The organism is Granulicella pectinivorans (assembly GCF_900114625.1).
GTDB lineage: Bacteria > Acidobacteriota > Terriglobia > Terriglobales > Acidobacteriaceae > Edaphobacter > Edaphobacter pectinivorans.
The window spans coordinates 746,120-800,769 of sequence record NZ_FOZL01000002.1 but is presented as its reverse complement, the minus strand read 5'-3'; the positions used below and the strand labels follow the sequence as shown (position 1 = coordinate 800,769).

59 protein-coding genes (2 of these 59 running past the window's edge) are annotated in these 54,650 nt (G+C 61.1%); 37 read left to right on the top strand and 22 right to left on the bottom strand.

Annotated features, from left to right (window positions below; all coding sequences use genetic code 11):
• The 3 genes in view from BM400_RS21315 to BM400_RS21305 are tightly spaced (at most 46 nt apart) and all read right to left on the bottom strand, a layout consistent with a single transcriptional unit that may run on beyond the window.
• Nucleotides 1-66 carry the start of an ABC transporter permease gene (locus BM400_RS21315; protein ID WP_089843788.1) on the bottom strand. 1,167 nt of this gene lie to the left of the window's left edge, so the window shows 66 of its 1,233 coding nt (coding positions 1-66); the start codon lies at nucleotides 64-66; its stop codon lies beyond the left edge, outside the window.
• Nucleotides 59-976, bottom strand: coding sequence for an ABC transporter ATP-binding protein (locus BM400_RS21310; RefSeq protein ID WP_089843785.1), 918 nt, complete (start codon nucleotides 974-976; stop codon nucleotides 59-61). Before BM400_RS21310 ends, BM400_RS21315 begins: the two co-directional genes overlap by 8 nt.
• A gap of 46 nt (nucleotides 977-1,022) precedes the next feature.
• Nucleotides 1,023-2,522, bottom strand: a complete 1,500-nt coding sequence (locus BM400_RS21305) for a glycosyltransferase family 39 protein (RefSeq protein ID WP_245782077.1) — start codon at nucleotides 2,520-2,522, stop codon at nucleotides 1,023-1,025.
• 89 nt (nucleotides 2,523-2,611) lie between these two features.
• Between BM400_RS21305 and BM400_RS21300 the strand changes: the two genes are divergently transcribed.
• The 12 genes from BM400_RS21300 (at nucleotide 2,612) to BM400_RS21245 (ending at nucleotide 13,716) form a co-directional block, all read left to right on the top strand.
• Nucleotides 2,612-3,316 carry an MgtC/SapB family protein gene (locus BM400_RS21300; protein ID WP_175529188.1) on the top strand — a complete coding sequence of 235 codons (705 nt, stop codon included), beginning with the start codon at nucleotides 2,612-2,614 and terminating at the stop codon, nucleotides 3,314-3,316.
• Nucleotides 3,317-3,352: 36 nt separating this feature from the next.
• A complete protein-coding gene (dapF, locus tag BM400_RS21295) occupies nucleotides 3,353-4,213 on the top strand; it encodes a diaminopimelate epimerase (RefSeq protein WP_245782076.1) in 861 nt (286 codons plus the stop codon).
• 3 nt (nucleotides 4,214-4,216) lie between these two features.
• Nucleotides 4,217-5,152 (top strand): S66 peptidase family protein, encoded by a 936-nt coding sequence (locus BM400_RS21290; RefSeq protein WP_089843782.1) that lies wholly within the window; start codon nucleotides 4,217-4,219, stop codon nucleotides 5,150-5,152.
• A 17-nt stretch (nucleotides 5,153-5,169) separates the two neighbouring features.
• Nucleotides 5,170-5,808 (top strand): lysophospholipid acyltransferase family protein, encoded by a 639-nt coding sequence (locus tag BM400_RS21285; protein ID WP_245782075.1) that lies wholly within the window; start codon nucleotides 5,170-5,172, stop codon nucleotides 5,806-5,808.
• Nucleotides 5,802-6,884 (top strand): tRNA preQ1(34) S-adenosylmethionine ribosyltransferase-isomerase QueA, encoded by a 1,083-nt coding sequence (gene queA / locus BM400_RS21280; protein WP_089843779.1) that lies wholly within the window; start codon nucleotides 5,802-5,804, stop codon nucleotides 6,882-6,884. The genes BM400_RS21285 and queA overlap by 7 nt, the downstream gene beginning before the upstream one ends.
• A 137-nt stretch (nucleotides 6,885-7,021) precedes the next feature.
• Nucleotides 7,022-7,456 carry a nuclear transport factor 2 family protein gene (locus BM400_RS21275; RefSeq protein WP_089843777.1) on the top strand — a complete coding sequence of 145 codons (435 nt, stop codon included), beginning with the start codon at nucleotides 7,022-7,024 and terminating at the stop codon, nucleotides 7,454-7,456.
• A 154-nt stretch (nucleotides 7,457-7,610) separates the two neighbouring features.
• A complete protein-coding gene (gene polA / locus BM400_RS21270; RefSeq protein ID WP_089843774.1) occupies nucleotides 7,611-10,562 on the top strand; it encodes a DNA polymerase I in 2,952 nt (983 codons plus the stop codon).
• 54 nt (nucleotides 10,563-10,616) lie between these two features.
• On the top strand, nucleotides 10,617-10,856 hold the full coding sequence (locus BM400_RS22245; protein WP_089843770.1) for a hypothetical protein: 240 nt from the start codon (nucleotides 10,617-10,619) through the stop codon (nucleotides 10,854-10,856).
• A 343-nt stretch (nucleotides 10,857-11,199) separates the two neighbouring features.
• A complete protein-coding gene (locus tag BM400_RS21260) occupies nucleotides 11,200-11,769 on the top strand; it encodes a pentapeptide repeat-containing protein (RefSeq protein WP_089843767.1) in 570 nt (189 codons plus the stop codon).
• 190 nt (nucleotides 11,770-11,959) lie between these two features.
• On the top strand, nucleotides 11,960-12,976 hold the full coding sequence (locus tag BM400_RS21255) for an energy transducer TonB (protein ID WP_175529187.1): 1,017 nt from the start codon (nucleotides 11,960-11,962) through the stop codon (nucleotides 12,974-12,976).
• 30 nt (nucleotides 12,977-13,006) lie between these two features.
• On the top strand, nucleotides 13,007-13,441 hold the full coding sequence (locus BM400_RS21250) for a putative toxin-antitoxin system toxin component, PIN family (RefSeq protein WP_089843760.1): 435 nt from the start codon (nucleotides 13,007-13,009) through the stop codon (nucleotides 13,439-13,441).
• Nucleotides 13,438-13,716, top strand: a complete 279-nt coding sequence (locus BM400_RS21245) for a hypothetical protein (RefSeq protein ID WP_089843758.1) — start codon at nucleotides 13,438-13,440, stop codon at nucleotides 13,714-13,716. The genes BM400_RS21250 and BM400_RS21245 overlap by 4 nt, the downstream gene beginning before the upstream one ends.
• 225 nt (nucleotides 13,717-13,941) lie before the next feature.
• Here BM400_RS21245 and BM400_RS21240 read toward each other — a convergent pair whose 3' ends face one another.
• A complete protein-coding gene (locus tag BM400_RS21240; RefSeq protein WP_089843754.1) occupies nucleotides 13,942-14,553 on the bottom strand; it encodes a YdcF family protein in 612 nt (203 codons plus the stop codon).
• Nucleotides 14,554-14,583: 30 nt separating this feature from the next.
• On the opposite strand from BM400_RS21240, the gene BM400_RS21235 reads away from it, so the two are divergent.
• Nucleotides 14,584-15,030, top strand: a complete 447-nt coding sequence (locus BM400_RS21235) for a hypothetical protein (RefSeq protein ID WP_089843751.1) — start codon at nucleotides 14,584-14,586, stop codon at nucleotides 15,028-15,030.
• Nucleotides 15,031-15,034: 4 nt separating this feature from the next.
• Nucleotides 15,035-15,829 (top strand): tetratricopeptide repeat protein, encoded by a 795-nt coding sequence (locus tag BM400_RS21230; RefSeq protein ID WP_245782074.1) that lies wholly within the window; start codon nucleotides 15,035-15,037, stop codon nucleotides 15,827-15,829.
• 61 nt (nucleotides 15,830-15,890) lie between these two features.
• On the opposite strand, the gene BM400_RS21225 is transcribed toward BM400_RS21230, so the two are convergent.
• Nucleotides 15,891-17,057, bottom strand: a complete 1,167-nt coding sequence (locus BM400_RS21225; RefSeq protein WP_245782073.1) for a potassium channel family protein — start codon at nucleotides 17,055-17,057, stop codon at nucleotides 15,891-15,893.
• A gap of 277 nt (nucleotides 17,058-17,334) precedes the next feature.
• On the opposite strand from BM400_RS21225, the gene BM400_RS21220 reads away from it, so the two are divergent.
• From BM400_RS21220 to glmM, 4 genes are all read left to right on the top strand, one after another.
• Entirely contained in the window at nucleotides 17,335-17,706 is a 372-nt protein-coding gene (locus BM400_RS21220; RefSeq protein ID WP_089844049.1) for a response regulator, read from the top strand.
• Between the two features lie 137 nt (nucleotides 17,707-17,843).
• On the top strand, nucleotides 17,844-18,284 hold the full coding sequence (locus BM400_RS21215; protein WP_089843747.1) for a recombinase family protein: 441 nt from the start codon (nucleotides 17,844-17,846) through the stop codon (nucleotides 18,282-18,284).
• A 68-nt stretch (nucleotides 18,285-18,352) separates the two neighbouring features.
• Nucleotides 18,353-19,846: an exodeoxyribonuclease VII large subunit gene (gene xseA, locus BM400_RS21210; RefSeq protein ID WP_089843745.1), complete on the top strand. Its 1,494-nt coding sequence runs from the start codon at nucleotides 18,353-18,355 to the stop codon at nucleotides 19,844-19,846.
• Complete coding sequence (glmM, locus tag BM400_RS21205; RefSeq protein WP_089843742.1) at nucleotides 19,843-21,180, top strand: phosphoglucosamine mutase; 1,338 nt, start codon at nucleotides 19,843-19,845, stop codon at nucleotides 21,178-21,180. Before xseA ends, glmM begins: the two co-directional genes overlap by 4 nt.
• A gap of 47 nt (nucleotides 21,181-21,227) precedes the next feature.
• Here glmM and BM400_RS21200 read toward each other — a convergent pair whose 3' ends face one another.
• On the bottom strand, nucleotides 21,228-21,698 hold the full coding sequence (locus BM400_RS21200) for a hypothetical protein (protein ID WP_089843739.1): 471 nt from the start codon (nucleotides 21,696-21,698) through the stop codon (nucleotides 21,228-21,230).
• 79 nt (nucleotides 21,699-21,777) lie between these two features.
• Here BM400_RS21200 and BM400_RS21195 point away from each other — a divergent pair, with 79 nt between their 5' ends.
• The 3 genes from BM400_RS21195 to BM400_RS21185 all read left to right on the top strand — a co-directional run bounded on the left by BM400_RS21195 (nucleotide 21,778) and on the right by BM400_RS21185 (nucleotide 25,717).
• Nucleotides 21,778-23,403 carry a M28 family peptidase gene (locus BM400_RS21195; protein ID WP_089843736.1) on the top strand — a complete coding sequence of 542 codons (1,626 nt, stop codon included), beginning with the start codon at nucleotides 21,778-21,780 and terminating at the stop codon, nucleotides 23,401-23,403.
• Between the two features lie 220 nt (nucleotides 23,404-23,623).
• Entirely contained in the window at nucleotides 23,624-24,889 is a 1,266-nt protein-coding gene (locus BM400_RS21190) for a hypothetical protein (protein WP_175529186.1), read from the top strand.
• Nucleotides 24,890-24,937: 48 nt separating this feature from the next.
• The gene (locus tag BM400_RS21185; protein ID WP_089843730.1) at nucleotides 24,938-25,717 is read left to right on the top strand and encodes an SDR family NAD(P)-dependent oxidoreductase; all 780 of its coding nucleotides are present in this window, start codon (nucleotides 24,938-24,940) and stop codon (nucleotides 25,715-25,717) included.
• 41 nt (nucleotides 25,718-25,758) lie between these two features.
• Here BM400_RS21185 and BM400_RS21180 read toward each other — a convergent pair whose 3' ends face one another.
• From BM400_RS21180 to BM400_RS21150, 7 genes are all read right to left on the bottom strand, one after another.
• On the bottom strand, nucleotides 25,759-26,991 hold the full coding sequence (locus BM400_RS21180) for a lactonase family protein (RefSeq protein WP_175529185.1): 1,233 nt from the start codon (nucleotides 26,989-26,991) through the stop codon (nucleotides 25,759-25,761).
• 49 nt (nucleotides 26,992-27,040) lie between these two features.
• Nucleotides 27,041-27,529, bottom strand: a complete 489-nt coding sequence (locus tag BM400_RS21175) for a hypothetical protein (protein WP_245782072.1) — start codon at nucleotides 27,527-27,529, stop codon at nucleotides 27,041-27,043.
• Nucleotides 27,530-27,641: 112 nt separating this feature from the next.
• Nucleotides 27,642-28,178, bottom strand: coding sequence for an adenine phosphoribosyltransferase (locus tag BM400_RS21170; protein WP_089843724.1), 537 nt, complete (start codon nucleotides 28,176-28,178; stop codon nucleotides 27,642-27,644).
• Complete coding sequence (locus tag BM400_RS21165) at nucleotides 28,178-28,459, bottom strand: acylphosphatase (RefSeq protein WP_089843721.1); 282 nt, start codon at nucleotides 28,457-28,459, stop codon at nucleotides 28,178-28,180. Before BM400_RS21165 ends, BM400_RS21170 begins: the two co-directional genes overlap by 1 nt.
• On the bottom strand, nucleotides 28,459-29,016 hold the full coding sequence (gene efp / locus BM400_RS21160) for an elongation factor P (protein WP_089843717.1): 558 nt from the start codon (nucleotides 29,014-29,016) through the stop codon (nucleotides 28,459-28,461). The genes BM400_RS21165 and efp overlap by 1 nt, the downstream gene beginning before the upstream one ends.
• 125 nt (nucleotides 29,017-29,141) lie before the next feature.
• Nucleotides 29,142-30,026 carry a hypothetical protein gene (locus tag BM400_RS21155; protein ID WP_089843714.1) on the bottom strand — a complete coding sequence of 295 codons (885 nt, stop codon included), beginning with the start codon at nucleotides 30,024-30,026 and terminating at the stop codon, nucleotides 29,142-29,144.
• Nucleotides 30,027-30,028: 2 nt separating this feature from the next.
• Nucleotides 30,029-30,622, bottom strand: coding sequence for an anthranilate synthase component II (locus tag BM400_RS21150; protein WP_089843711.1), 594 nt, complete (start codon nucleotides 30,620-30,622; stop codon nucleotides 30,029-30,031).
• Nucleotides 30,623-30,711: 89 nt separating this feature from the next.
• Here BM400_RS21150 and BM400_RS21145 point away from each other — a divergent pair, with 89 nt between their 5' ends.
• Nucleotides 30,712-31,113, top strand: coding sequence for a MarR family winged helix-turn-helix transcriptional regulator (locus BM400_RS21145; RefSeq protein WP_089843709.1), 402 nt, complete (start codon nucleotides 30,712-30,714; stop codon nucleotides 31,111-31,113).
• A 69-nt stretch (nucleotides 31,114-31,182) separates the two neighbouring features.
• On the opposite strand, the gene BM400_RS21140 is transcribed toward BM400_RS21145, so the two are convergent.
• Together BM400_RS21140 and uvrC are read right to left on the bottom strand one after the other, a co-directional pair.
• Nucleotides 31,183-32,616 carry a M20/M25/M40 family metallo-hydrolase gene (locus BM400_RS21140; RefSeq protein ID WP_089843706.1) on the bottom strand — a complete coding sequence of 478 codons (1,434 nt, stop codon included), beginning with the start codon at nucleotides 32,614-32,616 and terminating at the stop codon, nucleotides 31,183-31,185.
• Between the two features lie 275 nt (nucleotides 32,617-32,891).
• Complete coding sequence (gene uvrC, locus BM400_RS21135) at nucleotides 32,892-34,859, bottom strand: excinuclease ABC subunit UvrC (protein WP_089843704.1); 1,968 nt, start codon at nucleotides 34,857-34,859, stop codon at nucleotides 32,892-32,894.
• A 30-nt stretch (nucleotides 34,860-34,889) separates the two neighbouring features.
• Between uvrC and BM400_RS21130 the strand changes: the two genes are divergently transcribed.
• Nucleotides 34,890-35,606, top strand: coding sequence for a YoaK family protein (locus BM400_RS21130; protein ID WP_089843701.1), 717 nt, complete (start codon nucleotides 34,890-34,892; stop codon nucleotides 35,604-35,606).
• A 126-nt stretch (nucleotides 35,607-35,732) separates the two neighbouring features.
• Here the strand turns inward: BM400_RS21130 and BM400_RS21125 are convergent, their stop codons facing one another.
• Nucleotides 35,733-35,948 (bottom strand): DUF3311 domain-containing protein, encoded by a 216-nt coding sequence (locus BM400_RS21125; protein WP_089843699.1) that lies wholly within the window; start codon nucleotides 35,946-35,948, stop codon nucleotides 35,733-35,735.
• Nucleotides 35,949-36,012: 64 nt separating this feature from the next.
• Between BM400_RS21125 and mazG the strand changes: the two genes are divergently transcribed.
• Genes mazG through menC form a run of 3 tightly spaced genes read left to right on the top strand, consistent with a single transcriptional unit; the run spans nucleotide 36,013 to nucleotide 38,801 of the window.
• Nucleotides 36,013-36,885 (top strand): nucleoside triphosphate pyrophosphohydrolase, encoded by an 873-nt coding sequence (gene mazG / locus BM400_RS21120; RefSeq protein WP_342714614.1) that lies wholly within the window; start codon nucleotides 36,013-36,015, stop codon nucleotides 36,883-36,885.
• Nucleotides 36,882-37,661 (top strand): GNAT family N-acetyltransferase, encoded by a 780-nt coding sequence (locus BM400_RS21115; protein WP_089844045.1) that lies wholly within the window; start codon nucleotides 36,882-36,884, stop codon nucleotides 37,659-37,661. The genes mazG and BM400_RS21115 overlap by 4 nt, the downstream gene beginning before the upstream one ends.
• A gap of 9 nt (nucleotides 37,662-37,670) precedes the next feature.
• On the top strand, nucleotides 37,671-38,801 hold the full coding sequence (gene menC / locus BM400_RS21110; protein ID WP_089843696.1) for an o-succinylbenzoate synthase: 1,131 nt from the start codon (nucleotides 37,671-37,673) through the stop codon (nucleotides 38,799-38,801).
• A gap of 57 nt (nucleotides 38,802-38,858) precedes the next feature.
• On the opposite strand, the gene BM400_RS21105 is transcribed toward menC, so the two are convergent.
• Entirely contained in the window at nucleotides 38,859-39,659 is an 801-nt protein-coding gene (locus BM400_RS21105; RefSeq protein WP_141224036.1) for a hypothetical protein, read from the bottom strand.
• 273 nt (nucleotides 39,660-39,932) lie between these two features.
• Between BM400_RS21105 and BM400_RS21100 the strand changes: the two genes are divergently transcribed.
• Entirely contained in the window at nucleotides 39,933-40,295 is a 363-nt protein-coding gene (locus BM400_RS21100; protein ID WP_089843692.1) for a bactofilin family protein, read from the top strand.
• 48 nt (nucleotides 40,296-40,343) lie between these two features.
• A complete protein-coding gene (locus BM400_RS21095) occupies nucleotides 40,344-40,985 on the top strand; it encodes a methyltransferase domain-containing protein (RefSeq protein ID WP_089843690.1) in 642 nt (213 codons plus the stop codon).
• A gap of 134 nt (nucleotides 40,986-41,119) precedes the next feature.
• On the opposite strand, the gene BM400_RS21090 is transcribed toward BM400_RS21095, so the two are convergent.
• Nucleotides 41,120-41,374: a hypothetical protein gene (locus BM400_RS21090; RefSeq protein ID WP_089843688.1), complete on the bottom strand. Its 255-nt coding sequence runs from the start codon at nucleotides 41,372-41,374 to the stop codon at nucleotides 41,120-41,122.
• Between the two features lie 350 nt (nucleotides 41,375-41,724).
• On the opposite strand from BM400_RS21090, the gene lnt reads away from it, so the two are divergent.
• The 7 genes from lnt to BM400_RS21055 all read left to right on the top strand — a co-directional run bounded on the left by lnt (nucleotide 41,725) and on the right by BM400_RS21055 (nucleotide 48,940).
• Nucleotides 41,725-43,383 (top strand): apolipoprotein N-acyltransferase, encoded by a 1,659-nt coding sequence (gene lnt, locus BM400_RS21085; protein ID WP_245782071.1) that lies wholly within the window; start codon nucleotides 41,725-41,727, stop codon nucleotides 43,381-43,383.
• A 4-nt stretch (nucleotides 43,384-43,387) separates the two neighbouring features.
• A protein-coding gene (prfB, locus tag BM400_RS21080; RefSeq protein WP_141224035.1) for a peptide chain release factor 2 occupies nucleotides 43,388-44,519 on the top strand; the annotation gives its coding sequence in 2 pieces (ribosomal slippage) (nucleotides 43,388-43,456 and nucleotides 43,458-44,519; 1,131 coding nt in all).
• A gap of 139 nt (nucleotides 44,520-44,658) precedes the next feature.
• A complete protein-coding gene (locus BM400_RS21075) occupies nucleotides 44,659-45,396 on the top strand; it encodes a class I SAM-dependent methyltransferase (RefSeq protein ID WP_089843683.1) in 738 nt (245 codons plus the stop codon).
• 48 nt (nucleotides 45,397-45,444) lie between these two features.
• Nucleotides 45,445-45,939, top strand: coding sequence for a DinB family protein (locus BM400_RS21070; protein WP_217644139.1), 495 nt, complete (start codon nucleotides 45,445-45,447; stop codon nucleotides 45,937-45,939).
• A complete protein-coding gene (locus BM400_RS21065; protein WP_089843679.1) occupies nucleotides 45,936-46,349 on the top strand; it encodes a CoA-binding protein in 414 nt (137 codons plus the stop codon). Before BM400_RS21070 ends, BM400_RS21065 begins: the two co-directional genes overlap by 4 nt.
• Nucleotides 46,350-46,394: 45 nt before the next feature.
• Entirely contained in the window at nucleotides 46,395-48,545 is a 2,151-nt protein-coding gene (locus tag BM400_RS21060) for a protein-disulfide reductase DsbD family protein (RefSeq protein WP_089843677.1), read from the top strand.
• The gene (locus BM400_RS21055) at nucleotides 48,542-48,940 is read left to right on the top strand and encodes a YybH family protein (RefSeq protein WP_089843673.1); all 399 of its coding nucleotides are present in this window, start codon (nucleotides 48,542-48,544) and stop codon (nucleotides 48,938-48,940) included. The genes BM400_RS21060 and BM400_RS21055 overlap by 4 nt, the downstream gene beginning before the upstream one ends.
• A 129-nt stretch (nucleotides 48,941-49,069) precedes the next feature.
• On the opposite strand, the gene ychF is transcribed toward BM400_RS21055, so the two are convergent.
• Entirely contained in the window at nucleotides 49,070-50,170 is a 1,101-nt protein-coding gene (gene ychF / locus BM400_RS21050; protein WP_089843671.1) for a redox-regulated ATPase YchF, read from the bottom strand.
• Nucleotides 50,171-50,265: 95 nt separating this feature from the next.
• Between ychF and BM400_RS21045 the strand changes: the two genes are divergently transcribed.
• Nucleotides 50,266-50,679 carry a cupin domain-containing protein gene (locus BM400_RS21045; protein WP_089844037.1) on the top strand — a complete coding sequence of 138 codons (414 nt, stop codon included), beginning with the start codon at nucleotides 50,266-50,268 and terminating at the stop codon, nucleotides 50,677-50,679.
• Here the strand turns inward: BM400_RS21045 and BM400_RS21040 are convergent.
• The 3 genes from BM400_RS21040 to BM400_RS21030 form a co-directional block, all read right to left on the bottom strand.
• Nucleotides 50,676-51,770, bottom strand: coding sequence for a YeiH family protein (locus tag BM400_RS21040; RefSeq protein WP_089843667.1), 1,095 nt, complete (start codon nucleotides 51,768-51,770; stop codon nucleotides 50,676-50,678). The two genes, BM400_RS21045 and BM400_RS21040, sit on opposite strands and share 4 nt — an antisense overlap.
• Before the next feature lie 279 nt (nucleotides 51,771-52,049).
• Nucleotides 52,050-53,390: a replication-associated recombination protein A gene (locus tag BM400_RS21035; protein WP_089843665.1), complete on the bottom strand. Its 1,341-nt coding sequence runs from the start codon at nucleotides 53,388-53,390 to the stop codon at nucleotides 52,050-52,052.
• Nucleotides 53,387-54,190: a TrmH family RNA methyltransferase gene (locus BM400_RS21030; RefSeq protein ID WP_245782070.1), complete on the bottom strand. Its 804-nt coding sequence runs from the start codon at nucleotides 54,188-54,190 to the stop codon at nucleotides 53,387-53,389. Before BM400_RS21030 ends, BM400_RS21035 begins: the two co-directional genes overlap by 4 nt.
• Before the next feature lie 219 nt (nucleotides 54,191-54,409).
• Here BM400_RS21030 and BM400_RS21025 point away from each other — a divergent pair, with 219 nt between their 5' ends.
• Nucleotides 54,410-54,650: the start of an L-threonylcarbamoyladenylate synthase gene (locus tag BM400_RS21025; RefSeq protein ID WP_089843662.1), read on the top strand. Its footprint extends 404 nt past the window's final position; only the first 241 of its 645 coding nucleotides appear in the window; its start codon is at nucleotides 54,410-54,412; its stop codon lies beyond the right edge, outside the window.

Here is a 54,650-nt window from a genome sequence, read left to right as displayed (position 1 = left end):
GAGAAAGGCCTTCGTCCGGACGCGCTCGAGATATTCACGCTTTGCGATCAGCCAGGCACTATGCATCGACGTTTCCCCCTACGACTTCGATAAATATCTCTTCCAGGGTCGGTTCGATGACCTCGAAGCGACGGATGCGCATGCCGTTGGCGACGGCGGCGGCGAGCAGGGGCTGCGCATCGGGATCGGTGCCGGGTGTGCTTTTCAACTTGATCTCCATGCGGCCGGAGAAGTGCTCGGAGCTTTCGATGGAAGGATGGCGCAGGACGGATCCGTTCTCTTCGTACTCGATGACGACGCGATTGCGCGGGTACTGGCGCTTGACCTCGCGCATGGAGCCCTGGAGGACGAGGTTGCCGCGATGGACGAGGGCGATCTCGTCGCACATCTTTTCAGCCTGATCCATGCGGTGGGTGGAGAAGAGGATGGCGCGTCCCTCGTTGCGCAGGTCCATGAGCGTGTCCTGGAGGAGCTTGCCGTTGACGGGGTCGAGGCCGCTGAAGGGCTCGTCCATGATGACGAGGTCGGGCTCGTGCAGGAGGGCGGCGATGAACTGGATCTTCTGCTGCATGCCCTTGGAGAGGTCTTCGGTCTTCTTGGGCATGGCCTCGGTGATCTCGAGGCGTTCGCACCACTGGGTGGCTCGGGCTCGGGCCGTGGCGGCGTCGAGGCGGTGGAGCTGGCCAAGGAAGGTGAGCTGGTCAAGCACGTTCATCTTTTTGTACAGGCCGCGCTCTTCCGGCAGGTAGCCCACGCGCTTGAGGTTATTGCGGGTAAAGGGCTGGCCGAACAGGCTCACCGTGCCGGAGTCGGGGACCGTGATGCCGATCATCATGCGGATGGTCGAGGTCTTGCCGGAGCCGTTGGGGCCGAGCACGCCGTAGATGGTGCCCGGTTCGATGGTGAGCGAGAGGCCGTGGACGGCTACCTTCTCGTCGTATACCTTGCGCACATTCTTCAGTTCAACGATTGCCATGCTTCTCCCGCGCTCGCGCTTCCCCAGTCTAACAAGGGTTTTCCGGTTATCCGAAGGATTGGAAGTCCTGCCAAAACTCTGGCCAGGGTTTGATCGGGGGACCGCAGAGGAAGAGGACGGGGTGAAGCTTCGATTCTTCGTTGGGGATTCCGGCGGCGTTGCCGTTGCGCCCCGCCTCCCGGCAGGCGGAGAAGGTCTCGTCGGCCTGTTTGTAGGAGAAGCCGACCACGATGAGGATGGTGGGCTGGGGCGTGGGATAGCCGCGGAGCCACGCGGAGTTGGTGCCTCCGATGGGTGTGGGCAGGCCATACTTCGCGCCGAGGATCTCGATGGCTCCCTGCTCGCCGTAGTTGCCGGTGATGATGCCGACGTGCTCGCGCTGCTCGGGCGGCAGGGCGGAACGGATGCCCGCGACGGTCCAGGCCATCTCCTCCCAGCCGAACTCCTCGCGGAGGTCGTCGTTGTTCTTGAGCGCCCAGGCCTTGAGCGGACCGGAGTTGGCGAGCGGCAGAATGAGGCAGCAGATGGCGATGCCGACCGCTCCGGCGAGGGTGAAGTAGGTGGCTTCGATGGCAAGGCGACTCATGCGGGTTAGCGTCCCAAGCCAGCGTTCGACGGCGACGGAGCCCATGGCGAGCAGCATGGGGTAGGCGGCGGCGACGTAGTATCCGCGGCCCTTGGCGATGAAGAAGAGGGCCAGCGGGACGAGGTAGAGGATGCCGAGCATGCGGTAGCGGCGATCTCTCAGGAAGAAGATCAGTCCGGCGATCCAGAGAGGCGTGGCGATCAGGTTGGCGTTGATCTTGATCTGGTCGAAGAGGAAGCCGTCGGCACGGCCGTTTCGGACGTCGCGTGCGTGGATGCTCTGGAGGAAGTGGTACGAGATGAAGCCGTGATGGACCTGCCAGAGGAAGTTCGGCAGGAAGAGGAGCAGGGCGACGGCGACTCCACCCCAGAACCCTGGGGCGAGGAGGAAGCGGCGGGACTGGGTAAAAACGAGGCCTGCTAGGAGGCCCGCGATGTAAAAGGTGATGGAGTATTTGGTCAGAAGACCAAGGCCGATGACGGCGCCGATGGCGATCCACCAGCGCGGGTTCTCGGTCTTGAGAAGTCGGATGAGGAAGTAGGCGATCAGGACCCACCAGAGATAGTCGAAGGAGGAGTATTGGAATTCGGTGCCTTCGAAGAGGGGCAGGGCGGAGAGCGCGACCGAGACGGTTGCCGTGACCTGGGCGAGACGGCCTCCGCCGAGCTCACGGGCCATCAGGCCGGTGGCGACCAGGGCTGCGGACTGGGCGATGACCGAGAAGAGCCGCAGCCACGTCTCGGAGATGCCGAAGAGAGCGAGGCCGATGTGCTCCAGGAATGGAGTGAGCGGCGGGTAGGCGACGTAGCCCCAGTCGAGGTGGCGAGCGTCGGAGAGAAACTGCAGCTCGTCCCGGTGGAAGCCGTAACGGTCGTTGGTGAGCATGTGGACGAGCGCGACGACGGCCGCGATCCCAAGCAGGATGGCCAAATCGTTGCGTGAGGCCCTGGTCTTGGTCACGGTGCTCTCCCTGGGGTTCTATGGTGCTGTCAGATGGTGTGGTTCCCCGGAACATTAGAGCAGGTGCTACCATCGCGGGGAAGAAAAAGATGATCGCACCTTCGAACTACAACTTCAGCGACCTGGAACAGATGCTGCTCTCGACCGGCACGGCGACGCGGCTCCTTTCGGCGTGCCTGCTGGGCGGTCTGGTAGGTCTGGAGCGCGAGTTTCGCAAGAAAGCGTCGGGCATTCGCACCAATATGCTGATCTGCCTGGGCTGCGCATTTTTTACGATGCTCTCGGCGGTGCTCGCAGGGGATGCCAATCCGGATAAAGGACGGGTGGCCGCGAATATCGTGCAGGGGATCGGGTTCCTGGGTGCGGGGCTGATCCTGCACACCCGCTCGCGCGTGCTGGGGTTGACGAGCGCGGCGACGGTCTTCGTGGTGGCATCGATCGGGATGGCATGTGGTGCGGGCTTGTATCTGCCGGCGCTGCTGGCCACGGTGATCGTGCTGGCGGCGCAGACGCTGATGCGAGTGCTGGAGATGCATCTGGACTGGAAGCAGTATCCGCTGCTGTACGAGGTGCGCGGCACCGACCCGGCGACGACCTACAAGGCGATTCTTGCGGTGCTGGATAAGGCCGGGATACGGCTGAACGTCATCGACCACTCGCAGGCAGGCGAGCTGGAGAGGATTACGTTCTTGATCACGAACAACCGGACGACGCACACGCGACTGTTGCACGAGCTGAAGACCAGCGATGCGACAGACCAGGTGCTCAGCTTCCGCGACCCCGACGACGAGTAAGGCTTGCCTGCGCGGCTCCCCTACAATAGAGAGGCTATGTCGATCGAAGAATCCCTGCCACCCCTTGAAGTCGCCGCCGAAAAGGCTCCCTCGCTGTTGCAGTTTGTGAAGGCGCATGCGTGCGGGAACGACTTTCTGATCCTTGAAGAGACTGCCGCGCACCGTAATCATGCGGAGCTGGCAAAGAAGCTGTGCGCACGCAATACGAGCGTGGGAGCCGACGGAATCGAGTTCCTCGACCGCCAGCCGGATGGGACCTTGTTTATCCGGCTGTTCAACTCGGATGGCTCCGAGGCGGAGCTCTCGGGCAACGGTACGCGGTGCGTGGCAGCATGGCTGGCTGCAACGGAAGACAGGAACAAGGTGACGCTGGTGACGCATGGCGGCCCGCGGACGTGCGAGGTCGTCGAGATTGCCGATCCGACGTATGTGATCCGTACGGAGATGGGTGTGCCGCGCGTGATGCCGCGGACGATCGTGGTGGACGGCGTGGGTGAGGTGGAGGGCGCGATGGTGAACGTCGGGAACCCGCACTTCGTGCTGTTTGTGGAGACGGAAGACTTCTCGGCGCATGGGCTTTCCTGGCAGGAGCTTGGCGGCAAGATCGCGGTGAGCCCACTGTTTCCCCACGGCACCAATGTGGAGTTCGTGCGCGTCATTTCGCCGGCGGAGATTGCGTTCCGGATCTATGAGCGGGGGTGCGGACCGACTACCAGCTCCGGCACCGGCACATGTGCTTCGTCGTCGGCTGCGATGTCGCTGCGCGGGGCGAGCCGCCACCTGATTGCGGTGGCCGAAGGCGGCCCGCAGAGGGTGTCGTGGGAGTCCGCGGAGGAGCCGATGTTCCTGACCGGGCCGGCGGAGATCATCTGCCGCGGCGAAGTTTCGGGACTGTAACGGATGGCGACCATTCTCAAACCGAAGGCATTGCCACAGGGCGCGCGCTTCGCGATCGTTTCTCCGGCCAGCACACCCAGGCCGGACAAGGTGGAGCAGGGAATCACAGCGCTGCACGCCCTCGGCTACCGCACCACGCTCTTCCCGCACGCCCTCGATAAGGGCCCGCTCTACTACGCAGGCAACGCCGCGCACCGGCTGGCCGACCTCCACGAGGCCTTCGCCAACCCGGACTATGACGCGGTGCTTTGTACGCGTGGCGGGTGGGGATCGGCCGAACTCCTCCCCCACCTCGATCTCGCGATGATCGCCGACAACCCCAAGCCCTTCCTCGGCTACTCCGATCACACCAGTCTCCACGCCTACCTGCTGAAGACGATTGGTTTGGTCACGTTCTACGCGCCGATGTGCGCCGCCGACTTCTCTCGCCCCGACGGATACGACCCAGCGAGCTGGGGACATGCGCTGGGCGGATCGTCGAACTGGTCGCTGACGGCAGAGGACGGTCTGAAGATGCTGCGACCCGGGTATGCGCAGGGGCAGCTTGTGGGTGGGTGCCTGAGCATCTACAACGAAGCCCTAGGGACGCCGTATGCGCCGGCTCTGCCGGATGGCCCCACGATTCTGTTTCTCGAGGACATCGGCACCAAGCCCTACCAGTGGGACCGGTACCTGGTGCATCTGCGCTATGCGGGGCATCTCGAGAAGGCGCATGGGATCGTCTTTGGCGACATGAGCCAGAACGTGCCGGAGGCGGAGTACGCGCTTCTTGAAAAGGCGATTCTGCACGCGCTCGCGGAGTTCAAAGGGCCGATTGCGATCGGGCTGCGGTCTGGGCATGTGGACGCTCCCAATATTACGCTGCCGCTGGGGATTCAGGCGGAGCTCGACCTGACCGCTGCGCCCCGGCTTACCTACCTCGAATCTGCCGTGTCGTAACGGATAAACTGGAACGCGTGGCGTATACCTCCAAGCAGCGATTCATCCTGGCCGTCGTTCCGCCTGTGGCGGCGATGCTGATTCGTCTGCTGGGGATGACGCTGCGCTACGAGGACCTCTGCGCTCCCGGTGGCACGCGAGGGGACCTGATTCCGGGGCCCACGGTGTATGCGTTCTGGCACCGCTCGCTGCTGGCCTGTGCGTATCGGTTTCGCGGGCTGGATATCGCGATTCTGATCAGCCGCTCGTTCGATGGAGAGTTGATTGCGCGCACCGTCGAGCTGCTTGGCTTCACGGCCGTGCGGGGATCGTCGACGCGGGGCGGCCCGGCGGGTCTGCGGAACATGGAGAGGGCTTACCAGCAGGGACATCGATGTGCCATCACAGCCGATGGCCCGAAGGGGCCGGCGATGGTCGCCAAGCCCGGCACGGCGCAGCTCGCGACGCTGGTGGGGGCTCCCGTGGGAACGTTTTATGTGTTGCCTGAACGGGCCTGGGAGCTGCAAACGTGGGACCGGTTTCTGATTCCGAAGCCATTTTCCCGGGTGCGAGTAACCTGGCCCGCGATCATTCCTGCCGCTGAGCCTGAGATGCAGGCGGCGGTGCAGAAGGCGCTCGATGAATCCGTGGCGCTGGCGAGGTTTGCCGCATGCTGACCGCCGACTTCGACTTTCATCTTCCCGAATCGCTGATTGCGCAGACGCCTCCGCCGGTGCGCGGATCGAGCCGCATGCTGGTCGTCGACCGCGCGACCGGTGCCTATACCGATGGACGATTTACGGATCTGCCGGAGCACCTTGGCGAGGGCGATCTTCTCATCCTCAACGACTCGCGTGTGCTTCCGGCGCGGCTGTTTGGAACGCGTGCACGATCGACCACGACGCAGGCCTCTTCGCCCGATCCCTCGGGGCGCGTCGAGGTGTTGCTGACGCAGCAGGTCGCGCCCGGTACGTGGACGACGCTGGTGCGTCCGGCGAAGAAGGTGCAGGTGGGCGAGAAGCTTCTCTTCCACGAGGGGGCGGCGGTGGTTCTCGAAGCCGTGGTGCTCGGCGCGGGCGAGTACGGCGAGAGGACGCTGCGCTTCAGCGCGACGGACGAGTTCGAAGCCATCCTCCAGCGAATCGGACATATGCCTCTACCGCCGTACATCCATCGCGACAAGGGCACGCCCGACAGCGAGGAAGATCGTGCCCGGTATCAGACGGTCTACGCCAACCAGACGGGGTCGGCCGCGGCACCAACGGCGGGGCTCCACTTTACGCCGGAGGTTCTGGAAGCTCTCACGCGAAAGGGTGTGCAGATTGAGCGGGTGACACTGCATGTTGGGTTGGGGACGTTTCAGCCGGTGCGGGCGGAGCGGGTGGTGGACATTCGTCTGCATGCCGAGCGGTATACCCTGCCCGCGGCGACGGCTGAGGCGATCAACGTCGCGCGGCGCGAGGGGCGGCGGATTATCGCTGCGGGAACAACCACTACGCGCACCCTCGAACACTGCGCCACGCTGGGCGCGGAGCTGTATCCGCACTCGGGCGAGACGAGTATCTTTCTTTCGCCGGGACATCGGTTCCAGGTGGTCAGCGGTCTGCTGACGAACTTCCATCTGCCGCAATCGACGCTGTTGATGCTGGTATGCGCGTTTGCCGGCACGGAGCATGTGCTGGCCGCGTACGCGCATGCCGTCGAGGCGAAGTATCGCTTCTTCAGCTATGGGGACTGCATGCTTCTGCTTTAGGGAACACGTGTGCCGTGGAGGTCGCCGGCTGTTAAGCGGTTCGTGTCGGCGATCGGTGCGGTGTTGCCCTGCACGTGGACCTCGGGCCGAGGACGAATCTCGTTGATTTCACTGCGGGACTCGCCTAAGCTTGCCGCATGAAGCTCAAGCTCGCCTCCCTCGCCCTTCTTGCCACCGCGACCTTTGCCTCGGCGCAGGCTCCTGCCGCCGACCTCGAAAAGACGCTCGTCAACAACTCCACCGCGCTGTTCACAGCCTATCAGCAGATGGATCAGGCGCTGTTTCTCTCGATCATCGCGCCGGACTTCGTGTTCATCAGCCACTGGGGCATCCAGGGACCGGAAGAGCTGGCCGGCACGGTGCAGGGCTGCTCGCTGACCAGCTTCAAGATCTCGGAGGCGAAGGTGCGCCAGCTCTCGCCGGACTCGGCTGTGCTGATCTACAAGGCGCACCAGGCCTCAAGCTGCGGCACCAAGGCGGAGCCCGCGGACCTCGTCTTGACGGACACCTACGTCCGCAAAGGCGCCGACTGGCTGATGAGCATTCACATGCAGGCGGCCGCCGAGAAATAACGCCGGAACCATAGCGCTGCCTCGCACATGGCTCTCCCGTGGGTCGAGAACGGAGTTCATTGCCGTCCGCCGGGAGAGCCGCACGCGTGGGCGGGGCTCGTCCGCCGGGACTGGCCGCTTATCCGTCTCGCTTTGGACTACCATCTAAAGACTGATGGCGAACACGACTGACAAGCCCCCGATCTACCTTCTCGACTCCATGGCGTTCATCTTCCGCGCCTACCACGCGATGCAGCGCCAGCGCCCGATGTCCACGCGCAACGGCATCCCTACAGCCGCGACGTATGTCTTCGTCAACATGATCAACAAGCTGCGCAAGGACTTCGCACCCTTGTATCTCGCGGCGGTGTACGACGTGGGCGCTCCGGTGCATCGCAACGAACAGGCCAAGGGCCTGAAGGATGTGCAGAAGTTCAACATCAAGACGCAGGCCTTTGAGACCGTCGAGTATGCCGGATACAAGGCCAACCGCGCGGAGACACCGCCGGACCTGATCCAGCAGCAGCCGTATATCCGGCGGGCGCTGGAGGCGTTCCGGATTCCGATCCTCTACTACGAGGGGTTCGAGGCGGACGATGTGATCGGCACGCTCTCGCAGCAGCTTTCGGCGCTGGGTCATCACGTCTACGTGGTCTCGCCGGACAAAGACATGATGCAGTTGGTTACGGCGGACGTCTCGATCCTGAACCCGACGAAGGACAACCTGGTGCTCGATCCCGCGAAGGTGGAAGAAGTGTTGGGTGTGCCGCCCGCGCGTGTGATCGATGTGATGGCGCTGCGCGGAGACGCGATCGATAACATCCCTGGCGCCCCCGGCATCGGGGACAAGGGCTCCGTCGAACTGATCCAGACCTTCGGCAGCGTCGAAGCCGCGCTCGACCGCGCCGATGAGGTGAAGAAGAAGACCTATCGCGAGAGCCTGCAGAACAACCGCGAAAACATCCTCCTGTCGAAGGAGTTGGTGACGATCCACACGACCGTGCCGATCGAGTTCTCGCTGGACGCGATGAAGACGCAGCCGGTGGATAACGCCGCGTGCCGCGAGCTGTTTACGGAGCTGGAGTTCACGTCGCTGCTGAAGGAGCTGGCGCCTTCGGTCGATAATACGGTGATCGCGTACAACACCAAGCCCACGGCCGCGGAGCTCGCGGAGTTGCTGGCCGCGGCGCGGGAGTCGGGGCTGAGCATTGCGATGGCCCCCGACGCACGCGCTCTGAGCGAAGAAGTCGCCGACCCGGAGGCAGAGGTCGAAGCCGAACCCGCCCCCTCGGAGAACATGTCCCTCTTCGGAGCGCCCGAGGAGACCATCCCCGCTCCACCCGCCCAGGACGTAGCCTGCAAGCTGGGCCTAGCCGTCGGCCCCGACGCCGCCATGGAGGCACCCCTCGAAGCTCCCGGCATCCGCGCCGCCCTCGAAGACGCCACCCTTCCTAAGCAGGTCCACGACCTCAAGGCCGTCCTCCGCGCACTCGAACCGCACGGCATCACCCTCCGTGGACACATCACCGACGTCATGCTCCAGAGCTACCTGGTGAACCCCACCCACGGTTCGCATACCCTGGTCGACATCGCCGCACGCACGACCTCCCGCGCCCTCGTCCATCAGCCTACCAAGCAGAACCCCGCCGACTCGAACCGCCTGCCCGAGGCAGCCGCCGCGATCCATCGGCTTGCCATTGCCCTGTCCGCGCAGCTCGCTGAATCCGGCACCATCAAGCACGAAGTCCGCAAAGACGACCCCTCTCTTGGCGGAGCCGTTACGACGGAGATGTTGTTCGCCGAGCCAACCAAACCGGCCACAAAACCGGGTGCCCCACACCACGCATCTGGGATGTGGGGTTCCACGGAATCCAAGGGAAAGCCGCTCAATCCCACCTCCACCCTTCTCGAAGTCTACGAGGGCATGGACCTCCCGCTCGTCCCCGTTCTCCTCCGCATGGAGCAGACCGGCGTCCGCATCGACCCCGACCTGCTCCGCACCATGTCCGCCAAGCTCGCCGTCGACATCGACACCCTCGCCGAGCGGATCTATGCCGATTCTGGCCACCGCTTCAACGTCAACTCCCCCAAGCAGCTCGGCGAAGTCCTCTTCAACCAGATGGGCCTCCCCAAGCCCATGAAGTACGGCAAAGGCAAGGTCGTCTCCACCGCGCAGGACGTCCTCGAAGAATTGGCCGTCAACCACCCCATCGCCGCCCTCGTCATCGAGCACCGCCAGCTCCAGAAGCTCAAGGGCACCTACCTCGACGCCCTCCCGCAGCTCGTCGACGCCGAAGGCCGCATCCACACCACCTTCAACCAGGTAGGCACCGCCACCGGACGCCTCTCCAGTACCAACCCCAACCTCCAGAACATCCCCATCCGCACCGCCATCGGCCGCGAGATCCGCGCTGCCTTCATCGCCGCCAAGGGCAACGTCCTTATGTCGGCCGACTACTCGCAGATCGAGCTCCGCCTCATGGCCCACTTCTCCCAGGACCCCTTGTTGTTGAACGCCTACCGCACCGACCAGGACATCCACACCCTCACCGCCGCCGAGGTCTTCGGCGTAGACCCGGCCACGATGTCCAAGGAAACCCGCGCCCGCGCCAAGGCCGTCAACTTCGGCATCGTCTACGGCATCAGCCCCTTCGGCCTCGCCGCCCAGCTCAACATCCCCCAGAACGAAGCCAAGCTCTACATCGAAACCTACTTCGACCGCTACAAGGGCGTCCGCGCCTTCATCGACCAGACATTGGAAATCGTGCGCACCGAGCAAGCCGTAAAGACCGCCTTCGGCCGCATCCGCCCCATCCCCGACATCGGCTCCCGCAACCCCAACATGCGCGGCTTCGCCGAACGCACGGCGGTAAACACCCCACTCCAGGGCACCGCCGCCGACCTCATCAAGCTAGCCATGATCGCCCTCGACCGCAAGATTACCGAGCGCAACCTCAAGTCCAGGATGACCCTGCAAGTCCACGACGAACTCCTCTTCGACGTAGTCCCCGAAGAGGCCGAGGAGATGCAGCAGCTAGTCAAACAAGAGATGGAATCCGTAGCCCAGTTCTCCATCCCCATCGTCGCCGAAGTCGGCACGGGTCAAAATTGGCGCGATATTAAATAGACCTCGTGAAATAATTTTTGATGAATTTGAGTGATGTTGTGAGATTCTTTCACAATGCCGCCCAAACCAGTTCAAGAGCAGTTCGGACAAGCGATCATTGATGCTGTTGTAAAGTTTGCCGCTTCTGACATTGAAACACCGGTTCAGATACAGACTCAGCACCTCGCGCATGTAGGAAATGCGAATCTGAGGCAGAGGCTTTCCGAAGTCTTATATGGTGCTCGCTGGATTTATAAATTAGGCTTGGCACTTCTCGTCAAAAATGAGGAGCAAATGGCTCACGTCCGAATTTAAATTATTGATTATGCCGCCGTTTGCGAAGGCATTCTCTTTGACATGATCGATCATGCGATCGCTGGAAATTTGATGGCCGGGCAAAAGTGGAAGTATAAAGATCCAACAACGTCGAGGAGGCCAATTACTTGGACGGCCACTTCTAGAGCGAGAGAGATGGCTCATCTCAATCTCTTCTGGTATGCAACGGTAGCTCTGGATGAAGGTATTATCGGGCCATCATGTGAGAAGCAAATCCAATGGCTTCGAAAACAACGCAATAAGGTTCATGTACAAGGCGGATCCCTAGGTTCATATCTTGGTACTTCCATGAAGGCTTATCGTGCGGTGGGAGCGACGATTAATGACACAAAGCGATGGCGTCGGTCACACCCGTAGTATCCACGCTCCTCACAGACTGACTTATGAAGAATCTTGCCGCTTCCTTCAGTCAAAGCACCTTTTCCGCGAAGGCGATATCCCTCCGCTTCTGGATCGCCCGCCCCGATATGATGACGAAGTTCTCGGCGTTGATCTCTTCCGCTGGAACATCCAGGATTCGAAGCTAGAGAATCTCACCCTCCCAAGAACCTACATCGGCCGAAGCGAGTTCTCGCAATGCTCCTTCGCTGGCACTGACCTCAACGAATCCGTCGCCAACTGGAACGACTTCCTCGATGTCAGTTTCGTAGGCACTAATCTCACGAGCTTTGATATGCGAGCGTGTAACCATCAGCGCTCCGACTTTACTCGCGCTATCCTGCGTAATGCCGACCTGCGACTGTGCAATTTCGAAGACTGTCGCTTCGATGATGCTGACATGGCCGGGGCGAAGCTCACCCGGGAAGCCGCAGCCACACTCCTATTTTCCGAAGCGCAGCGGAACGTTATTGACTGGCAGGCAGACGATGGCCCCGAGCCCGACGGTGGATAGCCTATTGGCGGCAATTGCTAGAAAGTCATCGACTTTGAGGCCAAAGGACCTTCCTATACCTGCCCAGGGCGAAGCCCTGGGTTTACGGGTGCTAACGCCAGAGTGCTGAAAACCCGGCCAAATCCACGCATAAGCTTCCGATAAACTCTTTTCCAAGAACAATCCACCCTGAATGATTTACAAAGTGGAGATGCGAATCATCCCCGCCGTCGCCATCTTTCTGCTCATACCGGCAGCTCTTTCTCAGACCCCGAAAGACCCGGTCGAGAAGATACGGCAGGCCGTGAAGCTCAACACGCTGGACACTCCCGGCATGCAGCCATGGCACCTCCGCTTTGATTTTCAGACACACGATTTCGCCTCCGAGAAAGGCGCAAAGGGCACTCTCGAAGAGTGGTGGACTCCGGACGGATACCGCCTCGTCATCAGCAGTGATCGTTACAACGCCACGGAGGTTCGAAACACCGAAGGCCTCTTCCGCACCCCGCAGACGAACCCGGTGCCGTATGCGATCGGGGTGCTTCAATCCAACATCGTGCATCCGTTCTTCGGACTAGACCTCGACCACGCCAAGTTCGACGTACATCGCGAAGACTTCGCCAAGATCACGTTCGAGTGCTACTCGCTGCTCGGCGAACTGAAGGGCGGCCCCTCATTCGATCGTCGCTACCTGTTCCCGAAGTACTGCTTCCTCCCCTCCGAAGATGGCCTCCGGTTAACGGTGCAGCAGCGCGGGCAGACACTTCCCAGAAGCACTATTGGTGTGTTCCGCGATCATCGCGTGGCCGTCGACCTCGGTTTCGTCCTTCCCTACGAGGTGAACGCCCAGGCACATGTTACCGCTCTCAACGGGATACCCGTAGCGGAGGCGAAGTTGCAGGATGTCACGGGTCTCGTGAAGTCCGACCCCGCTCCCGCCATCATGAACGACGGCCTGCTCCGAAGCAGACTTCTCTATCGGCCAGACCCTGAATATCCTATGGCAGCCAAGACGGCACACATCGGCGGTACAGTCATCGTGTTGGCGACCATCGGAAAAGACGGTCTCGTCAAGAAGGTCGATCTAGTCAATTCCCGCAATGAATCCCTTACGGTCGCGTCCATCAATGCGGTGAAGGGATGGAAGTTCAAGCCAATTCTCGTGGACGGCGAAGCCGTCGAGGTCCACTTCTTGATACAGGTCAACTTCACCTTCGGTAGTGAGTAAGACATTTTCCAATGACGAACATGAGCAACAATGAACGACCCACTTAAAGTCATCCTCGATACCGCCGTACTCGTTGCTGCATTCCGGAGTCGGATCGGAGCCAGTAACGCAGTCCTTAGGCTCGCATTGCAAGGCGCCTTCAAAATGGGCGGGACCATAACCCTTTTCCTCGAGTACACAGAAGTCCTCCATCGGCCGGAACAACTTGCTGCCCATGGCATCTCTCCAAGCGAGATCACCAGAACTCTGGGCCTTTTGGCAGCAATCGCCGAACCGATTCCTTTATACTTTCGCTGGAGGCCGCAATTGCGGGATCCGAACGACGAGATGGTGCTAGATGCCGCAATCAACGGTAGAGTTGATGCAATTGTCACGCACAACGTCCGGGATTTTCTGCCAGAAGCGAGCCGCTTTAATATCCGCGTTCTGACGCCAGCCCAGTTCCTGAGTGAGGTCAAGCGATGAGCCAAGTCGAGCAGGGAATTCACATCCCGGAGTCTTTGAAGATCGAAGCCGTCCGTCTCGCCGAAAAAGACGGTGTATCGCTGGACGAGTGGGTCGCGGTCACGGTCGCGCAAAAGATTGGCGTGGTCGAAGAGGCATACGAATTCTTCCGTCGCCGGGCGCAGGATGCGGCCACCGTCGATGAAGCACTGGCAATCCTCGACAAGGCTCCCGACATACCGCCTATGCCCGGAGACGAGCTCCCTGAAGGCTGGAACTCCTCTCGCAAAAAATAATTCGCGGGCGAAACCCTCAAAAACCCCGGCAAATTCGCATGTCAAGCCCCAATCCGGCTCAACTCGCTCATTCCAAGCCGTTTACGCATGACCCACCAGTTCCCACAAAAGCGCCCAATAGAAATAAGAGGCTTTTGCAACGCATCCCGGCAGACTTCCCCCAGACAAGTCCAAACCTAACCCCTTATTCCGCCGTACTTTAGGCCTAAAAGGGGAGGGGGCCCCTCACTTCGAGATAAACTTCGAAGGCTTGAACCCATGCATCCGTAGAAACAGACAGCTCTGCACCTCCCGCCAGTCCCGCGTCCACTTGTCTGAGAACGTGTACTCCGGAGGCCACTCCGCCGCATCTGTCCGCCACTCGATCGGAAAGTGCGCCAGAATCCGCTCCGCACGCGGCAGGTGATACCAGTTGCTCACCACCTCGGCCGAGTGCCACCCGTTGGCCTTCATCATCTCGACCGTGTACCAGACATTCTGGATCGTGTCCTTGGCCTGCCCCTCGACGAGGACGTCGTCCGCCGGCACACCCTGCTGCACCGCGAACGTCTTCATCGATTCGCCCTCGACCCAGCCGTTATGCGCCGCTCCACCGCTCATCACCAGCCGCGGCGCGACACCCTTCTTCCACTCCCGCACCCCTTCGAGCACCCGCTCCCTCTGCTCGGGAGATGGGGTGCCGTCCATCTTCGAAGGCGTCCCCAGCACCAGAATCACGTCGAAGGTCTTCCTGGTCGTGTTGGACCGCGGCTCCATCCGCCACAGTGCAAACTCCCCCGCCACCACGGCGAGCCCGCCCACCAGCACAATCCCCAAAACCCACCGCACGATCCGCATGAGCACGATCCTAAATGGAATAATCGAGAGATGCCCCTGCCATCGACCGAAGCTGAAATCGACGCATTCCTCGCGGCCTTCGAAGGGGGCACGCTCCCTAAGGCCGAATGGACGCACGCAGCCCATCTCCTCACCGGTGCCTGTTACGTCCACGCCCTCGGCGCGGAGGCTGCGACGGTTGCCATGCGCACGCATGTTCGGAAGTTCAACGAGTCCGTCGGAGGCAGGAACACCCATACCAGCGGGTATCACGAGACCATTACGATCGCGTGGATCAAGCTCCTGGACGCACTTTGGCAGCGTGTGCAACCCATGGAGCGTCCAGCGTTTGCGGCTCACGCCATCGCCTTCTACGCGCCGAAGAAGGATCTCTTTGCCCGGCACTACGACTTCGACCTGCTCCAGAGTACGCCGGCCCGTCTTGGCTGGATCGAGCCTAATCTTGCTCCCTTGGAGACGTCGGCCCTGATAGACTAAAAGCTTGCGTGGCGAAGCTTGCTCCAGCGCACCCCAAGTTCAGACCTCGAAGGAAGACAACAACCCCGTGGATCAGCAGACCAAAGCAGCCCTCAAGCAGGACAACTTCATCGAAGTAACTGGAACCAGCATTCACTGGGCGAACGAAAATCGCCGTTCCGTCATCACGACCTCTGTGATTCTGCTGGTCGTCGTGCTCATCGCCGTTGGCTCGGTGACGATCTACAATCGCCGCTCGGAGGCTGCCGCGACCGACTTCGGTGCCGCGATGCAGGCGTACCAGACACCGCTCGCCGCCCCCGGCCAGCAGGTTCCTCCGGGAACCAAGACCTACTCCAGCGTGAACGAGCGCGCCAAGGCTGCCAACGAGCTCTTCAACCAGGTCGCCGATAAGTACTCGATGACGCCTTCGGGCAAGCTGGCTCACTACTTCTCCGGCCTTACCTACATGGAGGAAGGACAGAACCAGTCCGCCGAGGATGCGCTGAAGTCGGTCGCGAACGGCTGGAACAAGGATCTCGGCGGTCTCGCCAAGCTCTCGCTGGCGCAGCTCTACCACCAGACCGGCCGAGATCAGTTGGCCGTCGACACCTATAACGACCTTGTGGCGAAGCCAACGTCGACGGTTCCTTCGGGCATCGCCCAGCTTCAGCTTGCGGAGCTTTACCAGGCGGAGAACAAGCCAGCCGAAGCTCGCAAGATCTACGCGCAGCTCTCGGACAAGGACGCCAAGGGAGCTGCCGGCGCAATTGCCAAGCAGAAGCTGAACCCGAACGCAGCGCCCCAGATGCAGCAGTAACAATCGCTTGTTACGAAGGATGGCCCAGGGCTTACGCCCTGGGCTTTTTGCTTGTGCCGGTCTAGTGCTCGTGCGGTTCTTCCACCAACACCTCGGCTATCTTCACCTCACCGCGTGCCGCAGCCAGACGATCCTTCGTGAGCACCGCCTCGGCCTGCTCGCGGAGCCGGTTGATGACGACCCACTGGTCTTTCGCGTTCGGTTCGGCGACCCAACCGGGCAGACCCATGCCGAGATATTCGGCGAGCGCCTGCGCATGGGGCTCGTAGAGCCTGCGCATGGCGAGGAGGCGCACGGTGGAGGCCTCGTCTCCACAGAGGCGGATGCCTGCGTCGCCGAGCGAGTCGCAGAGACGGTCGAAGCCTCCGCTCCCAAGGCGGTCGATGCATCCTTCCTCGAGAATTTGCCGGGTGCGCTTTTCCTGGTGGAAGACGTGGCCCATGTCGATGAGCGCGTGGCGCGCCATGGCAAAGGTCAACTGAGCCTGCCGCGAGGCTGGACCCTCAATGACGGCGATGAGAAGCGCGCACGCATCGAGGACAGCGACCATGGCCGCGAGCCAGCTTTGATTGTCGTGTTGCGACCGGTAGTAGCAAAGAATCGGATAGGAGATGTGGGACTCGAGAATCTCCGCCGACCAGCGCTCCCAGGACGCGAGCAGGACGATCAGTGCATCGTTTCCGCTGTCAAAGTGATGCCTGCGGAGAAGTTCGGCTGCTGTTGGCGGCGAGCCTGCGCGGGCGTCAAGCAGGGCAATATCCACCTCGCGACGGGAAAATGCCTGATAGAGCACGGGCAGGTATCCGATGACGAGCGCCATGAAGCCCAGGCCGGTACCGGATTCGGCCACAACCACAGCACGCGCGATCGTCGAGAGGGGCACTACGTCTCCCAGACCAAGCGTGAAGATGGTCGTGCCGCTGACGTAGAGGTCGGTCCGATAGGACGCCAGCAGACTGCCCCCCATTGGGTCCTTGAAAGGAGATCCGAGCCCGTTGTAGATGAAGGCGAATCCCGCGACGAGCACAAGTGCCCATACGCCGAGCAGCATCAGCAGTGAGATGGGGCCGTAGATGCTGTAGAACTGCTCGCGCGCCGCCTTGTGGCTGACACGCCGGGCGATGAACGACCATGGTCCCCAGGTACAGAGGTAGAAGAGACGGGTAATCCGAAAGCGGCCAGAAGGCCGCCGGGGCAGGATGATGGTCTGGAATACGTCCAGGTACACCGCCAGGCAGAAGACGATACCAAGAATGAAAGCCAGATCGCGCAGAACGGAACCTCGTGGCTGGGGACGGGTGTCGCTTCACCCCCGGCTGATTGTCACCTTATCAGAGGGGCATTCCTCCCGCTCCCCACAAGAGGCACCGCTCCGGGATCGCGATGAGTTCCGTAAGCGCTGGCACTGTCCGAAAATCGCCCAAAGCTCCGAATTATGCGAAATGTTCGTTTTTCTACGCAACGAAACCATAGATGATGGGGTCAGAAAAGTCATGGAGTCTACGGTGCAGCGCATTCTCGTGGTCGACGATGAGGTTTTGATAGCGGATACGCTGAGCCTCATCTTCCGGAAACATGGCTTCGACGCTCGCGTCGCCTATTCGGGCGAGGAGGCTCTGGACTGCGCGTACGACTTCCAGCCGCAGCTTCTGCTGTGCGATATCTCGATGCCCGGGATGGGTGGTCTGCAACTGATGGACGACATTGCCCGCGACCTGCCGCGATGCCGGATCCTGGTGCTGACCGGCTACTACTCGCATCTGGATAAGGTTCGTGCCCAGGCTCAGATGCTGGCTTGTCCGGCGCCGGTGCTCATCAAGCCATGCAATCCGCAGGACATTTTGCGGGAGGCCGGGAATATGCTCGCGATCGCCTAAGCTGTTCACCGGCGAACACCCCCGCACGCTTCTGGACATATTCGGGCACACAGAACCCGCGAACAGAGCCACTTTTGACTTGGTCCTGCGATTGCATGTTGATCTTGCATCGTTTCCAACGACAGGGGGAGAGTTCCATGGCCAACTTCGAACGCATCCGCGATATCGTCACCGCACCCTTCAGCCAGCAGATTCTCAACGAACGCACGGCAGCGGGATGGCAACTGGTCTCGCTTGAATGGAGGCGCGAATTGCCTGCCGATGAGCAGCCCACCGGTGGAGCCTTCAACGAGAACATCCCTTACGGTCTGCGTATCGCGGACGATTGCAGCCGGCTGGAGGTCGATCCTGTCGAGCAGCAGGCCATGACGCTGATGATGGAGCTGCTGGTGCAGGACTTTTCGTACTCCGCCATCGTCAGCGACTTGAACGAGAAGGGCTTCCGCACCCGTTCGGGGCAGCCCTGGAGCCGTATTGCGGTGTTCAACATGATGCCGCGGCTGATCGAGATTGGGCCGCGCCTGTTCTCATCCGAGGAGTGGGAGAGCCGGCGCTACAAGCTCAACCGGATGATCTAGTTCCGCGGGACGGGCGCTCTGCTGCAGGGAGCCCATCCCGGCGGCACCAGATGCTAGACTCGCCAAGTATGGCCGAGAACGAATCATCGCCGCCGACCCTTGCCAGCCTGCGTCTCGGAGCAAGGTCCAGGCGGAAGAAGGCTCCTGAGACGACGCTCAGCCTCTTCGATCCGCCGCCAGCGCCGAAGAAAAGCAGGGAACCGGTGCCGGTGAAGGAAGCCCCCGTTGAGCCTGCGGTCTGGACCGTCCAGACGCTGGTCAGCGAGATTCGGCAGCGCGTCGAGGGCAAGTACGCCGATCTGTGGGTGGCGGGGGAGATCTCAAACCTGCGTCCTGCCCCCTCCGGCCATGTGTATTTCACGCTCAAGGATCGCGATGCGCAGTTGCCGGTGGTGCTGTTCCGGCGGCAGGCGCAGCTTCTGCGTTTTCGGGCCAAGGATGGTGACGAGGTTCACGTGCGCGGCCGCGTCTCGGTCTATGAGAGCCGGGGGCAGCTTCAACTCATCGCCGAGACGATGGAACTGCGCGGTGCGGGCGCGCTCCAGCTCGCGTTTGACCGGCTTAAGGCCAGGCTGCTTGCGGAGGGCTTGTTCGAAGCGGCGCGCAAGAGGCCGCTCCCGGCATTCCCGAAGTGCATCGGGCTGATTACGTCGCCCTCGGGAGCTGTGCTGCAGGACATTCTGCGGATTGGGCGCCGTCGGCATGCTGCGCTGAATCTGCTGATCTATCCGGCGGCAATGCAGGGTGTGAACTGTGCGGGGCAGGTCGCGGCTGGCGTGCGTTGGTTCAACCGCAACCCGGGCCGGGTGGACCTTATCCTGATCGCGCGTGGTGGAGGTTCGGCGGAGGATCTGGCGGGCTTTAACGACGAGGCGCTGGCCCGGACGATTGCGGGCTCGGCGCTTCCGGTGGTCTCGGCGGTTGGTCACGAGACTGACTTCACGATCGCCGACTTTGTCGCTGATCTGCGGGCTCCGACGCCTTCGGCTGCGGCGGAGATCATCACAGCCGCACAGCACCGTGTGGAGGAGAGGCTGGAGTCGCTCTCCAGGCGAGCGCGGAGGGCGATCCGGTACCATCTGCTCGACCTGCGGCAGCGCTATGCGCGGCTCTCGGCGGAGCAGGTTTTGGCGCGTCTGCGCGATTCCGTCCTGCGGCGCGACCAGCGAATCGACGATCTGCGTTTCCGGCTGGAGTCTGCTTCCGAGCGTCGGCTACGGGTTGCGGGGCAGCGATTGGCGACTCTGTCGGCGCGTTTGCACCGGCAGGACCTGCGCGTGCGGTTGGCCCGGGCAGGATTGCGGCTGGAGGCAGCCAACGCATCGCTGGCCCGCGCATCCAAACTGATCATCACCCGCCGCGAAACCCAACTCACACACGCCACGGTCCGCCTACAGGCGCTGTCGCCGCTTGCGGTGCTCGACCGCGGGTACGCCCTCGTATACTCGGCGGAGGGAGTTCTGCTCCGCAACGCCAACGAAACAAAGCTTGGGGAACAGATTCGGGCACGCCTCGCCATCGGCGCGGTCAGCGCCACCGTTACGGAGAACAGCAAACCATGAAGAAGCTCTTCGGCACCGACGGCATCCGCGCCGTCGCGGGCCAGCCGCCACTCGACCAGACAACCGTCTACGCCATCGGCCTTGCACTGGCCAAATCGCTGGGTGAGGCTCCCCGCATTCTGATCGGACAGGACACCCGCGAGTCCTCGGATTGGATTGCCGCTACGCTGACGTCCGGCCTGACCCAGGGAGGAGCGACGGTGGAGAGCGCGGGCGTCATTACAACTCCTGCGATTGCGTTTTTGACGGCAAAGCATGGCTTCGCAGCAGGGATCGTCATCTCGGCATCGCACAATCCCTGGGAAGACAACGGTATCAAGCTTTTCGGCCCCGACGGCTACAAGCTCCCCGATGTGACCGAGTTGAGGATCGAAGACGAAATCTTTCGTCAGCTTGCGGCGAAGACCGCGGTCGCCGACCACTCTGCGCCGCCGTCGATCAACGAGTCCGACCGGGCCGAGTATATCCAGTTTCTGCTGGCTTCGGTGCCGGGGCTTTCGCTCGACAACCAGCGGATCGTAATCGACTGTGCCAATGGAGCCGCTTCGGCGGTCGCGCCGCAGCTCTTCGCGGATCTTGGCGGCGAGGTCATCATTACCCACGCCTCGCCCAACGGACGGAATATCAACGAGCACTGCGGCGCGCTGCACCCCAAGGTGGTGGCGGAAGAGGTCGTGAAGCATAAGGCCTCAATGGGGATCACGTTCGACGGGGATGCCGACCGGGCGCTGTTCGCCGATGAGCATGGCAATGTGGTGAATGGGGATGCTGTGCTTCTGTTGGCTGCACGCGATCTCCAGGCGCGTGGGCTGTTGGCGCACTCGACTGTTGTCGCCACGACGATGTCGAACATGGGGCTGGAAGCTGCGCTGAAGCGCTCCGAAATCAAGATGTTACGAGCCCCGGTGGGCGACAAATATGTGCTGGAGCAGATGCAGTCGATGGGGGCTTCGCTGGGCGGTGAGCAGTCCGGACACATCATCTTTACCGGACGGTCGACGACCGGGGACGGACTGCTCACAGGGCTGCTGCTGCTCGATATTCTGCATCGGGCAGGCAAGTCGCTTGCCGAATTGCTGGCCGACCTGAAGACCTTCCCGCAGGTCATCCTGAACGTGAAGGTCCGGGAGAAAAAGCCTCTCGAGACCATTCCCTCAGTCGCCGAGGCAATCGCCGCCGCCGAAGAGGCTCTGGCCGATTCGGGGCGAGTGGTCATCCGTTACTCCGGCACCGAAGCGCTGGCGAGGGTGATGATCGAGGCTGAGTCTGAACCGCTGATGCGGCTCCATGCTGAGGCTATCGCGGGAGCTATTCGCGCGGAGATCGGGATCTAAGACGCCTGAGAACGAACGGGTGCCTGAGAGCCGTTTCTCCCGCGCGGCTACTTCTTCCCGAACTTTCCTTCAAACTGCATCACCAACGTGTGCACTACAGCCGGCCAGCTCATATCGGGCTGGCCGGTGTAGGTTTCGGCCCAGACCAGGTTGCCGCGCTTTCCGTCGGTTCCGGGCGCGTATACGCGAATGGATCCCAGTTCGATCCCGGCCGGCCCGACCTCCACGCCACTCGTGTCGCGTTGCACCACCAGGATCGTCAGATCGCCTGCCGCACCCACGGTTTTGCCCATCTTTACCAGCATCTCGCGCAACTGGGCGGCGGCCATTTTGTCGCGCGGGCTCGCTTCGACGGTCACGGTCCCGGCGCTCCGCCAGAGCGGCGTAAACTCCGCCTGATTGCAGGTATACGTCTGTTTGTCCAGCACGCAACCCTCGTTCACCTGGGCTGATGCCGCCCCCGTACTCACCAGCATGCCAGCCAGCAACAGGGTCCGTCCCATCCATCCAAAAACCATCGTTTCTCTCCTTATGGAGCTCGGAAGTGTCTCTTCCAGTATGATGTCGCCAGACCCCCAGCAGATAACCGGAGCCTCCATGTTAGCCCTTCGCGCCGTTGCCACAGCCTTGCTTGTCACTCTCCCCCTTAGCGCTCAAACTGCACCCGATTGGAACGCCCGCGGCGCCGCCTGGTGGTCGCATGTCCAGTACCTCGCCGACGACAAACTACAAGGGCGTCTTCCCGGAACGCCAGGCTTCGAGCTTGCGACACAGTATGTGGTGGATCATTTCAAGGAGATCGGTCTCAAGCCGGCGGGTGCACCGGACTCGTACCTCCAGCCCATCACCTTCCACTCCCTCAAGCTGAACTCCTCCAAGTCGACCGTGGAACTGGTCTCCCCCTCCGGCCCCACACAGCTTGCCGTCGGTAAGGATATTCTCCCCTCCGCGCACGTGGCCCCCGGCCCGCTTGAGGCTTCGCTGGTTTTTATCGGCTATGGCCTGCGCCTGCCCGTCAAGCACATGGATGACTATGCCGGGCTCGATCTTCATGGCAAGGTGGTGGTCTTCTACAACGGGGCTCCCGCCCGCCTGCAAGGCCCGCTGCGCGCTTATTCCCGCATGCCGGGCCAGCGTTGGAAGGCCTTGAAGGCGGCGGGAGCGATCGGCATGATCGCGATCACACCGCCACGTCCTCTGCCCGGTCCTGCGCCGGTAGTCGACCCCAATGCCCCCAAGCCTGGGGCACGTCCCGTCGCCGCGCCTCCGGCGCGTCCCACGATCGTGATCGCCGACCCGGCTCTGGACACGCTCGCCGGTATTCGTTTCAACGCCTCCATGACGCCTGCCACCGCCGACAAGATCCTTGCGCCCTCCGGCCATACCCTTGCCGAGCTGCAGCCCCTGATCGATGCGGGCAAGCCGCTTCCGGCGTTCGACATGAAGACGACGCTCAAAGCCACCACGGTTGCCGATGAGAACCCGCCCATCCAGACGCACAATGTCGTTGGCCTGCTGGAGGGTTCGGACCCGAAGCTGAAGAGGGAGTATATCGTCATCAGCGCTCACCTCGACCATCTCGGCGTGGGCCGCCCGGTCAACGGGGATGCGATCTACAACGGCGCCATGGACAACGCCTCGGGTGTCGCTGCTGTCATCGAGACTGCGAAGCTCCTCGCCGCAGGCCCACGCCCCAAGCGGTCCATCCTCTTCATTGCCCTCACCGGCGAGGAGATGGGAGAGCTCGGCTCGGCTTATTTTGCGGCCAAACCGACGGTGCCCAAGCAGGAGATCGTTGCTGATCTCAACATGGATATGTTCCTCCCGCTCTTCCCGCTCCGCTACCTGGAGGTGCAGGGTCTGGGAGAGTCCACTCTTGGCAACGATGCACGCGCCATCGGTCAGTTGAACGACATCGAAGTCCAGTTCGAGAAACAGCCGGAGGAGAACCGCTTCATCCGCTCCGACCAGGTGAACTTTGTCGCTCAAAACATTCCGGCGCTGGCCTTTAAGTTTGGATGGACGCCGGACTCTCCCGAGATGAAGACCTTCAACGACTGGGTCAAGGTCCGTTACCACCAGCCGTCGGACGATCTGGAGCAGCCTATCGACAAGGAGGCTGCGGCGCAGTTCGTCAGCTACCTCTCGCAGCTTGCTATGCGCGTGGCCAATACGACGACTCGTCCAAGCTGGTATCCAGAGAGTTCCTTCGCGCACCAGTAGTGTGCTCAAGCCCCTTCATTGCGGTTTCGCGGCAGAGGAGGGGCATTTGCTTCCTGTAACATTCATCTCCCCTGGGCGTCTCGTTACAATCGAAACGTAGTCTTCCTGGGAGAAACGACGCTTGCAGAAAGCCACGATGCAGTCTCCGGGCTCACCCAGGCGTTCAGTTTTTCTTCTTGCGCTGGTGTTTCTGCTTCCCATGGCCTCCGCTCAAACTCCGATGCAACCTGCCAGGATGCCGGCAAAGAAGCTCTACATGCAGCGGGGCAAGATCAAGTCTCTCAGCCCGAAAGAGATTGTTCTCGAAGCCGTGGATACTCCATCTACGACCTTTCTCCTGACGCCGACCACCGAGAACGGTTCCCTCAAGCTCGGGGAACTGGTCCAGATCACGTTTACGATGAGCGGCGATCTCAAGATCGCTCACACGATCGCGGAGATCGTTGCGACGCCCATCCGTCTGCCTCGAGGCGCGACTGGCCGCACCCTTCGAGCTGAAACGCCGCTGGGCACACCACGAGCCACCACATCCAGCAAGACTCCAGGTACATCCACTGCGGTCAACCTCCCTCAAGGTACCGTACGTCAGGATGGCTCCTCTATCTCGGACGTCGACATGCCGACAGGCGCTGGCCACCCAGCGCCCATCTCGGCGGCACCAATCTCGCTCGCCGCGGACGAGTCTCAGCTTATCCACATGCGTGCGCCAGAGATCCACCAGTCCGGCGTCAGCAACCCTATCCGACTGGCCATTCTGGACTTTCAGCCTGAGTCCGCCGCTGATGTGAGCCCCAGTCGTATCTCCGACCGCCTGGAGAGCTTACTTCACAACGATGGTCTCTTTTCGCTCCTCGATCGCAGCAAATTTCCATCTCCTTTCCCGACCGAACTGTCCGATCCGAAGGCGATTCTCGAACTCGCTCAAACCCTGGATCATCCCGATGCCATACTCGTTGGGGAGATCAAGGAAGAGATTCCGGATCACGCCCAGTCCGACGGTTCACGCCGCCACAGGATTCAGGCCGTTTTCCCTACGATCGTCCTCGAAGGCCGCCTCTACGACGCCCATACCGGCAAGCTTCTCGGAACGCCGAAGGGAATGGGAGGAGGCTCCCAAGACCGCGCCGATGACCGCACCTCGCCCATCCTCCGCGCTGTGCGGGACGCTGTCGAATCGCTGGCTGCCTCGATCGACCCCGAGTATCCCTCACTGCTCGATCCACGCACCTTTGCTACCGTCGTCTCGGTCGAGCCCAACCGCATGACGGTCGCGTTCCCTGGCAGGCCCTCCGTCCAGGCCGGCAATCACCTCCAGATTGGGCATCCCAACTGGTTCACCCGTGACCCTGCCACCGGGAACATAACCGCTGTTTCCACTGAGCCTCTTGGTACCTTCATCGTCACGACTCTCGAAAGGTCCGAAGCCTCCGGCACCTACCAGGGGACAGCTCCCGCCCCGGGGCAGACCATTCGACTCTCCCGCTAAATCCTTTGCTTCCTTACCGCATCTATTGGGTGAGTGAAGGAGATTTCAATGGATCTGCAATTGAAGGGCAAGAAAGCGATTGTGACAGGCGGTACCGCGGGCATCGGCTTTGCGATCGCACGCGTACTGATCGAAGAGGGTGTCGAAGTCACTATCCCCGGCCGCGGCGGCAAGAAGCTGAGTGAGGCCGTGGCAACACTCGGGCCTTCCGCCATCGCCATCGAGGCCGACCTGGGCACCGCCGCCGGCGCCGCTACGCTCATTGAGCGCGTTCCCTCGACCGACATTCTCATCAACAACCTCGGGATCTATGAGCCCATCCCGTTCGCCGAGATCACCGATGAGAAGTGGTTGAAGATCTTCGAGGTGAATGTCCTCTCTGGCGTGCGTCTCGCGCGTCACTACTTTCCGCAGATGCTCGCGAAAAAGTCTGGACGCGTGATCTTTATCTCCAGCGAATCCGCCATCATGACACCCGCCGAGATGGTGCATTACGGCATGACCAAGACCGCGCAGCTTGCGATCGCGCGCGGCCTTGCCGAGCAGACCAGAGGCACCGCTGTTACTGTCAACTCGATCCTGCCGGGACCCACGCGGTCTGCAGGAATCGTCGGCTTCCTGAAGAGCATCTCCTCAGACCCGAACGCGACCACCGAGCAGGCCGAGGCCGAGTTCTTCGAGAAGCACCGCAGCAGTTCACTGCTTCAGCGCCTTATCGAAGACCGCGAGATCGCGACGCTGGCGGCTTACATCGCCAGTCCGCTCTCCGCCGCGACTAACGGAGCATCCCTGCGTGCCGAGGGTGGTTTGCTGAAGTCGATTGCCTAAAGCAGATGGCCCATGTCTCAGTGCTGAGACATGGGCTTTCACTAGACAAACAACGTAAATACGGGCGAATTCAACGGCACGGTTTGGACCGGCCCGGTCAGTTTGCCGGTATGTTCGTCCACCTTGAAGACGGTGAGCGTGGCTGAGTCCTGGTTGCCACAGACGATCCAACCCTGATTTGGGGTCAGCGTAAAGTGACGCGGACCCTTGCCTCCGCAGGAGATGCGCTGCACGAACGTCAGATCGCCCGAATCCTGGTTGATCGAGAAGACGACCAGCGTATCCTCGCCTCGATTTGAGGCATAGAGGAAGTAGCCGTTCGAGGCAATCTGGATCTCCGCGGCGGTATTCTTTGACGCCGGGAATCCATCCGCGAGCAGCTTGACCGTTGTGGTCGTCTCAACCAGCATCGCCTGGCTCTCGCCCACCTTGTGGTGCGTGGTCTGCCAGAGAAAGCGGTCGATTGTCGAGTCTACCTCGTTGATCGAGTAGACCCAGCGGCCGTTGGGGTGAAAGGCGATGTGACGGGGGCCGGAGCCTGGATGATTATTGGTGAAGCGATGCGGCTCCATCTCACCCATCTGGGCCGTCGTCGGATCGATGGGGAAGACATCGATAGAGTCATGTCCGAGGTCATTTACCAGCAGGAAGCGGTTGTCGGGCGAGAGCATCGTCGAGTGCGGATGCGGTCCCGACTGACGCGAAGCATTTGGGCCGTTTTCGCCGAACCGCGCCGTATCGTGAAAGTCCAGCGTTTCAACGGGTTCGCTCAGCGTGCCGTCGTCGTGAATCTTGTAGCTTGAAACCGTGCCGCCGCCGTAGTTTGCCACATAGGCAGAGCCGCCAGTCGAATCGACCGAGATATAACAGGGGCCGACCCCACCGGAAGATACCAGGTTCAGCATCGTCAAGGCGCCGCTCTTGGTATCGACCGAGTAGCTGCCCACGCGCGAACTCGCCACATCCGTTCCAGCCGCTACGGAGTACAGAACACGCTTTCCGTTCTTCTGTGGGCCAAGGGCGAAGAACGTCGGCCGCACCATGGGCGCAGCGAGCATGGGAGTGGTCATTTTGCCGGTCGCTTCATCAAAGCGCGCCTGGTAGATTCCCTTGCTTACGCCTCGCGACGTATCGGTGCCAATGTAGACCAGCAGGGGGCCTTGCGGAACAATCTTTCTGCGCTTCGGGAAGTGAGGCAGAAAGTCCTGCGCCACCATGGCGTGCGCACCCGCCAGAGCTGCCGGAAGGGCAGCAAGAAACTTGCGTCGGTTCATTCGTCCGTCCATTGGTCTGTCCCTTCGTTCTTCAGGGGAAGCCGCAGCGTCAGTTCGCGGTCGGAATGTTGTCCGAAGGGTGCTTTGGTGTCGTTGCTGAAACTGGAATCTTCACGTTGTCGGCGGGCAGACGGCCCATGAGGGTCTCTGGCTGCACGTTGTCGTTGATGACCGGGAGAGAAGGCAGCTCCGAGGTGTGTCCCACCTCTTTCACTACGGCCTGCGCGTGTTCCAGTACCTCTTCGACGGTCATCGTGTACATCTCGCGGCCATTGTCGTAGCCGGAGCCGATGATGCTCTTCAGATACCGTCCCGCGGCCTGCGCTGCGAGATAGTCGGTGATGACGTGGCCGGTCGTGCGCTTCATCTCCACCCACGCCATGTTCGGCATCGCAATCCAAACGGGCTTGTGATTAACGGCAAACCGGATGTCGGTTGCATCCGCGTGGCGCGTCGCAATGGCGACGATGGTGCCCTTCCAGACGCAATGCAGCTCTTCGCCCGTCCAATGATCGGCTATCGTGAAGTCTTCATACATACGATTAGCTTAGAGCAGCGCACGGAGCAGGGCAAGCTCCGACCCAATGCAAAAAGGGCTTCGGCGCGGGAAACAATCTCCGGCTGAAGCCCTCTGTGCGTTCGTTGGTTCTTTACTCGTCGTAGTGCAACAGGCTGAACACGTCGTACTCTTGCAGCTTGGAAGCGCCCTTCAGGAAGTCAAGCTCGATCGCAAAACCTAGGCCCGCGATCTCGCCACCGAGTTGGCGTACGAGCTGCACGGTCGCCTGCATCGTCCCGCCGGTCGCGAGCAGATCGTCGACGATGATGACACGCTGGCCGGGCTGGATCGCGTCCAGGTGAATCTCCAGTGCATCGGAGCCGTATTCCAGGTCATAGTTGACCCGAGCTACCGGAGCCGGCAGCTTGCCAGGCTTGCGCACCGGTACAAAGCCGGCGTTCAGCCGGTAGGCCAGGGCAGGCCCAAAGATGAAGCCGCGTGCCTCGATGCCGAGGACCAGGTCGATCTCCTTTCCGATGTAGTAGGCGGCAAAGGCGTCGATCAACTGCGCAAAGCCGGTTTTATCCTTCAGCAGGGTGGTGATGTCGTAGAACAGGATTCCCGGTTTGGGGAAGTCGGGCACCGTGCGGATCAGTTCCTTCAGCGGCTCACAGTTGATTTGCGTCATTACCAGGCTCCTTCAATCTCAAACGGTCCAAGCCGCTCTGCTTCTTCGTCGGCTATCTCATGCTTCACAATTGCGTCCACACGGCTTCCACGCGAACCTTTGCGCAGAGCCGCTTCCAACTCGACGATATCCTGATCGTCACCAGCCGCACAGACTTCAACGTGGCCTTCGTCGGTGTTACGCACCCAGCCGCGCAGACCGATCTCCGCTGCTTCGCGCTGGACGAACCAGCGGAAACCGACACCCTGCACACGGCCTTTGACCAAATAGTGGCGGACCATTAGGCGCGGCTCATGTAGGCGCCTTCCGCCGTATCCACCCGAATCTTCTCGCCCTCGTTGATGAAGGGAGGCACCTGCACGACGAGACCTGTCTCGGTCTTGGCCGGCTTGGTGACGGAAGAAGCGGTCGCCGAACGGATACCCGGCTCGGTTTCCATGACGGTCATGACGACTGCAGTCGGCAGCTCAATACCAACTGCCTTTCCATCGTGGAAGCTGACCTCAATCATGAGGTTCGGCGTCAGGTAGTCCACCGTGTCGCCCAGCATGTCACGCTTCAGCATCGTCTGCTCGTAGGCTTCGTCCATGAAGTAATAGTCGTCGCCGTCGTTGTACAGGAATTCCATCTTGATCTCGTCGACGATGACGCGGTCGATCGGATCCGGGGAGCGGAAGCGCTCCGTGAACATCGCGCCCGTACGGATATGGCGCAGCTTGGCCTGGATGAAGGCGCGCAGGTTTCCGGGAGTGCGATGCTCAACCGAAAAAACCATGTGCAGGTCGCCCTTGTAGTTGATGACCATGCCTGGGCGCATCTGGGTTGCTGGAATCGACATAAAGAAAAATCCTCTTGACCAAAAAGTTTTGAAATCCGGGTGCTGGCAAAGCCGCCACCATCGCAACATCCCACGTACGCACGGGAGAGGCAGAAGAGCTTCGCAACCCTACGATTGTAGCGCAGTCAGTCCGGGCTACCGCCAAAGATGCGCTTGAAGAAGTGGCCGATGGCATGAGCGAATCCATGCGGTTTTTCCGGCGCGGGCGGCGTTGCGGTGGCTGGAGCCGTGGCAGGCAGCGGCGCTCCACTGCCCTCGAAGCTGAGGTTCGCGGCGACCTGCGTGTGGGTTACGCCGGGCTCGGACTGTGGAACCTCGGGCGTAGCCGTCAAACCCGCGCTCTCTGCCGCAGGGAAGGGATGGGTCGCGGCAACGTCGCCCGTTCCTGCTTTGTCGTTTGCGGGGCTCAGAGAGGCCTCGGCGAGAGACATGGTGCGTGGTGGGCATCCGCAGGGTGACGACTCATGGTCGACGACTTCGCGCAGATTGCCGTGCTCGAAGAGAACGTGCTGTCCGGCGTGCAGCTCGTAGGTGGCCTCTCCGAAGGAGTCCGAGAGCACCAGCGTTGGAGCGTTTGCGCCGCGGTGCTCCACGCAGGTGTCCCCGTTGCGTGTCACGCGCAGACGCAGATCGAGCGGGCCTCCGCCCTTGACGGAAAACCGGATATCCGGCGTGAGCACAGCATCGTTTGCGGACGCATTCATCTTCACTTCAATCGCCCCACGGTCGAGCGCAAGCATTAGAGGAGCGCTTCCCGCGTTCGCGGTGCCTGAGGAAAGATGCAGGCCGCTCGTCTGGCAGATGGTCACTGTCCCGCCACGTTCGAGCGCTACCTCCGCGGCATGATCGCGGGCCGTGACGCTGCTCGATCCGACCAGAAGCGCGCGCCCGCCCGTGACCTCGAGCGTTCCGGCAACGGTTGCGTCCTGCATCGCCACGGATCCGATCTTCTGCTGACCAAAGGACGCGCAGCTTACCGCGAGCAGCGCCATCGTGCAGGCGGTCTTCATGGCTAGCCCTTGAGTCCAAGAAAGTTGGCGATGATGGTTTTTCCGTGGGTCGTCAGGACGCTCTCGGGGTGGAACTGCACTCCCTCGATAGGTAGTTCGCGGTGCCGCAGAGCCATGATGGTCTCGCCGTCCGCTGTACGTGCCGACACCTCAAGCTCCGCGGGGAACTCCTCCTCGCTGACGATCAGCGAGTGGTAGCGGGTGCAGGTCATCGCCGAAGGCACGCCGGAGAAGATGGTTCTGCCGTCGTGCTCCACTTCACTCGTCTTGCCATGCATGAGCCTGGGTGCGCGAATCACCTTGCCGCCAAACGCCGCTCCGATGGACTGATGCCCGAGGCAGACGCCAAGGATCGGCACCCTTTTGCCGCCGTTTGCCGCCAGATCCGCGAAGTGCTGGATCAGGCCGATCGAAATACCGGCATCTTCCGGCGTGCAGGGGCCGGGCGAGATCAGGATGCGGTCAGGATTCAGCGTTTCGACCTCTTCCGGCGTCAGCTCGTCGTTGCGCTTGATGACCATCTCTGCGCCGAGCTCACCCATGTACTGCACGAGGTTGTAGGTGAAGGAGTCGTAGTTGTCCAGAACGAAGACCATACTTTATGGTAACGCCTCCCTCGCACCGAGTCCGAGAACTCGTGCGGGCAGACGGGCGGGCAAGTATCGCAACCCGATATGATTCTGGTATGAGCGATGTGGCACAGCGGTTGAAGGATCTGGCTGAGTTTCGGTATCAGGTGCGGAGATTTATCGGGTTCAGCGAGGCTGCTTCGGAGGTGGATGGCGTATCGGGGCAGCAGTACCAGATGCTGCAGGTCGTCGGAGCGGCGGAGACCCGGGCCACCATCTCATACATTGCGGAGCGGATGGTGCTTCGGCACAACTCGGCCGTGGAGCTGGTCGATCGTGCGGTGAAGGCTGGGGTAGCGCGGCGGGTGGCGGATGAGTCGGACCATCGGCGATCGGTGGTGGAGATGACGGACAAGGGGCGAGAGGTGTTGATGCGTCTCGTCGAAGAGCACGTCGCGGAATTGAAGCGAGTGGGGCCCGAGATTGTGCGAGCTCTGGATGCGGTGGTGGGTCAATGACAGACGGGAATTCTATTTTCGACCGCGGGAAGGGCCCGCGCTCCGCGGCCCCTTCCGGCGGTGCTCGTCCTACTTCGTCGTCAGCGCCTTGAGGTAGAGATACTCGAACTCCACGCCCTTGTAGAAGTCCTCGACGCGGATGCGTTCATCGCGGCCGTGCGCCCGGTCGTCATCGCGGTCGATGCCCATGCCGCTGAAGCCGTAGCTCGGGATGCCGGCGTTCATGGTGTAGATTGAGTCGCTGGCGCCAGTCTCCATGCGGGGGATGATGGGGATGCCCGGCCAGAGTTCATGGGTGACCTTCGTGAGGGGTTCGAAGACCTCGGGAAGCGGTGCCGGGGGTGCCATGGACTTACGGTCGGAGCCCCGGTCCGAGAGGTCGCCCGCATCGGACTTGTACTGGACTTTGAGCGATGGGTCGGCGAAGATGCGGACCAGTTCGAGGCGGATCTCCTCCTGCGAGTGGCCGGGAAAGATGCGGCAGTTGACGTTGGCGGAGGCTGCTCCTGGAAGGGCGTTTGGAGCGTGGCCACCGTTGATCATCGTGGCCACGCAGGTGGTATGGAGGAGCGAGTTATAGGTAATGTCTTCGGACAGACGCGCCGCCGCGGCTGGGTCGGGCGTTGGACCAGAGACGAGTTTGAGGTCGGCCGAAGTCTGGCCCTTTTGCAGAGGCGCGGATGCTGCGAAGTAGGCGCGCGTGACCTCATTGGTTTCGAGCGGGAAGGGTGAGTGCTCCAGGCGGATAAGGGCCTCGGCGAGGTGGTAGATGGCGTTGTCCTTGCGGGGCAGGGAGGAGTGACCACCGGGATTGGTGGCGGAGACGACATAGTCGGCGTAGAGTTTTTCGGTCGCTTCGACGCCCATGCTCAAGGCGCGGCCTTTTTCGAGCTCCGGGCCGCCGGAGTCTGGATTGAGGGCGAAGGCCGCGTCGACGAGGTCGCGGTGGTTGGTCAGGAGCCAGTCGACACCATTGGATTTGCCGCCCTCTTCGTCTGCGGTGAGGGCTAGGATGATATCGCGGTCGGGGGTGTAGTGTTCGCGGCGCAGGCGGATGAAGGCGTCGACGACGGCCGCGTCGGAGTCCTTCATGTCCTGGGTGCCGCGTCCGTAGAAGTAGCCGTCTTTCTCGATGAACTGGAAGGGGTCGGTGGTCCAGTCGGAGCGTTTGGCCTCGACGACGTCGATGTGGCAGATGATGAGGATGGGCTTGAGGGTGCTGCCGGGGGTGCCGCGGTAGCGGGCGACGAGGTTGCGCTTGTGGTCGTTAGGGCCACCGACAAAGAGGTCGGCGGCGGGGAAGCCAGCATCAAGGAGGCGCTTTTGCACGGCCTCGGCGGCGAGGGAGACGTTGCCGACGGAGTCGGTGGTGTTGATTTCGACGAGTTGCTGGAAGAGTTCGCGGGCGAGGGGGCGCTCGGTGGCAGGGAGGGGGGACTGGGCCGCGAGGGATGCGGCGAGGAGGAGCGGCAGGAGGGCGGCGGCGATGCGGTTCGCGGGCATGAGGCGAGTGTAAAGGACAGGTGGCTCATCGAACCACTCATGCCATGAGACGCCGGTTACGCCTTCCGGGAAACGAGAGCAGAATTGAAGGCGGGTGACTTGTAGCTGTGAAATCTCCATGGCTTCGTATTGTCCCTGTAGGTCGCGGAACGGTGCGAGACGATGTCGCTTTCCGGCAGACCAATGTAGTTTTGCGGGATTGCGGAATCCGTGGCAGCGACCAGGGCTTGTGGAGATCAAGAAGGGCAATCTTATCTTGTGACTAATTTTGTTGCTTATTGATTCAGTATGCGGAGGGCTGGTTCGGGTTCGAAGTGGGCGCGGATTTTTGTTGCTATCGCTGGGCTGACTACGGCGGTGAGGGCATCGTGAGTGGCCTGGCTGACGCCGCGAATGGAGCCGAAGTGCTGCACTAACCGCTCGCGCGTGCGGGGGCCTACGCCTGGGATGTCGTCGAGTTCGGTAGTGCGGTCGCGCATCTGGCGGCGCTTGCGGTGGTAGGTGACGGCGAAGCGGTGGCTCTCGTCGCGGATCTTTTGCATGAGGTGCAGGACGGGGGAGCGGCGATCGAGGACGACGGGGTCACTCTCCTGGCCGTGGACGTAGATGATCTCCTCGCGCTTCGCGATGGAGGCGAGGGGCTGCAGGGTGACGCCGATCTCTTCGAGCGCGGCGTAGGCAGCATGCAACTGACCGAGGCCGCCGTCGATGAGGATGAGCGAAGGGAAGGGCTTCTTTTCGTCGAGAAGCTTTTTGTAGCGGCGCTGAATCACCTCGCGCATGGAGGCGAAGTCATCTACACCGGATACTGTTTTGATCTGGTATTTGCGATAGTCCGACTTCTTCATCTCGCCGTTTTCCCAGACGACCATGGACGCGACGGTCTCGGCACCCTGAATGTGCGAGATGTCGAAGCATTCGATGCGCTTTGGGAGTTCTTCGAGCGTGAGTGCGTCCTGGAGCGCCTCCTGAATCATCTTCTGGTTGGGCTGGAGGACACGGAAGCGCTGATCGTACGATTGTTTCGCGTTCTGGCAGACGAGATCGACGAGCGAGCGTTTGTCGCCTCGTTGTGGAGCGGCGATCTCGATGCGATGGCCGGTGCGCTCGCTGAGGGTCTCGGCGAGGAGCGTACGGTCTGGAAAATCTACGGGGACGTAGACAGATTTTGGGACATAAGACTGATCGAGATAGAGCTGCTTCAAGAGTGCGGAGAAGAACGCCGCTGGGGAGAAAACAACAGCGTCCGGGGTGTCGAATTCGGTAGTCAAATGGCCCGGCTGATCGCTGGTGCGCTCGGTCTCGTTGATAGCGGGTGCGGTGAAGGCGGGGTTTGGTTCGGGGTCGGTGTCTTCGTTGAGGTTGGCGATGAGCAGGTCAGGAAGGTCTTCCCAGAAGAAGTCGCGGCGATCGACGATCTTGCCTCCGCGCATGTGGAAGAGGTTGACGGCGAGCATCTGCTGTTCGTAGTGGAAGCCGAAGACGTCGGCGTCTTCGTTGTCGGCGGTGGCGATGCGCTGCTTGTCCTGCATCTGGTTCAGCGTGATCAGTTGGTCCCGGAGACGCGCGGCGAGCTCGAACTGTTCGTTCATGGCGGCGTCGTTCATGCGTTCGGTGATGCGAGCTTCGAGCTCCTGCGGCTTACCGTCGAGCAGGAGCTGCACATCGCGCACGGTCTGCTTGTAGAGTTCGGGGGTGGTGAGGCCCTCGACGCACGGGCCAAGGCAGCGCTTGATGTAGTACTGGAGGCAGGCGCGGGGGTGGTAGCGGTTGAGGTCTACTTTGCAGCTTGGGATGAGAAACGACCGATGGATGAGGTCGACCAGGCGGTGCGCGAGGTTGCCGGGAAAGTAGGGGCCGAAGTACTGGCCGCTATCCTTGCGAAGCTTGCGGGTAACGAAGACCTTGGGGTAGCGGTCACCCATGGTGAGCTTGATGTAGGGATAGGTCTTGTCGTCGCGCAGCAGGATATTGAAGCGGGGCTTGCGCTGCTTGATGAGGTTGTTTTCAAGGGCGAGTGCCTCGCGCTCGTTGTCGACGGTGATGTACTCAATGTCGACGGCCTCGCGCATGAGGGAGCCGGTCTTAGGGTTGTTGATCTGGTTGGCGTCGAGAAAGTAGCTGCGGACGCGGGAACGGAGGTTCTTCGCCTTGCCGACGTAAATGACCTCACCCTCGGCGTTCTTGTAGAGGTAGCAGCCGGGAGAGGTGGGGAGGGTGCGGATTTTGGCGAGGAGATCCATGCGCACCTTCTAGTTTAGTCTGGCGAGACGATGACCGATACGACTCCATTGCGGGATCCGCTGGCTTCGCTGGTGGGCGCGTGTCTGCTGGCGGGTACGGGCGGGATGCTGGACGTGATTGTTTTCCTCAACCAGAACCATGTGTTCGCGTGTGCGATGACGGGGAACGTGATCTTCATGGCGGTCGCGGCGGTGGGGCGGGACTGGGTGCAGGTGGGGCGGCATGGGGTTCTTCTGGTGGCGTTCTTCCTGGGGATTGCGGGTTCGATGTTTCTGCGCACGCGGCGTGCGGCGGTCTTTGGGATTGCGTTGCAGATTGTAGCGCTGGTGGGGTTGGGGTTTGTGCCGCGAGGGGTCTCGCCGGTGATGGTGACGGTGGTGATTGCGTTTTCGGCGTCGCTGCAGGTGGCTACGTTTCGCAAGGTCGATGGGATGGCATATAACTCGGCGTTTGTGACGGGTAACCTGCGGTCGGTGGCGGAGGCGGCGTACCTGTTGCTGTTTCCGCGGGAGCACGCGGCGATTGCGGAGGTGGAAAAGACGGATCCGGAGGAACAGCAGAGGGCCGTGGCCAGGGGACTCACTCTCGTGTGCGGGGCTTTTCTTGTGGGAGCCTTGCTGGGCGCGTGGCTGGCTCCGCGGTGGGGGAATCGGAGTCTTTGGGTGGTGGCGGTGCCTTTGGTGGTTACGCTGGGGATTGCATGGCGGCACCGCAGGGCGATGGAAGCGGCGAACGCGGAGGGGTAGTCGGAGTCTTGCTCCATCTCGCGGCGGGTGCCGCGAACCTTTCCGGGCCACCGATATCGATCGAATCAACCGGCTAACTGACGAATTCACAGTAGTTCGATTGGTTTTTCTTTGTCTGTGCCGGTCTTAGTCGACGTGCTTGCGGTAGCAGATCCAGATGAGTAACGACGCCAGTAGAACCCAGGCGAACTGGTACCAGTAAAAGAAAGGAAAACCAAAAAAAGTCGGTGTGGCGCGGGCGTAGAGCGCCGGGAAGCAGAGACCGAGGTAGGGCAGGACCAGCAGCCAGCGGTAGGCTCGGCCTTTCGATTGGGCGGGCTGCGGGTTGGGTTCGAGAGCCATCGGGGCGATGCTATCACGGTTCCGGGGTGTGGTTGGGCCTCTTGGTTCCGGTAAACTGGAAGGGATGCCTGCGAACGGTCTGCCAGCTTTGCCGAATCTGCCCGCGATGAACGACACCGGAGCCCGCGTGGCCGAGGCCGCGGCTATCATGGCGCATCTGCGCGGATCCGAGGGTTGTCCCTGGGACCGGGAGCAGACGTTTGATTCGATCAAGCACAACACGCTGGAGGAAACCTATGAGGTCTTCGATGCGATTGAGCGGCGGGCGTGGCCGGAGCTGAAGGATGAGTTGGGCGACATGCTGCTGCAGGTGCTTTTTTATGCGCAGATGGCGAGCGAGGCTGGGTATTTTTCGATGGCCGATGTGGCAGCGGGTTTGTCCGCGAAGCTGATTCGCAGGCATCCGCATGTGTTTGCGGATGGGACGGCGGATGATCCGGCGGCGGTGCAGACGACGTGGGATGCGGTGAAGGCTGAGGAGAAGAAGCTCGCTGGAACTGCGGCGGCTGGACTGCTGGGGGACGTTTCGCGGGCTATGCCGGCGATGACCGAGGCGCGGAAGCTGGGGGCCAAGGCGGCCAAGGTGGGGTTCGATTGGCCGGATGTTTCCGGGCTGGTGGAGAAGCTGCGGGAAGAGACTGCGGAGCTTGAGGTGGAGATTCGCGGCGCGTTGACACCCACATCCCAAGGACGGGATGTGGGGCACCCGGATTTGGGGCGTGTCGAAGATGAGTTGGGGGATTTGTTGTTTACGGCGGTGAACCTGGCGCGGCATATGAAGCTCGATCCGGAGACAGCGCTGCGGCGGGCGAATGCGAAGTTTCGCGGAAGGTTCGATGCGATGGAGACCGCGGCCGGTGGCCGTGAGGCTTTGGCGGGGATGAGTGCGGAAGAGCTCGATCAGCGATGGCGGGCGGCAAAGTTGGAGACGGCATGAGTGAAGCAGTAACGATACGGATTGAGAAGCTGACCACGCTGGAGCAGTTTGAGCGGTGCGTGGAACTACAGACCGCGGTCTGGAGCTACGACGCGGCGGATCTGATTCCGAAGCGAATGTTCCTGTTGGCGCACAAGATCGGCGGGGCGGTATTTGGCGGGATCGACGACCGTACGGGCGAGATCGTTGCTTTTGCGATGGGGTTGTCGGGGTATCGCGACCGCGTGCCGTACCTGCACTCGCATATGCTGGCCGTGCTGCCGGCGTATCGCAACCTGGGGATTGGGCGGAAGCTGAAGCTGGCGCAGCGGGACGATGCGATCGAGCGCGGGTTCGAGCTGATGGAGTGGACGTTCGATCCGCTGGAGATCAAGAATGCGCATTTGAATATCGCGCGGCTGGGTGCGGTGTGCCGGCGGTATGCGCGGAATTTTTATGGGTCTTCTTCTTCGCCTCTTCAGGGCGGACTGCCGACGGATCGGTTGTATGCGGAATGGTGGCTGCGCTCGGATAGGGTGGAGCGTATGCTGGAGGCCGAACGTACGTTGCCCGCGCCGGCTGCGGAAGAGCGTGTGTTTGTGCCGCGCGAGATTCCGGAGTGGAAGGCCGATGGTGTTTTGCGCGCGAAGGCCCTGGCGGTACAGACACACAATCGGGAAGAGCTGGAAGCGGCCTTTGCCAAAGGGCTGGCTGTGATTGGATATGAACGCACTGCGGAGGGCGATGGCGCCTTTCTGCTGGGCCCCGTACCGGATTTGAAACCAACGACACGTTAGGAATTGTTCATGCTTAAGATTGACCGCATCCATCTACGCGAGATCAACATGCCGCTCGCACACCCGTTTGAGACGAGCTTCGGATTGACGACGGCCCGGCGCATCATGCTTGTGGAGATCGAGGCCGAAGGGCTTACGGCCTGGGGCGAGTGCGTGGCGGGGGAGCATCCGTACTTCTCGGACGAGATGATCGACACGGCGTGGCTGATCGCGGAGACCGAGCTGGCTCCGCGGCTGGTGGGCGTGGAGATCGAGGGTGGCGGGTCGGTGCCGAAGCTGCTGGAGCAGGTGCGCGGGCACAGGATGGCCAAGGCGGCGTTCGAGAATGCGGTGTGGGATCTGGAGGCGCAGATGGAGGATGTGCCTCTGGGCAAGCTGCTGGGTGGCACGCGCGAGATCATTCCCTGCGGTGTGTCTATCGGGATTCAGCCGACGCCCGAGAAGTTGATGGAAAAGATCGAGACCGAGCTTGAGGCGGGCTACCAGCGCATCAAGCTGAAGTGCAAGCCGGGCTGGGATGTTTCGATCTTTGACATGGTGCGCAAGCGCTGGCCGGACATCCTTCTTTCGTGCGATGCGAACTCGGTATACCGGCTGAAGGATATCGACGCGATCGCGGCGTGGGATCAGTTCAAACTGTTGATGATCGAGCAGCCGCTCTGGTACGACGATTTCTACTTCCACTCGATGTTGCAGAAGCGCATCGAGACGGCGATCTGCCTGGACGAGTCGATTCGCAATCGACGCGATGCGCTGGCAGCGATCGACATGGAGTCCTGCCGGATCATCAACATCAAGGTGGGTCGCGTGGGTGGCTTCACGGAAGCCATCGCGGTGCATAATGCCGCACAGGAACGCGGGATTCCAGTGTGGTGCGGGGGCATGCTGGAGACGGGGATTGGGCGCGCGGCGAATGTGGCGCTGTCGTCGCTGCCGAACTTCTCGCTGCCCGGCGATGTCTCGGCTTCGAAGCGGTATTGGGCAGAGGACATCATCGAGCCGGAGGTTACGGTATCGAAACAGGGCGAGATCGTGGTGCCGACGACTGCAGGATCCGGGTTCACGGTCCGCACGGACCGCATCGAAAAGCTGACGGTGCGCCGCGCGACAATCTCCGCAAGGGCTGCGGTTACCGTTTAGCGTTGCGGCGTAATGGCCCCCATCTCAGCCGTGAGATGGGGGCTCTTCTTTTTGCACCTACTGCTGTTTGAGGGCGACAGTCGCGGGCTTCGGAAGCGGTGTGGCCAGAAGCGTCTTGATCGCCTCCTGGTAGGGCATTGCCGGGACCGGCGTGTAGCCTTCGCTGCTTACGCGCGAGTTTTCGCGGAAGGTCTTCAGCATCAGCGCGCGCACGGTAAGCTGCTCGGTGAAATGCGAGAAGATCCAGCGGGTGTTTGGATCATTTTGGGTGGGTGTTTGCTGCAGCATCAGCTTCCCGCCCGGATAGATGTGCGCCAGCATCCCCCATCCAAGGTTGACCCCCTGAAAGATGTCGCCTTCCATGCGGACCATGTGGTGTGTCCTGGCATCGATCCAGACGCGGCCTGCGAGGCCGGTGAGTGCTTCGGAGGTGGTGGTGGGCGGGTGCCATCCGGGATTGGGTTTGTAGTCGAGGACAACCTGTTCGCCGGGGAAGTCGGGAAGCTGCGGCTGGCCTGGCGCGTAGGAGAACACCATAGCGTCGGGCAGCATCTTGATCAGCTCGACCGCACGCTTTTTGCCACTGACATCGCCACTGACATGGCGTTTGTACTTATCGGGTGCGGCGATCATGTCATTGAGCCGCTGCTGCTCCCACTTATCTTCGTCTTCGGTCAGGGCGCGGCCATCTCGTTCGATCAATCGGGCAACGGTCCCATCCTTGCTCTCAATGACGTCGCGGAGCTGATCGCCTTTGGCGTCGATGACGTGCATTCGATAGCGCAGGTACTGGCCGGGGTGATCGATGACGGGAATTTCATTGTTGGCCGCGTCAAAGGCCCAGGTGCGGGGGGGCACGCTGAGCAGAAGAGCATGCGCCGATTGGGGTGAAAGTGGTTTTGAATCTGCGGAAGGCTGAGCCTGGAGCGCCATAGGCAGGACGAAGATTGAAGCTGCCAACGCGCGGGCCACCCCTGCAACGATCCTCGACGTGTGAGCTCTGCGCATCATCACCGGTTGGACGTATGAAGAGTGGAATGAGTTTCCCCCGTTTGCTTCCCAGTGTGAGGCTTGGGTATAGTTCGGGTCAGGCCCGCAGGATTTGCAGGGTGATCAAAGGGAGATGTCCGCATGAAGCCAGCAGAGGGTTCCACCGTTATTGGAAAGTCCGTCATCATCCGGGGCGATATCTCCGGCTCGGAGGACCTCTTCATGGACGGGGAGATTGAGGGAACCATCACCTTGACGGAGAGCCGACTGACGATCGGTCCGAACGCACGCGTGCGGGCCGACGTGAATGTGCAGGATGTCATTGTATTTGGACGAGTTGAAGGTAACGTGAAGGCAAGCGGACGTCTGGAGCTGCGGCAGTCGGCGAGTGTAGTGGGCGATATTCAAGCGGGACGTCTTTCGATCGAAGAGAGTGCCAGCCTGCGTGGACGTGTGGAGTTGACCGAGCCCGTACAGCGGCCGGCCACGCTGAATATCCGCTAAGTACGCTGGAACCAGCCGCACGACCCCTGAGAGAGAGACGCCGGCACCATGCGCAACCTGTTCAAGAGTTCGTCGGAGCACCGAGCGGTCGAGCCGAAGATCCCACGCTCCTCGAGCGGCTGGTCCGATCTGTATAAGCACCTGCAGACGACCGATTCGCTCCGTGTGCTCGATGTAGGGGCCACGTCTGCAAACAATATCAACTTCCTGACCGGGCTTGGCCATAGCGTCTACATGGCCAACTTCGTGGAGGATGCGGCGAAGCCCGAGTGGCAGGTCCCGGACGACAGCCCGGATGCGCGGCCAGGTGCGACGCGCTTCAACGCGGAGGGCTTTGTCGCGGAGAATATGGACTTCTCCGGTCGGCAGTTCGACGTCATTACGTTGTGGGATACGTTGGATTTTCTACCGGTGGATCTGGTAGCTCCCCTGGTCAATCGCCTGCACGAGGTGATGGCTCCCGGAGGGAAGCTGCTTGGCTTCTTTCACACGAAGATGCTTCCTGCGGAGACTTCTTTCTCGCGCTTTCATCTCACCGCGCAGAACCAGGTCGAGATGCAGAAGGTGGGTCAGTATCCTCTGGTGCAGGTGTTTCAGAATCGCCAGATCGAGAGGCTGTTTCAGGCTTACTCGAACTATAAGTTCTTCCTGGCAAAGGACAATCTAGCTGAAGTGATTGTGACGCGGTAAGACCGGCGCTTTCTCAACCCGGAGTCTTTAGCCCAAACGCGAAAACGGTAGATATCCGTAGTGGATGTCTACCGTTTTCGCGTTTGCCTGCAACTGCCTAAGTGGGCGGAAATTTGGGGGGTTGGGGAGAGCAGTTAGGCCTGCTTGCGGCGTTCGGCCCAGCGCTTTTTCATGGCGTCTGCAATACGCTTGCGGCCTTCCGGGCTCAGCTTGCGCTTGCGCGGTGCCGCTGCTTCAGGAGCAGCCTTGACGACGACATTCTTGCTCCCCTTGGGACGTCCACGGCCTGGGCTCTTGCGAACCACGTCCGTTCCCGAAAGAAGTTGCCGTGCCTGCTGCAACTTGGCGATCTGTGCATCGATTTCTGCGAGAATGCGACTTACTTCCATGTGTATCTCCGAGGCTTTTTAGCCATCGATCTAGTTTGAATTGACCAACCCTGGGACGAACGTGATGCGGATATTAGGTTAATATCTGCTCTTGACGATACATAAGTGATGTGTTTGATGCAAATAAATGAGGTATAGCTGTCGCGCTAAAGGTACTGAAGGAGTTAGACGGTGTTTACGGTTCGGAGTTTCCTTTTTACTGTGCGAAGACCATGCGTGCTCTTGAAGGAGGCGTGGTATGCGATCAATGTCCTACAGCTCCGGAAGAGGCTCTGGACTTTGGCTTTCTGCAGCGACACCGGTAGCAGTTCGCTAAAGCCCGAGTGGCCTGGATGGTAGACTCGACAGCGATGAAGACCCTCCCTCTGCGGCTTTGGGCGCTGGCCATTCTCTCCGGAATGCTCCAGGTACTCTCGTTTCCTCTTGCCGGTCCCGTGCCGGTGTGGCGCACAGCATTATGCTGGGTGGCGCTTTGGCCTTTGTTGTGTGCGCTAGCTGCGGACAACAAGGACGGGCGTCCCGTGAACGTGCTGCAGGCCACGTTTATCGGTTACTTAGCCGGTTTTGTTTTCTATCTCGGGAACTGCTACTGGATCTTTCAAACGATGAACATTTACGGGGGACTGCCGAAGCCTGTATCGGCGGGGATTCTGGTGTTGTTTGCACTTTATCTCGGGTTATATCTCGCATTGTTTGGGGCTCTTATGGCTTTCGCGCGAGTTAGGTTCGGGCGGCAGACGGCGATGGTGCTGGCTCCTTTTTTGTGGGTCGCCGTAGAACTGGCACGGGCCCGCATCACGGGCTTCCCTTGGGATCTTTTGGGCAACGCGCAGGTTGACAATCCCTTGCTCACGCGGCTTGCCCCCTGGGGCGGAGCGTATGCGATCTCCTTTGTGATTGCCGGGGTGAACGCGCTTTGGCTGATACGGATTCGGCTGCGTGAACGGAAGTATCTGCGCCCTGCCCTGGTGGTTGGGCTGGTCGTGCTCTGCGGGTTGTATCTTCTGGCGCTGCGCAGGTTGCCTGCGAGCCTGGAGTCTATCCCCACAGCGTCAGCAACGCTGGTGCAGGAGAATCTTGCGGTAGGTGCTGAGAGCAGCGGTCCGATGGAAACGCAGGCGGAGAGAATCTCTTCGTTCGCTCATCTCAGTCGCAATCCCGCGCATACCGAGTTACTCGGGATTCCGGAACTTGCCGGTACAAAAAGTGTGACGCTGCCGGAGTTTGCGTATGTGATGAAGCCGGGCAGGGAAGGGTATCAGCCGACGAATCTGATCGTGTGGCCTGAGGCCCCGTCGGAGTTTCATACGAATGATCCTGTCTTCGCCGCAAAGATGCATGAACTGGCAGACTCCACGCAGTCTCTCTTGATTGTGGGATCGCTTGGTGTGGTGCCGGATCCGCGCGTAGAACGCGGAGGATATGTCTATGATTCCGCCGCGGTATTTTCTCCGGGTGAGACAGGCAGTGGACGCTACGACAAGATTCACCTCGTGCCGTGGGGCGAATATATTCCTTTCAAGCGTTTCTTCTTCTTTGCCAATAAGCTGACGGCAGGCGTAGGCGATATGGATCCCGGCGCGGAGCGGACGGTGCTTCGTCGCGACGATCATGTCTATGGCATCTTTATCTGCTACGAGTCCATCTTCGGCGATGAGGTGCGGCAGTTCGTCAAGAAAGGCGCCGAGGTGCTGGTGAATATCTCGGACGACGGATGGTACGGGGATTCCGGCGCGGCGTGGCAGCATCTGAACATGGTGCGGATGCGCGCGATCGAGAACCATCGCTGGATCCTGAGGGCGACCAACACTGGAATTACGTCGACGATCTCCCCCAGCGGACGCGTAGTAGCTTCTATGCCGCGAAAGATCAGAGCGGCGATCAATGTGCCGTTCGGCTATGAACGCGATACGACGTTCTATACGCAGTATGGGGATGTATTTGCGTATCTGTGCGCTCTGGTTGCGGTGGGGATGTTGGCGCTTGGCTGCAGACGCGCGGTAAACTAGACGGATGTTAGATGATCTCGAATACAAATACTCCCCGGTGCGCGATAAGATTCGCGAACTGCGGGAGTATCTTTGACTCGGCGCGCTTGCGTCGTGAACTTGCTGTCATTGAAGAGAAGATTGCCGACCCCAGTGTATGGGCGGATGCTGCCAAGTCCCAGCCATTGATGCGTGAGCGCAAGCGTCTTGAGACGCTGCTGGCCGATGATACGGAACTGGCTCGGCGTTCCGATGATATCGAAGCCTACTTCGAACTGGCCCGGGAAGGCGAAGACACCGAAGGTGACCTCACGCGCGAGATCCCCGCACTGGTCGAGTTCGCCGAAAAGCTCGAATCGAAGACGATGCTCTCGGGCGAGACCGATCCTCTGAACGCCATCGTCACCGTACATCCCGGAGCCGGCGGCACCGAGAGCCAAGACTGGGCCGAGATGCTGATGCGGATGTACATCCGCTGGGGCGAGCGGCAGGGCTTCAAGGTGGAGATCAACGAAATTCAGGATGGCGACGAAGCTGGCATCAAGTCCGCTACCTTCACCATCTCGGGAGACTTCGTCTACGGTCTGCTTTCGGGTGAAACAGGCGTGCATCGGCTTGTCCGCATCTCGCCGTTCGACTCCGCCAAGCGCCGCCATACCAGCTTCGCGAGTTGCTTCGTCTCTCCTGAAATCGACGACACCATCGTGATCGACATCAAGACCGAAGATCTTCGTATCGACACCTATCGCTCCGGCGGTAAGGGCGGCCAGCACGTGAATACGACCGACTCCGCCGTCCGTATCACCCATCTTCCGACAGGTCTCGTGACGGGCTGCCAGAACGAGCGCTCACAGCACAAGAACAAGGAGCGCGCCATGAAGATGATGCGTTCGAAGCTGTATGAGTATGAGCTCGACAAGAAGAAGGCAGCCACACGCAAGATCGAAGACTCGAAGCTGGAGATCGGCTTCGGCTCGCAGATCAGGAGCTATGTGCTGCAGCCGTACCGCATGGCGAAGGATCTGCGCACGCGCGTCGAAGTCGGCGATGTGGACAAGGTGCTCGATGGCGATCTCGAACCGTTCATCCGCGGCTATCTGCGAATGCGGCGCGAGGGCAACATGCCGGCTGCGATCGATCCTGACGACGACCTCTAGCAACGTTAGCCAGACGTCGTCTGAGAGGATGATCGGAATCATTGTATGTGGATGACAAATCTCACTCGATCCCAGCGAGGAACGAGCGCAAGATAAGAGAGTTCGTGGCAGCGTAACTCTCTTATCCTGGAGGCCGGTGATGGCCAAGCTCTTTCCTCGTCCCGACTATGGCGTGGACGCCCCCGCGGTGATGCGGAATCTTTTTCTGTTCGGGTTTCTCTGCCTTCTGCTTGGGTTGGCGCTTCCGCATACGCTGCATCTGTTCGGGATCATTGCGCTCAGCTCTCAGAGCTTCTTCTGGCCTGCGGGCTTTCTCATTGGGGAAGGGTGCCTGTTTCTTTTGTATGTGAAGGTGGGTAAGTTCCGGCATCGGGACATGATGCTTGGTCTCCACTCATGGCGTGGCGATGAGCAGGTGCTCGATGTGGGATGTGGGCGGGGCCTTCTGCTCGCAGGTGCGGCGAAGAAGGTTCCCGATGGGCACGCGACGGGGATCGATGTCTGGTCGAACGTCGACATGGGCGGGAACTCAGCTTCGGCGACAACGCAGAATTTGCAGCTCGAAGGCTTGCTCGGCAACACAACGCTGATCAGCGTACCCGCGCAGGAGATGACCTTTGCGGACGGCACCTTCGATGTCATCGTCTCGAACCTCTGTATCCACAACATCTACGACCGACCAACCCGCATCGCGGCCCTGCACCAGATAGTGCGGGTGTTGAAACCTGGGGGAGTAGCCCTGATCTCGGACTACAAGCGGACCGCCGAGTATGCCGATGTGTTTTCGAAAGCCGGGATGGTTGTGGAGAAGAAGCGGGGAAGTTTCCTTACGACGTTTCCTCCGCTCACCGTGGTGGTGGCGCGCAAACCTCTGTAGGCCGCAACTTCGGCGAACCGGATGAAGGCCGGGTGCATCCAAATGGGCATGGCTACTGACGCGATGGAACCGCTGAAGCAACAACTGAAGGCGCTGCTGGAGGGTGGGCAGGCGCACGCTACGTTTGAGGACGCCGTGAAGGACTTCCCAGTGGACAAGCGGGCCGTGGTGCCGGAGAACCTTCCTTACTCGGCATGGCAGTTGCTGGAGCATATGCGCATCACCCAGAAGGACATCCTCGACTTCTCCGCGCCGCCCACGGGAGGATACCAGCACATCGAATGGCCCAAGGGCTATTGGCCGGAATCGCCGGAGCCTCCGTACCCAGGCTCGTGGGATAACACGGTCGCGGCAATCCGCAATGACCTCGAGAAGTTCCAGGCGCTGGTCGCAAACCCTGCCGCGGACCTCTTCAAGCCGTTCCGCTGGGGGCAGGGACAGAATCTTCTGCGCGAGGCGCTCCTGATCGCGGACCACTCTGCCTATCACCTTGGGGAGATCGTCCTGCTGCGCCGTCTGCTGGGTATCTGGAAGAAATCATGAACGAGCCTGAAGCAATCCGTGGGATGCTGAGAGCAAGGACACTCGCTGTGATCGGCGTGTCGGAGAACCCCGGCAAGCCCAGCCACTATGTCACGGCGTATATGCAGAGTCATGGGTTTATGGTGCATCCGGTGAATCCGGCGCTGGAGATGGTTCTGGGCGTGAGGTCCTACCCTTCGCTCACGGAATTGGTGGCTTCTGGCGTGAAGCCGGATGTCGTGAACGTCTTCCGTCTTCCGAACTTCATTCCGGCGATCGTGGACGAGATGATTGCGCTGGGACTGACGGACCTCTGGGTGCAGCAGGGAATCGTGCACCGCGAGGCTTCGGAGAAGGCGGAGGCTGCCGGGATCCGCGTCGTGATGGACCGGTGCATCATGGTGGAGCATCGGCTGTCTGGCGGTCGCTAGCTTCCGAATCCCCGATGCAGGGCTGCGCATCTACAATCGGTGGATATGTTCTCTCTTCGGCGCCTAACCTCTTCTTTTTTTCCGGCTGTTTTGCTTGCGATCGCCACGGTCAGTGGGCGAGCCCAACTCGTCACCGTGGGCGATGGTGGCCCGGGGCCGGTGAAAGCGCAGCATCTGACGGCGGAGTTGACCACGCTCGCCCCCTCCGTCAATCCGGGCGGGACCTTGCAGGCCGGTCTCGTGCTAACGCTCGAAGAGAAGTGGCATGTGTACTGGGCGAACGCGGGCGACTCGGGCCAGCCGCCAAAGATTACCTGGACGTTGCCCGAAGGCGTAACCGCAGGTCCTTTGCAGTTTCCGGCTCCTTCACGGCTTCCGCTCGGCCCGCTGATGGACTTCGGCTACGAAGACCTAGTCGCCTTTCCGCTGACGATCTCGGTTGCAAAAGACGTCAAGCCGGGGCCGATCCATCTGGACGCGATGGTGAACTGGCTGGTCTGTTCTTCGACCTGCATTCCCGGTAAGGCGCATCTCGGCCTCAACCTCACCGTCGTCGCGCAGCCCACGCCGGAGCCGGCGCGTGTTGGCGCGTTGGGCACAGCGCTGACGCTTCTTCCAACCGTTCTGCCGGCAACCGCAAAGTACTCCGTTATGGGTGGCGCAAAGGACTACGTTGTTACCCTGCTGACGACTGAGAAGACATCCAACGCCGAGTTTTACCCCTATGAGCAGGATCAGATCTGCAACGCAGCCGAGCAGACCCTGACGAAGATACCCGGTGGCGTCCAGATCCGGGTACCGCGTGCCGCGGCGACCGACGCGCCGGTAGGCACCGAATGCACCAAAACCGATAAGCTGGCGCCTCTTGCCAAGACCCTCCACGGCGTCCTCAAGCTCTCCGACAAGATCGCGTACGACGTCACGGGCCCGGTTGTGCCGGGCGAAGTTGCGGTCACTGTGGGCCAGGGCGGCGCGGCTAGCGGCATCACAATTCCCGTCGCGATTGGCCTGGCGTTCCTGGGCGGCATCATCCTGAATCTCATGCCGTGCGTGTTTCCTGTGCTCTTCCTCAAGGGGCTGGCGTTGGTGCAGTCCTCGACGAGTGAACGGAAGCAGTTGCGGATGCACGGCGTCGTCTACACACTGGGAATTCTCGTCAGCTTCTGGACGATCGTCGCCGCGCTTCTCATTGTGCGCGCGGGTGGAAGCCAGGCGGGATGGGGCTTCCAGTTGCAGTCGCCCATCTTCATCGCACTCCTCGCGCTTGGTCTTTTCTTCTTTTCGCTTTCGTTGGCGGGCCAGTTCGACCTTGGCCTCTCGCTGACCAGCGTAGGCGGTGGACTCGCGAAGAAGGAAGGCTACGCGGGCAGCTTCTTCACGGGCGTCCTTGCGACGATCGTAGCGACTCCATGCACCGCTCCGCTGATGGGCGCGGCGATCGGTTTCGCGCTGGCGCAGTCGGCTGGTGTCACCTTCGCGGTCTTTACGGCGCTTGGGCTTGGGCTTGCGGTGCCTTATCTCGCACTCAGCTTCCAGCCGGCCTGGACAAAGATCCTGCCGCGTCCGGGTGCCTGGATGGAGGTTCTGAAGCAGCTCACCTCGGTTCCACTCTTCATCACCGTGGCCTGGCTGCTCTGGGTGTACGGAAACCTGTTTGCCTCCTCGACCGTGCCTTCGAACGGTGTGGACCACGAGTCGCTGCTTCTGCTGAGCCTGATTCTTCTGGCGATTGCTGGATGGGCGCTTGGCCGGTGGCCGGCCAAGTTGAAGAGCTCCGTGACGGCTTTTGTCCTGGGCGCAATTGCTGTGGCAATTCCGCTCTACCAGCCGAAGGACACGACGCTGGTGTGGGCTCCCTACACCACACAGGCAGTGGCCGATGCGCGCGCCGAAGGCAAGCCCGTCTTCATCGACTTCACGGCGGCCTGGTGCCTCTCCTGCCAGGTGAACGAGAAGCTTGTGTTGAAGTCTGCGGAGGTCCAGAAGGTGCTCGCGGACAAGCACGTCACACTCATTCGCGCCGACTGGACGCAGTACGATCCTGCGATCACGCGTGAACTCGCGGCGGTCGACCGCTCCGGCGTGCCGACCTACGTCATCTATCCGGCGGGCAAGGATACGAAGGCGGATGTTCTGCCTGAGGTCCTGACCAAGCAACTGGTGCTGGACGCACTGGCAAAGGATACAAAGCAATGAGCGCAGATGAGAAGGCCATTCGCGAAGTCGTGGCTCAGTGGGCAAGGGCGACAAGCGAGGGCGATATCGTGACGATCATGAACCTGATGACCGAGGATGTCGTGTTTCTCACGCCAGGAAACCCGCCGATGATGCGTGAGGCCTTCCGGACGGGCTTTGAGAACATGATCCGCAATGTCACGGTGAAGGCGAAGCCCGATGCGAAGAGCCTTAACATCACGGTGGAGGGCGACGTGGCGATAACATGGGGCGGGCTCGAGATTGAGATCAAGCCGAAGACAGGCGGACCTGCCCGCATCGCAAAGGGACATACGCTGAGCGGGTTTCGCCGCGGCGTGGACGGCCAGTGGCGGATCTTCCGCGATGCCAATCTGCTGTCGGCGTTCAAGGGCTAGAAGCGAGTCCTGCGGGAGTTCACACGCCCCGTTACTGCTTCGCCGGGCTCTCCCGCTGGTCGAGAACAAGTCTCATTGCCGACCAGCAGGAGAGCCCACCACGAAGCTCGATCCCGTCACTTCGGATATTTAAACGTTGAACTTGAAGAAGAGGATATCGCCGTCCTTGACGATGTACTCCTTGCCTTCCGACCGCAGCAGCCCCTTCTCCTTCACGGCCTGCTCGCTGCCATACTTGAAGAGATCGTCGCAGTGGTAGCAGTCGGCCTTGATGAAGCCCTTCTCGAAGTCCGAGTGAATCACACCCGCCGCTCCCGGACCCTTGGTTCCGCGACGGATCGTCCACGCACGAACCTCCTGCACACCGGCCGTGAAGTAGGTGATGAGATCCAGCAACCGGTAAGCGGAGTGAATCAGCCGGTTGAGTCCCGGTTCCTCCAGTCCCATGCCTTCCAGGAACTCGGCCCGCTCAGAGGGCTCAAGCTGCGCAATCTCCGACTCCATCGAGCCGCAAATGCGGACGACCTGGCTACCGTCTTCTTTCGCGCGGCCTTCGACGGCATCCACCCACGGATTATGCCCCGTGAGGCCATCCTCGTCGACATTCGCGACATAAAGGACAGGCTTCATGGTGATCAGGTGCAGATCGCGCATGAAGGGCTTCTCTTCTTCGGTCAGTTCTACGGTACGCGCCGGACGCCCATCGCGCAGGGCCTCCAGAAGCTTCTCGAGCGCGGACCCTTCGGTCCTCACCTTGTGCTCCGCAGAGGTGCCCTTGAGCTGTTTTTCAATGCGTCCGTAGCGCTTCTCGACCGAGTCGAGATCTGCCAGCAGAAGCTCCGTGTTGATGATGTCGATATCGTGCAGGGGGTTCACGCCACCCGCGACGTGAATCACCTCCGGGTCGGCAAAGCAGCGCACAACGTGGCAGACAGCATCGGTCGACCGGATGTGCCCCAGGAACTGATTCCCCAGCCCTTCGCCCTTGCTCGCGCCCTCGACGAGGCCGGCGATGTCGATGAACTCCATCGTCGTCGGAATGGTGCGATTCGGCTTAACGAACGCGGTGATCTTGTCGAGGCGCGGATCCGGCACGGTGACGACGCCGGTGTTGGGGTCAATGGTGCAGAAGGGGTAGTTCGCGGCCTGGGCCTTGGCTGAGGTCAGTGCGTTGAAGATAGTGCTTTTTCCGACGTTGGGCAGGCCAACGATTCCGCAGTTCAAAGGCATTCTGGTTCTTCTTTCTTCCTAAACTTGGGTGCGTGGCGCGTCATGCGCGCTCAGGAACGCTCTCTTTATTATGCCCTCTTGTTATGATGAGCCGCATGGCGGACACAACAGGGTCGGGACGGTTCGATATCAACGAGATTGCGCGGTCGTTTCCTGAAACCGCGGAGACGATGCTGCTGGACAAATACCTGTCCGATGAGCCGGAGGTCAGTGCGCGCGTCTTTCGCGTCTATACGCCGACGCCGGCGCACTATCACCAGCACTGCGACGAGCATCTGTTCGTGCTCTCGGGGCGAGGAACGATGTGGATTGGCGAGCCATCGAACGTGGTGCCCTTCGAGCCGGGAATTCTCCTGAAGTTCAAGCGCAACACAGTCCACGCCATGCCCGAGATGACGGAGGAGCCGGTGATCTTTCTCGCCATGGATACACCGCGCCGCCAGCCAACCGATGTGGTCTTTGTCGATTCCGCGGACGGCACCGCGCAGAGCTTCATCAAGGGCTATTAGAGGTGATAGTAGTGGTCGGCGGCGAGGACCAGCACCAGCGTAATCGCCGCAATGGCAATTTCGCCAATGGCCCCCACGGCAAAGGGCTTGAACCCTTGCTTCAGCAGTCCCTTGAAGCTCGTGCTCAAACCCACGCCCGCAAACGTAAGTAGGAAAGCCCACCGGCTCAGATTGCCGAGCGCCAGGATCTGCGCGCGGTCGAAGCCGTAGTGGATGAAGGGCGCGAGGCTAGGAAAGAGCTTTGGATTGAGCGTACCGAGGGTCGCCAGCAGCGAAATAAAGAGGAATCCAAGCACAAACTTCGGAAATTTCTTCCATAGAAAAGCCCCCTTATGCTCGATTGCGGCGGCCTGTCCCTTGCGTGCCCAGTAGAGCGCATAGCCCAGCACCACGAAACCGATGCAGGCGTTGCGGCACGTCTTGGCGAGGACGGCGTACTTGCCGGCGGCGTCTGAGTAGAGCGCTCCGGCTGCGGTGGCCTCTGCGGTGTTATCCACGGCCAGACCGGTCCACAGGCCGTAGGCGTGGTCGGACATGTGGAGGGCGTGTCCGATGAGCGGGAAGAAGACGAGCGAGATGGCTCCGAGAGCAAGGATGGCGGCGATGGCGATGGAGGAGTCTTCTTCGTCAGCCTCGATCGCGCCCTGCGTCGCAATGATGGCGGAGACGCCGCAGACGCTTGAACCCACGGCCAGCAGAGAGATGAGCTTGGGGCGAAGTTTGAAGATGCGGCCCAGGTAGGTCATGAACGTCAGCGCCATCGCAAGCTCGATCACGATCAGCACGAACGAGATGCCGGAGAGCTTGAGGATGTCGCCGAGGATAAAGCGCGCGCCGAGCAGGATAATGCCGGCTTTGAGCCAGAACTCATAGGTGGCCACGCCGGCTTTGAAGATGCGCGGGAGGCCGACGGTGTTCGCGATGAGTACGCCGATGAGGATGGCCCAGAGGACGTACTCAATGTTCGGCAACACAAGATGGTGCGCCTTGCCATAGCGTGCGATGGACTGTTCAATGAACTTGCCGGCGTAGCCGACGACGAAGAGCAGGGCGATGCCGGGAAGGAGGCGGAGTGGGCTGTTTTCGCTCATGGGGTCTCCTTACCAGGCTACGGTCTTGATGATGTGGGTGCCGACGAGCAGCGCGAGGAAGAGAGAGAGGACGACTGCCCAGAGGTCGGTCGAAAGGGCGAACTTCTTCGTGGCGGGTGCCATGGATGCTCCTTGGGAGAGAAAGAAAAATGCAGAAGAGGAGAAGGATGCGGGGCGGGATCAGCAACAACAAAAGAGCAGCATACAGGGCGCGGAGGAGGGGTGGAGCGGGTTCTGCATGGGTTTCTAAGATGTACCACGAGTCCGGGGTGCCCAATATTAATTTTCGGGGCGCAGCTTTTCGCTTTTGATGCGGCGGATCTCTTCCATGCGGGCGCCAAGCTGTTTTTCACGTCCTTGGTCGGTCGGGGTGTAATAGCGGCGGTTCGCCAGGTTTGCCGGCAGGCAGTCCATCGCGGCGACTCTGCCCTCGACATCGTGAGCATACTGATAGTCCTTACCGTAGTCGAGCGACTTCATCAGCTTCGTGGGAGCGTTGCGCAGATGCAGCGGAACCGGGTCGGCGGAGGTGTTCTGGATATCTGCCTGCACGGCTGCGTATGCGGTATAAACTGCGTTTGATTTGGGCGCGAGTGCGAGATAGACCACAGCCTGCGCCAACGCCAGGCCGCCCTCAGGCTGTCCCAGAAAATGCATCGCGTCACGAGCGCTCAGACAGAGATTCAATGCCTCCGGAGCAGCCAGTCCAATATCCTCGACAGCCATCCGAACCACGCGCCGAGCCACGTACATGGGGTCTTCGCCGGCCTCCAGCATGCGTCCCAGCCAATAGAGCGCCGCGTCAGCGTCGGAGTTGCGCACGCTTTTATGCAGTGCGGAGATGATGTCGTAGTGCTGCTCGCCCTTTTTGTCGTAGAGCAGCACGCGCCTCTGCATCGCCTCCGACGCAAGCGCCTTGGTCAGGATTGTTTCGCCGCGCCCGGTGGCGAGCGAGACGGCAACTTCCAGCGCGTTCAGCGCGTTGCGAGCGTCTCCGCTGGTAAAGGCGGCGATGGTCGCAAGAGCCTCGTCGTCTGTCTCGATATGCTGCGCCCCGAGACCGCGCTCGCTATCGCGCAAGGCACGCTCCAGCAGACCGATAACCTGCGCTTCGGTAAGTCCCTGCAGCGTATAGACACGGCAGCGCGACAGAAGTGCGGCGTTGATCTCGAACGAAGGGTTCTCGGTCGTCGCCCCGATCAGGCGAATCGTCCCGCGTTCGACATAGGGAAGAAACGCGTCCTGCTGTGCCTTGTTGAAACGATGGATCTCGTCGACAAATAGAATGGTGCGCGAGCCGAAACCTGCGGCCTTTTCCGCCTCGACCATCACCTGTTTGATCTCTTTGATGCCGGAGAGCACAGCCGAAAACTCGATAAAGCTCGCCTCCGTCCGCTGCGCGATGATCTTCGCGAGCGTCGTCTTTCCGGTGCCCGGAGGCCCCCAGAAGATCATCGACGTGGAGTCGTCATGCTCAATGGCAAGACGCAGCGGCTTGCCCGGCCCGAGAAGATGGTCCTGGCCAACATACTCATCGAGCGTGCGTGGACGCATGCGCTCCGCCAGCGGAACCTTACGGGTGCTCGCGGCGGCCAGGGGAGAGACGTCGAACAGACTCATTCCGAAACTCCGCGCTGGCGGCTGGCCTCATAGAGCAGCAGCGACCCGGCAATGGCGGCGTTCAGGCTCTCGACCGGACCGGGGCAGGGGATCGTGATAAGCGCGTCAGCCAGATCGATGAACTTCTGCCCAAGGCCGGCGCCTTCATTCCCAATCAGCAGCGCGCAGTCCTGGGTAAAGTCGGCGGCTCCGGCGGCAACCACATTCTCTCCTGCGGCGACCGCGGCAAAAAGACGAATCCCGCGCGCCTTCAGCCCCACGAGCTCAGCCTCCGTCACCGCCACGACGGGCATGCGGAAGACGGATCCGGCCGAGGCGCGAAGTGCCTTCTGGTTCCAGGCGTTCACCGTGCCCAGCGTGGTGAGAACGCCGGTCGCGCCAAAGGCCTCGGCGGAGCGGATCAGGGTCCCCAGGTTACCTGGATCCTGCAGGCCAACCGCGACCAGCAGCAAAGGCTCACCCCGCAGGGCTTCGGCGAGATCCCACTGCTTGGGCAACACAAGCGCGGCAATGCCCTGCGGCGACTGCGTCTCGACGGCGCTCTGCAGCACCTCGTTCGAGCAACGGAGGACCTCTACGCCAGCCGGCAGTCCGCGCGGGACTACCCGGCGCTCGGAGACGAAGACGGTTTTGAGTAAAAGGCCCGAGCGGAGCGCCTCGTGGACCAACGTCTCGCCCTCGATGGCGATCAGACCACCGCTCAGGCGTGCGTTCCCGGAGGTTGCTGCCCGTAGCTGCTTTACCCGCGCGTTGGCTCGGCTGGTAACGACGAAGTCCGGCATCGCGGCGGATTCTCTCATCTTTAAAGGATACGCGTTCTCATGCGTCGTCATCCTTTCCCCTGAATCCCCAGTTGGAATGAGACGACGATCAACGGCAGAACATCACGATTTCGCACGACCGCGAGCGGTCTATCCGGGACGAAACGACCGCGCCGCGAGCTGCCGGAACGTCCGGCAGGACAACAGTCATGGAAGGGGTATGCTAAGGTTCGGAATTGACGTAGCCAGGAGCGTGATTTGACGGCCGAGACCCTTCGTATCCACCCCGACGAACCTGAAGCGGAACATATTGACAGTGTGGTGCGTGCGCTGAACGCGGGCCAACTGGTCGCGCTACCTACCGATACCTTCTACGGTCTAGCGGTGGATCCGGTTAACCTGCGTGCGGTGGACCGAATCTATGAGCTCAAGTCCAGAGCGAGGCACAAGCCGCTGTCTCTTCTGATCGCGGACGTGACGCAGGCGAACGAACTGGCGC

Bases quoted from the DNA above. Each gene is read 5' to 3' on its own strand.
- BM400_RS21310 (WP_089843785.1), bottom strand. From the start codon at position 976: ATGGCAATCGTTGAACTGAAGAATGTGCGCAAGGTATACGACGAGAAG.
- BM400_RS21300 (WP_175529188.1), top strand. From the start codon at position 2,612: ATGATCGCACCTTCGAACTACAACTTCAGCGACCTGGAACAGATGCTG.
- dapF (WP_245782076.1), top strand. From the start codon at position 3,353: ATGTCGATCGAAGAATCCCTGCCACCCCTTGAAGTCGCCGCCGAAAAG.
- BM400_RS21290 (WP_089843782.1), top strand. From the start codon at position 4,217: ATGGCGACCATTCTCAAACCGAAGGCATTGCCACAGGGCGCGCGCTTC.
- queA (WP_089843779.1), top strand. From the start codon at position 5,802: ATGCTGACCGCCGACTTCGACTTTCATCTTCCCGAATCGCTGATTGCG.
- BM400_RS21275 (WP_089843777.1), top strand. From the start codon at position 7,022: ATGAAGCTCAAGCTCGCCTCCCTCGCCCTTCTTGCCACCGCGACCTTT.
- polA (WP_089843774.1), top strand. From the start codon at position 7,611: ATGGCGAACACGACTGACAAGCCCCCGATCTACCTTCTCGACTCCATG.
- BM400_RS22245 (WP_089843770.1), top strand. From the start codon at position 10,617: ATGCCGCCCAAACCAGTTCAAGAGCAGTTCGGACAAGCGATCATTGAT.
- BM400_RS21260 (WP_089843767.1), top strand. From the start codon at position 11,200: ATGACACAAAGCGATGGCGTCGGTCACACCCGTAGTATCCACGCTCCT.
- BM400_RS21255 (WP_175529187.1), top strand. From the start codon at position 11,960: ATGCGAATCATCCCCGCCGTCGCCATCTTTCTGCTCATACCGGCAGCT.
- BM400_RS21250 (WP_089843760.1), top strand. From the start codon at position 13,007: ATGAACGACCCACTTAAAGTCATCCTCGATACCGCCGTACTCGTTGCT.
- BM400_RS21245 (WP_089843758.1), top strand. From the start codon at position 13,438: ATGAGCCAAGTCGAGCAGGGAATTCACATCCCGGAGTCTTTGAAGATC.
- BM400_RS21240 (WP_089843754.1), bottom strand. From the start codon at position 14,553: ATGCGGATCGTGCGGTGGGTTTTGGGGATTGTGCTGGTGGGCGGGCTC.
- BM400_RS21235 (WP_089843751.1), top strand. From the start codon at position 14,584: ATGCCCCTGCCATCGACCGAAGCTGAAATCGACGCATTCCTCGCGGCC.
- BM400_RS21215 (WP_089843747.1), top strand. From the start codon at position 17,844: ATGGCCAACTTCGAACGCATCCGCGATATCGTCACCGCACCCTTCAGC.
- xseA (WP_089843745.1), top strand. From the start codon at position 18,353: ATGGCCGAGAACGAATCATCGCCGCCGACCCTTGCCAGCCTGCGTCTC.
- glmM (WP_089843742.1), top strand. From the start codon at position 19,843: ATGAAGAAGCTCTTCGGCACCGACGGCATCCGCGCCGTCGCGGGCCAG.
- BM400_RS21200 (WP_089843739.1), bottom strand. From the start codon at position 21,698: ATGGTTTTTGGATGGATGGGACGGACCCTGTTGCTGGCTGGCATGCTG.
- BM400_RS21195 (WP_089843736.1), top strand. From the start codon at position 21,778: ATGTTAGCCCTTCGCGCCGTTGCCACAGCCTTGCTTGTCACTCTCCCC.
- BM400_RS21190 (WP_175529186.1), top strand. From the start codon at position 23,624: ATGCAACCTGCCAGGATGCCGGCAAAGAAGCTCTACATGCAGCGGGGC.
- BM400_RS21185 (WP_089843730.1), top strand. From the start codon at position 24,938: ATGGATCTGCAATTGAAGGGCAAGAAAGCGATTGTGACAGGCGGTACC.
- BM400_RS21180 (WP_175529185.1), bottom strand. From the start codon at position 26,991: ATGAACCGACGCAAGTTTCTTGCTGCCCTTCCGGCAGCTCTGGCGGGT.
- BM400_RS21175 (WP_245782072.1), bottom strand. From the start codon at position 27,529: ATGTATGAAGACTTCACGATAGCCGATCATTGGACGGGCGAAGAGCTG.
- BM400_RS21170 (WP_089843724.1), bottom strand. From the start codon at position 28,178: ATGACGCAAATCAACTGTGAGCCGCTGAAGGAACTGATCCGCACGGTG.
- BM400_RS21165 (WP_089843721.1), bottom strand. From the start codon at position 28,459: ATGGTCCGCCACTATTTGGTCAAAGGCCGTGTGCAGGGTGTCGGTTTC.
- efp (WP_089843717.1), bottom strand. From the start codon at position 29,016: ATGTCGATTCCAGCAACCCAGATGCGCCCAGGCATGGTCATCAACTAC.
- BM400_RS21155 (WP_089843714.1), bottom strand. From the start codon at position 30,026: ATGAAGACCGCCTGCACGATGGCGCTGCTCGCGGTAAGCTGCGCGTCC.
- BM400_RS21150 (WP_089843711.1), bottom strand. From the start codon at position 30,622: ATGGTCTTCGTTCTGGACAACTACGACTCCTTCACCTACAACCTCGTG.
- BM400_RS21145 (WP_089843709.1), top strand. From the start codon at position 30,712: ATGAGCGATGTGGCACAGCGGTTGAAGGATCTGGCTGAGTTTCGGTAT.
- BM400_RS21140 (WP_089843706.1), bottom strand. From the start codon at position 32,616: ATGCCCGCGAACCGCATCGCCGCCGCCCTCCTGCCGCTCCTCCTCGCC.
- uvrC (WP_089843704.1), bottom strand. From the start codon at position 34,859: ATGGATCTCCTCGCCAAAATCCGCACCCTCCCCACCTCTCCCGGCTGC.
- BM400_RS21130 (WP_089843701.1), top strand. From the start codon at position 34,890: ATGACCGATACGACTCCATTGCGGGATCCGCTGGCTTCGCTGGTGGGC.
- BM400_RS21125 (WP_089843699.1), bottom strand. From the start codon at position 35,948: ATGGCTCTCGAACCCAACCCGCAGCCCGCCCAATCGAAAGGCCGAGCC.
- mazG (WP_342714614.1), top strand. From the start codon at position 36,013: ATGCCTGCGAACGGTCTGCCAGCTTTGCCGAATCTGCCCGCGATGAAC.
- BM400_RS21115 (WP_089844045.1), top strand. From the start codon at position 36,882: ATGAGTGAAGCAGTAACGATACGGATTGAGAAGCTGACCACGCTGGAG.
- menC (WP_089843696.1), top strand. From the start codon at position 37,671: ATGCTTAAGATTGACCGCATCCATCTACGCGAGATCAACATGCCGCTC.
- BM400_RS21100 (WP_089843692.1), top strand. From the start codon at position 39,933: ATGAAGCCAGCAGAGGGTTCCACCGTTATTGGAAAGTCCGTCATCATC.
- BM400_RS21095 (WP_089843690.1), top strand. From the start codon at position 40,344: ATGCGCAACCTGTTCAAGAGTTCGTCGGAGCACCGAGCGGTCGAGCCG.
- BM400_RS21090 (WP_089843688.1), bottom strand. From the start codon at position 41,374: ATGGAAGTAAGTCGCATTCTCGCAGAAATCGATGCACAGATCGCCAAG.
- lnt (WP_245782071.1), top strand. From the start codon at position 41,725: ATGAAGACCCTCCCTCTGCGGCTTTGGGCGCTGGCCATTCTCTCCGGA.
- BM400_RS21075 (WP_089843683.1), top strand. From the start codon at position 44,659: ATGGCCAAGCTCTTTCCTCGTCCCGACTATGGCGTGGACGCCCCCGCG.
- BM400_RS21070 (WP_217644139.1), top strand. From the start codon at position 45,445: ATGGCTACTGACGCGATGGAACCGCTGAAGCAACAACTGAAGGCGCTG.
- BM400_RS21065 (WP_089843679.1), top strand. From the start codon at position 45,936: ATGAACGAGCCTGAAGCAATCCGTGGGATGCTGAGAGCAAGGACACTC.
- BM400_RS21060 (WP_089843677.1), top strand. From the start codon at position 46,395: ATGTTCTCTCTTCGGCGCCTAACCTCTTCTTTTTTTCCGGCTGTTTTG.
- BM400_RS21055 (WP_089843673.1), top strand. From the start codon at position 48,542: ATGAGCGCAGATGAGAAGGCCATTCGCGAAGTCGTGGCTCAGTGGGCA.
- ychF (WP_089843671.1), bottom strand. From the start codon at position 50,170: ATGCCTTTGAACTGCGGAATCGTTGGCCTGCCCAACGTCGGAAAAAGC.
- BM400_RS21045 (WP_089844037.1), top strand. From the start codon at position 50,266: ATGGCGGACACAACAGGGTCGGGACGGTTCGATATCAACGAGATTGCG.
- BM400_RS21040 (WP_089843667.1), bottom strand. From the start codon at position 51,770: ATGAGCGAAAACAGCCCACTCCGCCTCCTTCCCGGCATCGCCCTGCTC.
- BM400_RS21035 (WP_089843665.1), bottom strand. From the start codon at position 53,390: ATGAGTCTGTTCGACGTCTCTCCCCTGGCCGCCGCGAGCACCCGTAAG.
- BM400_RS21030 (WP_245782070.1), bottom strand. From the start codon at position 54,190: ATGAGAGAATCCGCCGCGATGCCGGACTTCGTCGTTACCAGCCGAGCC.